This window comes from Parolsenella sp. LCP21S3_E11 (genome assembly GCF_052118165.1).
Lineage (GTDB): Bacteria > Actinomycetota > Coriobacteriia > Coriobacteriales > Atopobiaceae > Parolsenella.
The window spans coordinates 515,669-571,517 of record NZ_JBQKHS010000001.1 but is presented as its reverse complement, the minus strand read 5'-3'; the positions used below and the strand labels follow the sequence as shown (position 1 = coordinate 571,517).

The window sequence follows — 55,849 nt, the reverse complement described above, 5'->3', positions numbered from 1 at the left end:
CCGCGCCGAAGATCTGGGCGTAGCGGAAGAAGCCATCAGTCTTGCGGCGGTCTGCCTTGGCAAAGACGATGGTCACGAGCTTGCAGACGAGCCAGCCGATCGCAAACCCGAAGAGCAGGCTCATGACGAGGCCGTAGATGACCTTGATCCACTCCTCGCCGTTCACGCCGTCGAGGCCGCCCTGGATGGCGATAGCAGCACCGGTGAGGCCGGCGATGAGGCTGTGGCTCTCAGACGTGGGGATGCCGAACACCGAGGCGCCCACGCTGTATACGACAATCGAGAAGAGCGCGGCGCACAACGCGATGAGCGCGGCTTCCGTGTTGCCGCCGAAGTCGACCATGTTGGAGATAGTCGAGGCGACGCTCGCGTTGATCTTCGTCATCACGAGGACACCGAGGAAGTTGAGCAGTGCGCTCATGATGATGGCGGGCTTCACGCGCATGCAGCGCGTGGTGACGCACGTGGCGATCGCGTTGGGAGCGTCAGTCCAGCCGTTGACGAAAATGACGCCGAGCGTGAGAAGCGTAGTGAGCGCAAGGGGCGGGCTCGTGAGAACCTGCCCCATGAAGTGCGCGAACGAGACGTCCAAGCTATCCCCCTTCTAGACAGACATACACGCTATTGTGCACCAAAGACGGGAGATTCGCTTACGTATGCCTTACAAAAGTTGACTAGTTCGGCGGGTGGAACGTAGAGCATCGCTGAAAATAGTTGGCAGGTTCGGCGGGCGGAACGTGGAGCATCGCTGAAATCGGGCGCGAGGGCGGGTGCTACGCGAGGCCCAGCGAGGCGCATGGCGCACAATTGCAGCCACAATTCCCTTGAGAACGGGGTCCGCATGGCATTGCTCAGGAACGTTATCTTCGACATGGGAAACGTCCTCATGACCTTCGACGGCCATGAGTTCGCAAGCGCCTTCACGGAGGACGAGAAGGACGCAGACATGCTCTACGCTGCGCTTTTCGGCCGTACGGAGTGGGCGCTGCTCGACTCGGGCACCATCGACCACGCCACGATGCTGCGTGTGGCGGAGGCCCACATCCCAGAGCGGCTCCTCCCCAACCTCTATAGCTGCTTCGACCACTGGCCGGAGCTCTCGCGCCCCCTCGAGGGGACGAACGACCTCGCGCGCCGCCTGCACGCCGCGGGCTTTGGCGTCTACGTGCTCTCCAACGCCTCGGACAGGATCTTCGAGCAACTCGATCACGCGCCTGCACGCCCGGTCATCGACGGCGTGGTCGTCTCCGCGGAGGAGCGCCTCATGAAGCCCGACCCCGCGATTTTCCGCGTCCTGTGCGACCGCTACGACCTCGCGCCCGAGGAGTGCCTCTTCGTCGACGACAACCTTGACAACTGCAGGGGCGCTGGGGTCACCGGCATGTGGACGCACCACTTCACTGGCGACGTCGACGCGCTCGAGAACCAGATCGCCACGCTCTCGCAGGGCAGTAAGGCCTAGTTGGACGGCAACGCGCGTCCGGCGACCGACGCGGGCACCCGCGCACGCACTCGAGCCCACGCCGCGCCCTAGAACACGGAGAAGCTCGGCTCGCTCACGCGGCAGAGGTCCTGGCCCGCGGCCATCTCGCGCATGGCATCCACGAACGTCACTTCCTCGCCCGCGCGAAACGCCAGCGTGAGGGTTACATCCGCCCCGTACTCGGATCCACGGTCATGCGCACCGGAACGCTCCGCGAGGTCACGCACGCGATCGTGCATGGCATAGGGAATCGTCAGCTCAACGACGGTCACGAGCGTCTTCTCCACGAGAAGCCCGGCCTCGCGCGCCGCCTCGACCGCGCGCTGCGTCGCCGTCGTGTACGCGCGGACAAGCCCGCCGGGGCCCAGGAGCGTGCCGCCAAAGTAGCGCGTCACCACGCAGCAGCAATCCCTGAGGCCCGCCCCGCGAAGGACCTCGAGCGTAGGCATGCCGCTCGTGCGCTGGGGCTCCCCGTCATCACTCTGGCGCTCCGTGCCATCCGCCAGGATCCAAGCGGGAACGTTATGGCGAGCGTCGTAGTGCTGGCGGCGAATGCTCTCGATGAAGGCGTTAGCCTCGCCCTCGCTCTCGACATGCGTCAGGTGCGCAATGAAGCGACTCTTACGGTCAACGAACTCCGCCGTCGAGACCTCGTCCACTGCCGGCGTCAGATACGATGCGACGCCGGCCGCGTTGGCGCCCGACGTCGCATCAGCAGACCTTGTCTTGGCTTTGGCCTTCGCCACTAGAGCCTCCGGAGGAGATGCGCCATGAACTCAGAGGCATCCGCCTCGTCCGGGCCGTCGATCTTGACGGTGATGGTGTCGCCGAGGTGGGCCCCCAGACCCATGAGGCCAATCACATCCTCGCCGTCAGCGGAGTGATCCGCGTGGCTTACGGTGTAGGTGCTCTCCCACCGCGCGGCCTCGCCGGCAATGAGCATCACGGAGCGAGAGTGAAGGCCCATCGGGTCCTTAATGGTATGGGTAAGCTCGACCATGTCTCTCCTGCGTGGCGTTGTGATTGGGTTTCACAACATGGTAGCGATTAATCGACCGCTTATCCCCGACATTTCGCTGGCGGATAGACCAATTTGCATATCGGCATCAGAGAAGCGCATAAGTTAGGGGCGAGCGATCCCCAGTTACGCCCTCTCGGCAAGCTCGCGCACGAGGTACTCGGTCTTCTCCCAGCCGATGCACGGGTCGGTGATCGACTTGCCGTAAACGCCACCATCGACGGGCTGGTTGCCGTCCTCGAGGTAGGACTCGACCATGAAGCCGCGCACGATGTTGCGGATCGACTCGCTGCGTCGGCAGGAGTCGAGCACCTCCTTGCAGATGCGGAACTGTTCGAACGGGCGCTTGCCAGAGTTGTCATGGTTGCAGTCGACGATGACGGCCGGGTTGTCGTAGTTCTCCCTCGTGTAGCGCTCGGCGAGGCGCTCGAGGTGCTCGTAGTGGTAGTTGGGGTAGTTACGGCCATCGAGGCCGATGTAGCCGCGGAGAACCGCATGGGCGAGCGGGTTGCCCTGCGTGGTGACCTCCCAGTTGCGATAGATGAACTCCTGCGGAGCCTGGGCGGCGTAGATGGAGTTGAGCATGACCGTGGTCGAGCCGGCGGTGGGGTTCTTCATGCCAACGGGCACGGAGACGCCGGAGGCGACGAGGCGATGCTCCTGGTTCTCGACGGAGCGGGCACCCACGGCGACGTAGGCGAGAAGGTCGAAGAGGTACTGGTAGTTGGAGGGGTAGAGCATCTCGTCAGCCGTGAAGAAGCCGGTCTCCTCCGCCACCGCGAGGTGCATGTGGCGGATGGCCTTCACGCCCTCGAGGACGTCAGCCTTGGCATCCGGGTCGGGGCTGTGGAGAAGGCCCTTGTAGCCGGTGCCTTTGGTACGGGGCTTTGCGGTGTAGACGCGGGGGACGATGACGAGACGATCCTCAACGTCCTCCGCGAGTTTTGCCAGGCGCGTCACGTACTCAAGCACGGAATCCTCGCGATCCGCGGAGCACGGACCGATGACGAGGAGCTTGCGCGGGTCCTCGCCGGTGATGACGCGGGTGACCTTCTCGTCAAAGGCAACCTTCTTGGCGGCGAGCTCGGGAGAGAGGGGCATACCCTCGCGAATCTCCTGCGGGATGGGCAGGCGACGCTTGAAATTCATCGACATAGCTAACCTCCTGTATGCGCAAATCGGGCACTGGTAAGGCTTCGCTATGCCTCGTGCGCCCCCACACGCGAGTTAATTTGCCCGCCACTATACCAGCTTTGTGTTTCCGGAAGCCTTCGCAATCCGGAAGCCCGCACGTGCTACAATCGCTTCCGCGAGGTGGGCTAGACGACCGCGGGGCCTGCGAGCAATCGCAAGTCATGAGGAAAGTCCGGGCTCCACAGGGCAGGATGCTGGCTAACGGCCAGGCGGGGTAACCCGACGGAAAGCGCCGCAGAAAAGAAGACTCCCACTGGCGGGTTCGCCCGTTAAGGGAAAAGCTGAAACGGTGGTGTAAGAGACCACCAGCGTCGTGGCAACACGGCGGCTTGGCAAGCCCCATCCGGAGCAAACGCAAATAGGAGCGCCATGGTGTTGCCCGCACCGCGCTCGGGTTGCGCGCTAGAGGCCAACGGCAACGTTGGTCGTAGATAAATGGTCGTCCTAGACAGAACCCGGCTCATAGGCCCGCCTCGTACTGAAGACCAAGGCGCTCCCCCGGACCATCCGGAGGAGCGCCTCTTTTTACGTGGTCTTTTGGTCTACGCGACGTTCCAAGCGAGCGCCTGTCCGCACGACTGCCGAAGCGCGTGGCACGGGTCGCTGCAGGAAGGCCCGTCCCTAGAGCTCGACAATCTTCGTACCATGTACCTCGGAGACACCGAGGGCGCGGGCAAGCTCCTCGCAGTTCTGCCAAGTGATGCCGCCGCCGGGAAGGATGCCGATACGACCGGCGGCACGCTCCACATAGGCGCGCAGACGCGGGAGGTTCTCCTCGATCGGCGTGCCAGCAGGGCCGCCGTGCGTGAGGATCCGCGTAACGCCGTGCTCTGCGAGCCAGTCGATGGCGCCGAGCTGCTCCTCCGGAAGAATCTCGTCAAACGCCATGTGGAAGGTGACCTGCAGGGACTTCTCCGCACAGGCGCACGCCGTAGAGAGCAGGCGTTCCGTCGCGAGGATATCGAGGTGGCCGTCGCGCGTGCAGCCAAAGACGACGCCGTCAACGCCAGAGCGCGCGTGCGAGGCGATGTCGTCGTCCATCATCTGGAGCTCGCCTGCGCTATAGGCGAAGTCTCCCCCACGCGGGCGAACCATCGCCATGAGGGCGACGCTGCGCTCGCGGCATAGGCGCGAGGCGGCACGGACGACGCCCACGGAGGGCGACGTGCCCCCGCACGCGAGGTTGTCACAGAGCTCGATCCTCATCGCCCCCGCATCGATGGCGGCAGGCACGCGCTCCATGTTCTCCGCGCAGAACTCCTTGAGTAGCATCTCGTCTCTCCTCTCGCGCATACGAAAAGGGCGGGCCCCAAACGGGACCCGCCCAAACAAAGATAACGACCTAAGAACTAGTCCAGATCGTCGACGTCAACGCCGGACATGGGCAGCTGAGTCGGCTGGGCAAGCTGCGTGGCATCCGCGTCGGCAGCAGGCGCGGCCGGGGCAGCCGGAGCAGCGATGGCAGCGGAGCCAGTCGGGGCGGACGTGGTGAACTGGTTGGAGAACGCGTTGTCAGCGTCATCCATGAAGTGCTGGAGGAGGGCCTTGTACTGGTCGCGGAACTCCTCACGGGAGGCCTTCAGGCGATCCATCTCGTCAAGCTCGCTCTGCTTCTCAGCGAGGGCCTGACGGATGACCTCGCGGGCCTTCTGGTCAGCGTCGTTGCGAATCTTCTCGGCATTGTCACGGGCCTCGGCGACCATACGGTCAGCGGACTGCTGGGCGACGATGAGAACCTTGGAGATCTGGCTCTCGGAGGCGGTGGTGGCGACGGGGGCGGCAGCCGGGGCCTCGGCGACGGGAGCGGCGGCCTGCTGGTTCTGGAGCTGGGCAACCTGGGCCTGGGCGGCGGCAAGCTGCTGCTCAGAGGCGTTCAGGCGACCCTTGAGGTCTGCGATCTTCTGGAGCATCGCGTCGACCTCGCCGGAAAGGCGCTCGAGGAAGTTGTCAACCTCGTCGGTGTCATAGCCGTGCTTGGAGGGAGAGAAGGTGAGCTGGTCGATTTCTGCGGGTGTGATTGCCATTCTTATTCCCTTTCGTTCCTTGGACGTCGTGCCGCCCATGGTCACGCTATTGGTCACGCTATCTGCATAGGCTTCAAGTAATTATAGCGGGTCGAGAGCTACGGGGTTATCAGGTACGCAAAGGCACATAACCGATGTGCGGCAAAGCACCGGCAGAGTGCGCGAAGCGCCAAGACAGAAACGAAAACAGGCCAGAGACGAATCTCTGACCTGCCAAAAGTTGGTAGCCCGTACCAGATTCGAACTGGTGATCTCCGCCTTGAGAGGGCGGCGTCCTGAACCGCTAGACGAACGGGCCATATATGAAGGGGCCTGAGTACCCCGGGTAAAACATGGTAGCCCGTACCAGATTCGAACTGGTGATCTCCGCCTTGAGAGGGCGGCATCCTGAACCGCTAGACGAACGGGCCATGTGGTGCAACGCAGGCGATGGCTGGGATGGAGGGAGTCGAACCCCCATTGACGGAACCAGAATCCGCTGTCCTGCCATTAGACGACATCCCATTGAATGCCTGCAGCGCCTTCGCGCAAGGAAGAACTATACGGGAGCAAAGGCATATGCGCAAGAACTAATTTCAAATTTCTTCGAGAGAGCGGGTATGCCTTCACAAGTTATGCATAACCGCAGGTAAGAGACACGTCAGCTGCGACATACTACGCGCCCAGGCTCACAAGCTGCGACGTGCTACGCGCCCAGGCTCGCCAGCGACGACACGCTACGCGGCCAGGCTCGGGACGGCGGCTCGCACGGCCTTGGCGAGACCCACGCCCACGCAAGCCTTAATCGCGTCCAGCACGATGAACGGCGCAGACCCCGCGGCGAAGGCAGCCGCGAGACTATAGCCACCCGCAGTCGCGAGCCAGCACACGCCCACCGCGTGGGAACACGCGATCGCGAGCAGCGCCGTCGCGACGTCGCGCACGACACCGCCCGTGGGCATCAGCCGGCGCAGCACGGCAGCCAGAACTGCCGCGAGCAAGAATCCCAGAATGAAGCCGCCCGTCGGGCCAAACAGAACGCCGAGCCCCCCGCGCATGCCGGAGAACAGCGGCACGCCAGCACCTCCAAGGAGCACGTACATACCCACGGAAAGGATGCTCGTGCGCCCGGGCATCGCGACGAGCACGAACACCAACGCGAGCGTCTGCAGCGTGAACGGCACGGGCCCAAACGGCACCGTCACCCACGCGGAGACGGCGAGCAGGGCCACGCACGCGGCGGAGAAGGTGATCTCCCGCGTGGAGAGGTTCGAATTCATGAGTATCCCCCTTGATAGCAATGCCGGCCGACGCCGCAACGTCGACCGGCAAACGTTAGCTCGGAAATGATACCGCCGGTGGGGTCCTCCGTGCCCGGAGCGCCGAGCACGGTTCAAGCGCACCGGACGCTCCAGACGCGCTGGACATGCCACGCGCGGCACCGGACGCGCCAGATGCAGCGTCGAAAAGCCGGACGTGCCATGCGCAGCTCCAAGCGCGCCAGACTTCCGGCCCGCCCTAGACGGAGACCGTAACGTCAACCGTCTGGACTGGGACGTCGTAGAACGGGTCCTCCCTCCTGCCGAGGAAGTCGCGCGCCTGCTTCGGGAAGAGCGCGTAGCTGAGAACGTCCTCCTCGGAGCGCGCGTACTGCGAGATCTCCTCGCGCAGACGCGGAAGCGCGGGTTCGATGAGGTCTGCGGGCCTGCAGGTGATCTTCTCGGCGCCTTCGGGCGCGCCGGCGAGGACCTTGGCAGCGACGTCGGGGTCGATCGCGGCGGGCGCTGCCCCGTAGCGGCCAAGCACGTAGTCGCGAATCTCCGTGGGCACGAGCTTGTAGCGCTCGCCGGAGATGACGTTCATGAGGGCCTGCGTGCCCACCATCTGCGAGAGGGGCGTCACGAGCGGCGGATAGCCGAGGTCTGCCCTCACGCGGGGAACCTCCGCCAGGACATCCTCGTAGCGGCTCTCGAGCCCCTGCTCGGTCAGCTGGGAGAGGAGGTTCGAGAGCATGCCGCCCGGGACCTGATAGACAAGGGCCTTGGGATTCGTGTCCTTGACCTTGGGGTTGAGCTTGCCCTCCGCGCGGAAGCGGTTGCGCACGCCGTTAAGGCTCTCCACCGCGGGCGCGAGCGCGTCGAGGTCGAGCCCGCAGTCATAGCCAAGCTCGCCAAGCGCGATCGCCATGGACTCCGTCGTGGGCTGGCTGGTGCCGCCGGAAAGCGGGCTCAGGCAGGTGTCGATGACATCCGCGCCAGCCTCGACGGCCTTAAGCAGCGTCATCTCGGCGATACCGGCCGTCGCGTGCGTATGCACCTCGAGCGGGAGGTCGCACTCCGCTTTGATGCCGCTCACGAGCTCGAACGCCGCAGCCGGGGTGAGGGTGCCAGCCATGTCCTTGATGCACAGCGAGCTCGCACCCATTTTGGCAAGCTCGCGGGCAAGACCCACGAAGTAGGGCACCGTGTGCACGGGGCTCGTGGTGTAACACAGGGCGCACTGGCACTCGCCGCCCGCTTCGTGGCAGGCCTCGATCGAGGTCCGCAGGTTGCGCACGTCATTGAGGGCGTCGAACACGCGCACGACGTCGATGCCGTTCTCGACGGACTTGGCCACGACGGCACGGACTACGTCGTCCGCGTAGTTCTTGTAGCCGAGGAGGTTCTGCCCGCGGAGCAGCATCTGCAGGCGGCTGTTGGGCGCTGCCTCGCGAATGGCGCGGAGGCGCTCCCACGGGTCCTCGTTCAGGAAGCGCAGGCAGGAGTCGAAGGTGGCCCCTCCCCAGACCTCGAGGGCGTGATAGCCCGCGCGGTCCATGTCCGAGAGCACGGGGAGCATGTCCGAGAGGGGCATGCGCGTGGCTATCTGGCTCTGTTGGCCGTCGCGCAGGATGGTCTCGCAGACGCCCACGTGGCGGGCAGGCGCCTTCGCGGCAACGTCGCTAGTCATCGCTCCCTCCCCTCTTTGGTGGGAAGAGACGGCAGAGGGCGAGCGAGGCGAGGGCAATGATGCCCAGCACGAGGAAGTCGCCGCCCCACCCGAGGACGAGAAGCTCGAGCGACGCCTTAAGCGCCTCGAAGTTGACGCCCGAGACAAAGATGGTAGGCATGGCAACCCCCTAGCCCAGCACCGCGAGCAGAAGGCCGCCCGCGACGACGGAAGCGATCTGGCCGGCGACGTTGGCGCCCGCCGCCTGCATGAGGATGAAGTTCTGCGGGTCCTCCTCGGTGGCCATCTTCTGGATGACGCGAGAAGACATGGGGAACGCGGAGATGCCCGCCGCACCGATCATCGGGTTGACCTTCTCCTTGCGGAAAAGGTTGATCAGCTTGGCGAACATGACGCCGCCAACGGAGTCCATCACGAAGCCCACCAGGCCAAGCGCGATGACGAGCAGGGTGTCTACCTGCAGGAAGTCCGAGTAGACCATCTTCACGGAGACCGCGAGGCCAAGGACGATCGAGATGATGTTCACGAGCTCGTTCTGCGCGGCGAGCGAGAGGTTGTCGAGCACGCCGCACTCACGCAGGAGGTTACCGAACATAAGGAAGCCCACGAGCGGGAGCGACACGGGAGCGACGAGGCCAGCGACAACGGTGATGACGACCGGGAACAGGATCTTTGCCGTCTGGGAGACCTCGCCCGCGCGGTACGTCATGCGGATCTGGCGCTCCTTCTTGGTGGTGACGGCGCGAATCGCGGGCGGTTGAATGATGGGCACGAGCGCCATGTAGGAGTAGGCCGCGACCATAATCGCGCCGAGGTACTTCGAGTTGAGGACATTGGCAACGAAGATCGAGGTGGGTCCGTCCGCCGCGGCGATGATGCCGATGGAGCCGGCGTCCGCGAGGTCGAAGCCCAGGACCACGGCGAGGATTGTCGTGAAGAAGATGCCGAACTGGGCCGCCGCGCCAAAGAGCAGCAGGAACGGGTTCTGCAGGATCGGGCCGAAGTCGATCATCGCGCCGATGCCGATGAACAGCAGCAGCGGGAAAAGCTCCGTGGCGATGCCAGCGTCGAAGAGCACCTGGAAGGGGCCCGCCTCGCCCGCCGTCTCGAGCACACCGGTGTTGGGGAAGTTCACGAGGATGGTGCCGAGGCCCATGGGCACGAGCAGTGTGGGCTCGTACTCCTTCTTGATGCCGAGGTACATGAGGACGCCGCCGATGAGCATCATGACGATGCGGCCGGGCTCGGCGACCATCCCCATGACGCCATAGATCAGAGTTTCCATGGCCGCCCCCTAGCTGATGGTGAAGAGCGCGTCGCCGGGATTGACCATCTGGCCAGCCGTGACGTGAATGGCGGAGATGGTGCCCGCGTGCTCCGCGACGATGGCGTTCTCCATCTTCATGGCCTCGAGGACGAGGACGCAGTCATTCTGCGCGACGACGTCGCCAACGTTGTGCTTGAGCTCGAGGATCTTGCCGGGCATGGGGGCCGTCTGGGCATCCGCGCCAGCGGGCGCGGCGGGAGCCGGAGCGGGCGCAGGAGCTGCCGGAGCGGGAGCCACGGGAGCCGGGGCGGGCGACGCGGGGGCCGGAGCGGGTGCGACGGGAGCGGCTATGGGCGCGGGTGCGGCGCCGGGCTCCGTTAGCTCTTCCATCTCCACGAGATACTCAGTGCCGTCGATCTTGATCTTGAACTTACGAAGCATGGTTCTCCTCCCCTAACGCAACACGGCGCTGGACGCGCACGCACGAGAACGTGCTCTCCGGCCTGTCTCCCGCGGCGATCGACGCCGCGATAAGCGAGACGCGTCGGTACTCGGGGTTCACCCGACCGACGCGCCGTATGTCCACTTTGGTGTTTGGGTTGTCGCCCGCCGCGATGGCGGCAGCGATGACGGCCACGCGAGAACGCTCCTCGCCTGCCGGAAGGTCAATAAAGGGGGGGACATCAACCCACATCGCTTCATCCGAGGGCGCAGCCGCCTCAACGGGGGCCGCCACAGCGGACGAAGCAACGTTATATGGTGCACTAGCAGCGTCTTTGCGTCCAAAGAACCTGCTGAGAAAGCCCATCAGCCATCCCTCCCAAGATGCGGTTTCTTGTGCTGATGAGCTGAGCGTACCCCGATGAGTCGCTTATTTGTCAGGGTTTCTCCACACGGCGTCCACAATCCGGCGAGCGGGAGCGCACGTGGCCGACGGCGGCGCGCGAGACGAGGGCGATCACGTGCGTGGGCGGAGTGCGTGGGCGCGCGGGCATGGGCGCGGCGACGCGGGACGAGTGCGGCGGCGCGCTGTCGTGGGCGCGGGACTAGGGCGGTGGCGTGCGCCCGTGGCCGTGGGCTCGTCGAGACATGCAACTTATCGAGATATGGGCGCGATTCCGGCCGCACAACTCGAGAAAGTGTGTGTCTCGACGCAAGAGCGGCCCCCGGGAAAGCGAGACACGCGCAACGCGGCGGCCTTCGCTCAAGAACAGCCCCAGGAGAGTGTGGCGCGCCCAACGCGGTAACGCGAGCGCAACGCGGCGAGGGCCAGCACCCGACGCAACGACGCGCGGTCCGCGGCGCGAGGCTACCTCGCAAGCCAGGCGAGGAGGGCGTCGCGGCGGTTCTCCACCTGGCCGTTCATCACGGCAGCGAGGGTCTGCTCAAGGGCCTTGCCCACCTCAGGACCGGGCTTGATGCCACGCACGGCAATGACGTCGCCGCCGGAGATGGCGAGGTCGCTCGTCCGCCAGCAGACGCCGCTCGCGTCGATGGCGCGCAGCATGCGCTCGTATCGGTCGAGCTCACAGGCCCAATCACGATAGTCCGGCGCCTTGGCGAGGGCATCGGCACGACGCAGGTCGAACATCTCGTGCATGAGGGCGATCGCCTCGCCGCGCGTGCGCACGCCGCTCCTGCAATCGAGCTCGGCGAGGAGCTTGAGGGGCGGGCGCTTCTCGGACTTCATGGGGCGGTCGTGTAGGCGGACGAGCGCCACGACGGGACGCGCGAGCTCGAGGGGAATGGCGAAGCGGCGGAGGATCTTCTCCGTCATCCGGGCGCCCTCGTGCGGATGTCCGTAGAAGTGGCCCTGGCCGTTCTCGCCCACCGTGAAGCACGCGGGCTTCCCGATGTCATGGAGGAACGCGGCCCAGCGCAGGCGCTCGGACGTAACGCCGCCGGTGTAACACTCGACGCCCTCCATCACGCGAACCGTGTGCTCGTAGACGTCATAGGCGTGGTAGGGACTCCTCTGGTCGAAGCCCACCATGGGGGCGAGCTCCGGCACGGCGGCGAGCATAACTTCGCGTTCCGCGCGCATCGCCCAGGCGGCCCTACCGGAGACCATGATGCCGCGCATCTCCGTGCCGATCCGCTCCTGCGCGACCTGGGAGAGCGTGGGTGCCGCCTCGACGAGGGCTTCCTGCGTCGCCTCCTCGACGGCGAACCCCAGCCGGCATGCGAAGCGCACGGCGCGAAGCAGGCGCAGGGCGTCCTCCTCGAAGCGCTCGGAAGGCACGCCGACGGCGCGGATGAGGCGGCGTTCGAGGTCGCCCGCGCCGTCGAAGGGATCTACGAGGCCGCGGCGGGGGTGCCACGCCATGGCGTTGACCGTGAAGTCGCGGCGCGCGAGGTCCTCGCGGACGTCGGTCACGAAGGTGACGGAGTCCGGGCGGCGGTGGTCCGTGTAGGCACCGTCAATGCGATAAGTCGTGACTTCGACGGGCTTCCCCTCGACCACGGCCGTGACCGTGCCGTGGGCCGTGCCCGTCTCGTGAACGGTGATGCCGGCGGAGACGAGGGCGCGCTCGCTCTCCTCCCAAGGGGCGTCCGTGCAGACGTCGACGTCGTGGGCGGGAGCGCCGCGCAGGGCGTCCCTCACCCAGCCGCCGACGAACCAGGCCTCGTGGCCGGCCGCCTCGAGGGCGTCGAGCACGGCGAGACCATAGGCGGGCGCAAGTGCGGGGTCTATGGCATGCGTGACGCCCATGGCGCCCTCCTTCGTCTCGGCGGATTAGTGAGGACAGTATACGACGCGTCCCGCCCGTGCCGAGGCAATCGGAAGGCACCACCGCGCTCGGCGCGCTGTCACTACCCCACGCTCTTCGTGGCGATTACGTCCACGCCGGTGCCGCACGCGTCCGCGAGCACCACGTCGCCGATCGCGACGGGCGCGCGCATGCCGGCGGCGGCGCCCTTGGCCGCGGCAACGACCTCGGCCATGAGCTCGCGGGGGACGGGGGCGACGGTCCTCACGGAGAGGGGCTCGGCCGCGCCGGGGACGCAGACGGTGGTGGTGACGACGCGCTCGGGCCGGGTGGCCTCGGCGGGAGCGTACTTCTTGCCTCGGGCACAGCCGGCGCCGGAGACGTAAGTGGCCTCATCGGCCGAGGTACGCTCGACGACGAGCGAGCAACCCATGGGACAGCACACGCAGGTGAGTTCGAGCCTCTCGGGATAGAACACGTCACTCGCCTCCCTTCGAAGCCGGAGCGACCCCAGCCGCGACCTCGCGGACAGGGGCTTCAACCATGCGAACTTCGAGGTGATCCGGCACGGCGACGTCCGCAATCGAGACCTCGAGGCGCTCCATCTCCGCGGGCACCGCCACGCGGGCGCGCCTCGAATTGAGCGGGACCTCCGTACCATCGGCGGCGACGGCCACGGCCTCGAAGACGACGTTCTGCGCGACGCGGCCGGGACGGAACGTGAGGGCAACGACCCCGCGCTCGTCGGCGCGCACGAGCTGGGGCACCACGGAGCCGACGCCCTCGCCCTGGCGGACGGGAATGCGGTGAACGCCATCCGCGCGCGCCTCCCCCGCCGCGACCGCGGCCGCCCAGGCGGCAGCGCTCGCACCGGCGACGTCGCCCTCGCTGGCGGCGAGGTCTGCCAGGTCATGGACGTGCAGGGCGTTGCCGCAGGCGAAGATGCCCGGGACACTCGTGGCGAGGAGTTCGTCGACGACAGCCCCACCCGTGCCACCGCAGAGCTCGACGCCCGCCTCGCGCGCGAGCTCGTTCTCCGGGATGAGGCCGCAGGAAAGCACGAGCGTGTCGCACTCGACATTGACCTCGGTGCCCGGGATGGGCCGCCTGGTCGCGGGGTCCACCTCGGCGATGTCGACGGACTCGAGGCGCGTGCGGCCGTGCGTTGCCACCACGGTATGCGAGAGGCGCAACGGAATCTGGAAGTCATCCAGGCACTGGACGATGTTCCGGCGCAGACCGCTCGGGTGCGCGAGGAGCTCGTAGACGCCCTCGACCTCCATGCCCTCGAGTGTCATGCGGCGGGCCATAATGAGGCCGATGTCGCCGGATCCGAGGATGACGGCGCGCTTACCGGGGAGGCATCCTTGCAGGTTGATGAGGGCCTGGGCGGACCCTGCGGTGTAGATGCCGGAGGGACGGTCGCCCGCGATGCCGAGAGCGCCGAAGCCACGCTCGCGCGAGCCCGTCGCGAGGACGACCGCGCGGGCGAAGACGCGCCTCGCCCCCTCGGGGCGCACGAGCTCGAGCGCATGGAGCGCGGGCGCGGCGTCAGCGCCGCCCACGCCGTCAGCACCGTCAGCGCCGCCCGCGCGCTCGATGCCCAGCACGCTCGTGCCAGGCCAGACCTCCACGCCGTCGAGGCGGGCCGCCTCGCGCGCAGCGAACTCGGGGCCGGAGAGCTCCTCGGAGAAGCGCTTGAGGCCGAAACCGTTGTGGACGCACTGGCGCATGATGCCGCCAAGCGTGGGCTCGCGATCGACGAGAAGGACGCGAGCAGCACCGGCGTCACGCGCAGCAGCGGCTGCCGCCATACCCGCGGCTCCCCCGCCCACGACGACGACGTCGTAGGGCTCCGCGGCAGCGTCGGCGTCCGCGTACTCGTCAGACACGCTATCTACCTGCGGCGCATTGCCCTCGGCCTGGGCGAGCTCCACGTAGTCCGGCCTCTCGCGGGAGACCATCCACGAGCCGCGGCCGCGCTTCTCGAGCTCGCTCGGGCGAAGGCCCGTCTCGCGGGCGATGATGCGGACGAGCTCCGGCGTGCAGAAGCCGCCATGGCAGCGGCCCATGGTGGCCGCCGTGCGCCACTTGATGGCGTCGAGGCAGAGCACGGGGAGCGTGCCGTGAAGCTCACGGACGACCTCCGCCTCGGAGACCTCGTTGCAGCGGCAGACCACGTGGCCCCAGGCGGGATCGGCGGCTACGGCCTGTTCGCGCTGCTCGGCATCCATGTGGCGGAGGCGCCGGCGCGGCGCGCGACGGGGCTCGAAGCCCGCTCGCTCGTCCGCACCGAGGCGGGCCGCCACCTGCGAGGCGACGTCTGAGCCAATCGCCGGCGCGCTCGAGAGGCCGGGGCTCTCGAGGCAGGCGATGTCGAAGAGACCCGGAACGTCATCCGGCTCGCCGATGACGAAGTCGTGCGTGTCGCCCTTGGCGCGCACGCCGGTGAAGTTGGTGATGACGCCGCGCGTGGAGGCGCCCGGCCAGGTGCGCTTGGCGCCCGCGACGACGGCGGCGAGGCCGTCCGCCGTGGTGGCGAGGGCGTCCTTGTCGTCCTGCGCGACGGCGCTGGGGCCCACGAAGAGGTTGCCGTGGACGGTGGGGCTCACGAGGACGCCCTTGCCCGCAGCCGTGGGCATCTGGAAGACCGTGCGCGAGAAGTGCGTCTCGAGGCTGTTGTCATACAGGTTGTACTCGCCGCGAACTGGGGTTATATGGAGTTTGCGGGCGGAGAGCTGGTTGTGGAGCTCGTCAGAGCGGACGCCCGCCGCGTTCACCACGGCGCGGGCGCGGATGACCTTGCCGTCCACGAGGGTGACGGAGAAGCCCTCCCCTTCGCGGGCGAGCTTGGAGACACGCGCGTCAAATGCGACGCTCACGCCGTTCTTGACAGCATTCTCGAGCGAGGCGAAGGCAACCTCATACGGGTCGCAGATGGCGCCCGTCGAGACGCGCAGCGCGCAGGTGACCTCGGGCGACAGGGCCGGCTCGAGCTCACGTGCCTCGTCTCCGGAGATGATCGAGAGCCCCTCGACGCCGTTGGCGCGGCCGCGCTCGAGAAGACCCGCGAGGGCGACCTCGTCCTCGTCGCCAAAGCCGACCACCAGCGACTCGTTGTGGATGTAGGCAAATCCTAGCTCGTCCGCCCACCGGGGGAAGAGCTTCGATCCCGCGACGTTATAGTGGGCCTTCGCCGTGCCCGGCTCAGGGTCATAGCCGCCATGGATGATGCCCGAGTTGGCGCGCGTCGCACCGCAGGCGATGTCGTCGCCCGCCTCGAGGACGAGGACGTCGAGGTCATATCGCGCGAGCTCACGGGCGCAACAGCACCCGGCGACACCCGCACCCACGACAGCGACGTCATACGAGTCGCGCACGCCCGCGGACCCCACAAAACACGCCATGGCAGTTCTCCCATCGGTTCGACATGAAAACGTTTGCATTGTCCCCCACGGCGTATGCCGCCACCGCGGGCCTTCGGGGAACGGGCTTATGTAAGGTCGCGGACGCGGAGAGGAAAGCGGCTACGACGTCATAATGCAATCCTGAATCGGATGCGTTTTTGTTTAGCCTTGCCCGTTGATGGTTTCCTCAAGCTCAGCCATGTAGGTGACAATTTCTGTCGGCAGAAGCCCTAGCAATCCTGTCCATTCTTCGCCTCCCGTACCCTCCGGGCGGCATCGGCAACCCATGAGGTTAGTCCTGCTGACTCTTTTAGAAACACATCAACCTGTCGCTCCGTAAGGTTGCGCGCGAGCATTCCGATTTCTTTGCTGCCTACGTTCTCGCGGCCTAGTTCTTTGAGAGCCTGGACGATGATGCAAGTGGTCTGTGAGCAGTCAAGCAGGTCGCGGTTGGCGCGATGCCTGAGCTCAATCTCATAAGGTCCGTATTCATATCGCTTATAGGGACCGCTGCTGACGTAAACGAGCTTGGCGGGCACCTGGGTATCGAGACCCAGCGCGTTAAGCGCGGCATCGCCGGACGGGGCGACGACCCACTTGTTGGCACGAGCGATAGCGCGAACGACTTCATCGGCACTGGCTGGTACCTCGCAGGCCATAAGCGCACTTTTCTCAGGCACGTAGTAGACGCCGCGAACGGCACGTGCGAGGCCGCCCCTGGCATGCATGCGTCCGAGGGCGTTCGCAGCGTTGCGTCTGCCGGCGATATCAGAGAAATCGGCAGCCGTAAAAGCCTTGCCAGGTCCGAAGCTCTCTATACGATCGACCATACTCTCTGCCTCAGACATGACAGTTCTCCTCTCTGTGTGATGAAAAAAGTATATACTTTTTTCATCAGCATTGGCCCAACGGCGCCACCTCCTCATCGTCCCAGTCAGCACTCTCACCACTCTCACGCACAAATCTATGGTATGAATATCTTGGTTTTCCGTTAGGAAGGCCTCCAAGTGCCGGGGACGTTTTCCCCGGCTTTTTTATATTCTCTCAAGCACTCGGGACATAAATTCGTGGGCAAACACGCTCGCGGACGCGCGAGGCAGCGCGCCCGTACTCGCGCGGCCCGCGGCGTCCGCGCCCGCGTCGCTTGGCCGTGCTACCATGCCAAGCCGTGAAACAGTCGCCCGCGCCCGCCGCGCTCGGGCAAGCGCAAGTCAACACCGCAGCCGCACACGAGCGCACGCCGCCCGGCCTTAGCCGGGCACGCCCGCACCCGCCGCGCACACCCATAAGGAGCAGCATGAACGTCAGCCAGGCACTCGAGCACGCAAGCGCGCTCTTCATCCCCGAAATCGTCTACTGCGAGGGCTTCCCCGCCATGGACTCCGAGCGTCAGAAGAACGAGGAGGCCATGGCCGCGCTTCGCGAGGAGTTCGCCAAGAACGACAACCCCAGTTTCTCCTACGACGTCATCCGCGACCTCGCGGACCGCAACCGCGAGCTCTGCGACCAGATGGGCATCGATCGCCTCGCCAACACGCGCGACCACAGCCTCGCCCGTGGCATGAGCGACGAGGACCTCTGCGCCGGCGTCGCCGCGCTCCAGAAGCGCAAGGCCACGACCGTCATCCGCGAGATCCGCGGCGACCGCAACAACCTCGCCGTCTCCTACGTCTCCAAGCCCGTCAAGGGCACGGTCCTGGGCATCGACATCGAGACGACGGATCGCTACCCGGACCGCGGCTACATCGTCAACGTGGGCTTCGAGCTCATGGAGCTCACGGCAGACGCCGACCCCACCGGTGCCGAGGCCTACTTCTGCGGCATTCCGGAAATGTACGCCGAGAAGGGCGTGCCCCTCGAGAACATCCACCACATCACCTGGGCCGACGTCGACGGCAAGATCCCCTTCCGCGAGAACAAGGCCCTGCAGACCAAGCTCCTGAAGCTCATGAAGAAGTACCCGATGATGGCGCACAACGCGGCGTTCGAGGACTCCTGGTTCACGCTTCACCTCGACGGATATGCCGAGGCGAGGCGCGCGGGCAAGATTGTGCCCGTGGACTCCCGCGACATCTGTCGCCAGCTCGACCCCGAGGTCAAGACCCTGCCGCGCGAGAGCTCTCCCGCATCCCTCGAGAACTGGGCCCGCAGGCGCGGCACCCTCGCCACCAATGAGGCCGAGGTACACCAGGGTCTCGACGACACGGAGCTCATGCTCAGGACCGTCCAGGCCGAGTTCTCCGCCCGCAACTGCTTCAAGGCGTAGCTCGGTCTGCGACCACTTCAAGGCGCAATTATCAGGGGCGCCCGCCTGTGACACGTACCGTCACGGGCGGGCGGCCCTGAGCTAGTGCGAGAAGAGTCCTACATCGCCGAGCGAACAAGAGGTCTACATCACCGCACGAACGGCATCGATCAGGCGGGCGTTACGGATGGTTGCGGCAAGCGGCATGACAGGACTCTCCGTGGCGCCGGCGCGCATGAGTTCGCAGAAGTGCGCGATCTCGCCGTGGAAGTCATCCGGATCGTAGGGCACGGCTATGACCTCGTCTTCCATGCCCGGACGGCTCACCACCGCGCGCTCCGGACGGTGCGCGCGCTCGACGAGGACGCTCCCCCGCTCGCAGCGAATCAGGACGGAGCAGTCATACTCCGCGGAGTCACCCGCCCAGTGGATGGTCGTACGCACGTCTCCAAAGTCGAGGTTGGCGTCTCCAGACCAGTCGACACGCCCACCGGAGACATCGCGCCAGTTTGCACGTGCGCTGACCTGGGGCTCATTGCCTTGCGTAAGCTCCTCGACCCAGCTCATCGGGTAGCAGCCGAGGTCATAGAGGGCACCGCCGCCAACAGGGTCGACGAGATAGCGGAGGTTGTCCTCTCCATAGTCGACGCACTGCGAGCACGTCAGCTCGCAGACACGCCCGAGCTCGCCGGAGTCAATGAGGGCGCGCACTCGGGCGTGGAGCGGCACGAAGCGGCACTTCATCGCCTCCATGAAGAGGGTGTTCGAGCTACGGGCAGCATCGGCGAGCAGACGGGCCTCCGCCTCGGTAAGGACGGCCGGCTTCTCGCAGAGCACGGGCTTGCCGGCACGCGTGGCCTCGAGCACCCAGCGGAGGTGCATGGAGTGCGGGAGTGCGAGGTAGATAGCATCGACCTCAGGGTCTGCGATGAGGCTCGCGTGAGCGGAGGAGCCATCCGCGCCATCGGCATAGATGTGGGCAGGAGCGAAGGCGGCAAGGCGCTCCGCCGAACGACCGGAGACCGCAACGAGCCTGGCACCCTCCACGGTCTCGAGACTAGCCGCGAACCTCTTCGCGATTCCGCCCGCCCCGAGGATTCCCCAGCGGATTTCCGATGCACCCATCTTGACCTCGCCTTCATTGGTTGCGTGTCTGGTATGAGGATAGCGAGGGGTTCATATCTGAGGCCCTACACACCACCCTTGAGCGCGTTCGCTCGTTTCGCGACAATGGAACGGAGCGTTAAACACCCCATGCCTCACAATAACCGATCGGAGCGCGTCATGACTCGTGATACCGCCTCAAGCAACGAGATCAGCCTCGCTTATGACCCGACCAGCGCGGACTCCATTATCGAGTACGCCAAGCGCCTTGAGGGCAAGACACTACGCGAGATGTGCGACGCGCCAGACCTGCCAGACCCTCACACAAGACGTGGCTCCTTCGGCAACGCTGTCGAGCAGTATTACTTCGGCTATGCCATCAATAGCGACTCGGCTCCAGACTTTGCTGAAGCGGGTCTCGAGCTCAAAACAACTCCCATGAAAAAGAGGGCAGATGGTCAGCTCATCGCCAAGGAACGTCTCGTCCTGACGATGATCGACTACATGCACGTACCCATGGAGACTTTCGAGGATAGCCACCTACTTGATAAGGTCGCTGACCTCGCGCTTATTTCCTATCTGTATGAGCCGGACAAGAACCCCGTCGACTATAAGATTCAATTCGCGGAACGTTGGCAGATTCCCGATAGCGACATCCCCCAGATTAAGAAGGACTGGGAAACGGTTGTCTCCAAGGTCATGAACGGCCACGCCGAGGATATCTCTGGCAGCGACACCATGTACCTCGAAGCATGCACAAAGGCAAAGGACAGCTCCATCAGAACGTCCCAGCCCTTCTCGGACGAGCCCGCCAAGCCGAGAGCATGGGCCTTCAAGGCCTCCTATATGACTGGCGTTGAACGCCAGCTTCTAGCCCACTCCGAATCGATCAGACGAGAGAGCGGTGAAGAGTCCCTCGGCATTCTCGAGCTCATTCGCAAGAGATTCGAGCCCTATTTCGGCATGAATCAAGACGAGCTCACAGAGCTGTTTGAGGTGAACTCCTCGGCAAAAAGCGCATACGCGCTCGTGACCAACCGAATCCTTGGCGTTGGCGACAAAAGCACCATTGCGGAACTCGATAAGGCAGGCGCTAAGCCCAAGACAATTAGGCTTCGTCCAAACGGAACGCCAAAGGAAGCCGTTTCATTCCCGGCAATCGACTATTTCGAGCTTGAAGAAACACCCTTCGAGGATTCCTTGTTCAAGGAGCAGCTTGAGCAGCTCTATCTATTTGTCGTCTACCAGGACGCTGGAGACGAGAACTACGTCCTGAAGGACGTCTTCTTCTGGAGAATGCCAGAAGAAGACATGCCTGAAGCAAAGCGCTGCTACGAGCAGATGCGAAACAACGTCATTGAAGGCAACGCGGAGAGCTCGATAAAGTCCTCGGAGAATCGCTGCTGTCATGTCCGTCCTCACGCTCGCAACAAGGCTGACACAAGGCCGCAGCCACACGGTGACCCCGTCACGAAAAAGTGCTTCTGGCTCAATCAGTCGTACCTCAGAGATGAGATTGCCAAGATGATGACGACTGAGAAGTGATTAATGTCCGCATCTATACGGAGACTTCTCTCATCGTATTAATGTTGCGTCCCGCTCCACGAGAGTGGTCTATTTGGCTCTTATCCGGCAATAAAGCGACTTGTCAAAACTGATAGAGATCGAGTAGTGTATCTGGGTTAGCCCTCTTGGGCTAACCCAACAGGACACAGTAGCGATTGGAGAAACGTGTCCAAGGAAATTAAAGTTGCCGAGCTCTTTGCGGGCGTCGGCGGGTTTCGTCTTGGCCTTGACGGCTATCACGATCCTGCACACCCCGAGTTCGATATGCCCTCCGCGGGCCCCTTCAAGACCATCTGGGCCAACCAGTGGGAGCCGCCCGGATCTAAGGCTCGCCAGTTCGCCGCCCGCTGCTATAAGTCGCACTTTGGAGAGGGCTCCGTCGTAAACGAAGATATCAACCAGGTCCTTGACCAAGCAGAGCGTGGAGAAATAGATATCCCCACTATCGATATGGTCGTCGGAGGATTCCCCTGCCAGGACTATTCCGTCGCTCGCCCGCTCTCTCAGGCGCACGGTATCGAGGGCAAGAAGGGCGTCCTCTGGTGGGACATCTATCGTTTCCTCAAGCTCCAGAACGATAGGAGCGAGGACGCGGCGCGCTATTGCCTGTTCGAGAACGTCGATCGCCTGCTCAAGAGCCCCGCTTCCCAGCGCGGCCGCGACTTCGCGATCATCCTCTCCTGCCTCGCCGAGCGCGGTTACTCGGTCGAGTGGCGCGTCGTCAACAGCGCCGAGTACGGATTCCCCCAGCGCCGAAAGCGTGTCTACATCTTTGCCGAGCGAAACGCCGACTGGACGATCGAGACGCGCCTCCAGGACGGCGTCATGTCCCGCGCCTTCCCGATGGAGGCGCCCGGCGAGAAGAACACCCGCGAGGTCTTCGTCCCCGAGGATCCCTACGACGCTTCGGAGAACTTCAACCTCACGGGCAAGACCTCTCCGTTCATGGATGCTGGCGTCATGGTAGGTCATCGCGTCCTGACATGCCCTGTCATCGAGAAGTACGACGGAGCTCGCAAGACCCTCGGCGACGTTCTTATCCCGCTTGACGAAGTGTCGGAGGAGTTCTTCATCGAGCCCGAGCAGCTGCCCAAGTGGGAGTACCTCAAGGGTTCGAAGCGCGAGGAGCGCACCAATAAGAAGACGGGCTTCACCTATTGGTACTCGGAAGGCCAGATGGCCTTCCCGGATGCCACTGACAGGCCGTCGCGCACCATCCTCACCGGCGAAGGCGGAAGGGGTGCGAGTCGCTTCAAGCACGTCATCAAGTGCGAAGACGGACGTTATCGCCGTCTCGTGCCGGATGAGCTCGACCAGCTCCAGGGCTTCCCCCGCGGCTGGACGAACACGGGCATGACCGACGGAAACCGTGCCTTCTGCATGGGAAACGCCCTGGTCACGGGTGTCCCCCACCTCATCGGAAAGGCAATTTGCGAGCTCAGGTAGCATGACCTGCCTCTGATTTAGTGTCCGGCTTATCTCCGATAATGGTTTAACAACGGAAGCGGACGAAAGGACACCCATGGCAGCAGTCAAATTCTCCCAGCAGCTAGAGCAGATCGAGGTCCTCGCAGAGCAAATCAAAGCACGCCTAGATTCGAACGAAATCGATGGTGCCTACGAGGGCACCGAAAACCTGCTTGAGGCTGTCAAGTCCCTTCGTGAGGACTACGTCTTGTAGCGTGGATATCTTTCGCTAGACTCGGAACCCGCCCTTGGCCAATCATGCAGGCCAGGGGCGGGTTTTTCTCGTCCAGCGTCCTTCTCGTCCTCCTCGGCATTCGCGCCCTCCTCGGCATTCGCCCGCACTCCCTCGGACACGCCCGCGTCCGCGCGGGTAGAATCTCCTCGGACGAAACGCGATGCCGGCGCGACCGGCGAACAGGAGGACCATGGCTGACAAGAACCTGCACGTAGCAGCCGCAATCATCGTGCGAGACAACAAAGTTCTCGCCGCGCGGCGCGAGCACGGCATGGAGGGCTGGGAGCTGCCCGGCGGCAAGCTCGAGCCCGGCGAGAGCGCCGAGGACGCCTGCCGCCGCGAGATCAGCGAGGAGCTCGGCCTCACCCTCGGCGTGCTCTGGCCATTCACCACGGTCACGCACGCATACCCCGAGTTCACGATGGAGATGGACGTCTTCTGCGCACCCGTCGACCCATCCGCCGAGCCACAGCTCCTCGACCACGCGGAGCTCGCCTGGCTCGGTCGCGACGAGCTCCTCTCCGTCGACTGGCTCCCGGCGGACCTCGACGTCGTGAAGTCGTTCGGCTTTGCGTGGGCAGACGTCTTCAACGACATGCACATGTAGGAAGCGGCCGCTTTCGTTCGGGGCCCTGCACGTGTCCTTTAAGGGGACTACAATAGCCAGGCGCCCACACGGGCGTAAGCGCAAATAAGGGAGAGAAAGCGCATGGCAAAGAACACCGTCCTCACCCTCGCCAAACAGGCGTCGGAGGGCAAGAAGGTGACCATGGTCACCAGTTACGACTACACCATGGCGTCAATCGTCGAGGCGGCGGGAATCAACATGATCCTCGTGGGCGACTCCCTCGGCATGACGATGCTCGGCTACGAGGACACCATCCCCGTCACGATGGACGACATGGTCCACCACACGCGCGCCGTCACGCGCGCGACGAGCGACACCTTCGTCGTTGGCGACATGCCGTTCATGTCCTACCAGGCCAGCGTCGAGGAGGCCCTGCACAACGCCGGCCGCCTCATGAAGGAGGGCCGCTGCAACGCCGTCAAGCTCGAGGGTGGCGTGCGCTGCGCCCCGCAGATCCACGCGATCGTCGAGGCAGGCATCCCCGTCGTCGGCCACGTGGGCATGACCCCGCAGAGCGCCAACAGCTTCGGTGGCTTCAAGGTCCAGGGCAAGAGCGCGGAGAACGCGCAACGCATCGTCGACGACGCGCTCGCCGTCGAGGCCGCGGGCGCCTTCGCCGTCGTGCTCGAGTGCGTCCCGAGCGACCTCGCGGAGTTCATCACGAGCAAGCTCACCCACTGCTTCACCATCGGCATCGGAGCCGGCTCCGCGTGCGACGGCCAGGTGCTCGTCGCGCAGGACCTCCTCGGCATGACGCCGGGTGGCTTCAAGCCCAAGTTCGTTCGCCAGTTCGCCCAGGTGGGCGACGCCATGCGCGATGCCTATCAGGCGTACGCCAATGCCGTGGAGGCGGGCGAGTTCCCCGCCGCCGAGAACGGTTTCAAGATTGATGCCGAGGTCATGGACCAGATCAGGAGGAACAACTAATGAAGACCGCTGCTACCGTCGCCGAGGTTCGCGAGCAGGTTCGTGAGTGGAAGCGCGAGGGCCTGACCGTCGGCCTCGTCCCCACCATGGGCTTCCTGCACGAGGGCCACAAGAGCCTGATTATGCGCGCCGCCGCGGAGAATGACCGCGTCGTCGTGTCCGACTTCGTGAACCCCACGCAGTTCGGCCCGACCGAGGACCTCGAGAGCTACCCGCGCGACTTCGACCGTGACTGCAAGCTGTGCGAGGAGGCCGGCGCCGCGCTGGTCTTCCACCCCGAGCCCTCTGAGATGTACGCTCCCAACGCCTGCACCTACGTCAACATGGACGAGCTCACGCACGAGCTCTGCGGCCTCACGCGCCCGATCCACTTCCGCGGCGTGTGTACCGTCGTCTCCAAGCTCTTCAACATCGTCACGCCGGACCGCGCCTACTTCGGTCAGAAGGACGCCCAGCAGCTCGCCGTCATCCGCCGCATGGTGCGCGACCTGAACTTCGGCATCGAGATCGTCGGCTGCCCGATCATCCGCGAGGAGGACGGCCTGGCCAAGAGCTCGCGCAACACCTACCTCTCCGCCGAGGAGCGCACCGCGGCGCTGTGCCTGTCGCGCGCCGTGTTCGCCGGACAGAAGATGGTCGAGGACGGCGAGCGTGACGCCGCGACCGTGCTCGACGCCATGAAGGCCATCATCGAGGCCGAGCCGCTCGCGAAGATCGACTACGTAAAGATGGTCGACTTCGAGAACATCGTCCAGATCGAGAAGATCGCCGACGAGCCGATCCTGTGCGCCATGGCTGTCTACATCGGCAAGACGCGCCTGATCGACAACTTCATCTTCGACCCCAAGGCTGCCAAGTAGTGGCTGCAGGGTTCGAACAGAGGACGCGTCGCGGATTGGTCGAGGAGGGTGCCGGTGCTGGTGCGCCGGCGCCCTCGCCTGTGGCGGCCGGCGTGGCTGCTGCTGGCGGCGCGGCGATGCCTCTCGCGTCCGCCGGTGCTGGTGCGCCGGCACCTCTCGTGCCCGCCGCCGACGCCTGGGGCGATGCCATCGCCGCAGCTCCCGAGCGTATCCCCGCGCCGAAGCACGCCGCTCGCGCCACGGCGGAGGGCGCTCCGGTGCCGCCGCGTGTGTGCGCCGGGCCGGGACGGCTTCGCCTTGCCGTCGTGGGCGCCGGCAAGGTGGGATGCTCGCTCGGGCGTTACCTCGGCGAGAGCGCCGCAGTCGACGTGGTTGGGTTCTGCTCGCATGACGAGGCGCACGCGCGCGAGGCCGTCGAGTTTGCCGGGGGCGCCGTGTTCGCCTCCCCCATCGAGGCCGCCCGCGCCGCGAACCTACTGCTCGTGACCACGCCGGACACCTCGATCGCAGACGTGTGGGCTGAGCTCGCGCGGGCCGCTCGCGCCGGCGAGCTCAGCCTGCGCGACAAGCTCGTCGTGCACTGCTCGGGCGCGCTCGCCTCCGGCATCTTCGCGGGAGCGCGCGAGCTTGGCGCCCACGTGTGCTCGGCGCATCCGCTCTATGCCGTGAGCAGCAGGTTCGATTGCTGGCGCGAGTTTGGCCGCGCGAGCTTCACGCTCGAGGGCGATGACTGGGCCGTCGGCCTCATGGCCGGCCTCCTCCGCGCGCGAGGCAACCAGGTTTCGCGCATCGCCGCGGGTGCGAAGACCCGCTACCACGCCGCCGCCGTCATGGCGTCGAACCTCGTGGTGGGACTCTTCGACATGGCCGCCGGCGAGCTCGTGCGCTGCGGGTTTGACCGCGTCGGAGCGGAGGCCGCGCTGGCACCCCTGTTCCTCGGCAACGCCGAGCACATCGCGAAAGACGGCGTCGAGGCCTCTCTCACCGGCCCCGCTGTTCGCGGCGACCACGCCACGATCGACGCCCACCTCGCCCGCCTCGAAGGACGCGACCGCCAGGCCTACCAGCTCCTGACCGAGCAGCTGGTCGACATCGTGCGTCGCCGCGCCACCGAGGGCTAGCGCCTGGGAGCGTCACGCGCCGCCGGATAGCTGTGGACGGGCGGCGAGGGACCTCCGTCCGCGTGACATAGTCAAACGAAGCGCGCGATGCGAGGACGACCCGCATCGCGCGCTTTTGATTCCGCGGGGCCATCCGCCCTCGTCCGACCTTACTCGCCCTTCTCCGCCAGCTAATCCACGAGCACATTCCAGTCGATGAGCACGTTTCTCCGCAGGTCAAGCTCGCGTCGCAGAAGGCTTTCGCTCTTTGGCGCGACCTTACGACCAGAGCGCTTTGCCACCAGCGATACCATCGCGTTCAAACTGCGCGCGTCGCTAATCTGATCGAACGTGACCGGAACCACCTCGATGCCCATGCTCTGCAGAGCCGCGATTCTCCGGGAATCCGAGAGCGCCGACTCGTTCGAGTCGTGCACCACCGCACCCTGGCACTCGATGTCGACCGGCCGGCCCGCACCCCGTGCCTCGAGATAGATGTCCGCACGGCACGTGCTCTTGCCGCACAGCGCCCGAGCGTCGCTTGAGAGGCGGATCACCTTGTTGTTCTCGATGTCCGTAAGGCCCATGCCGCCCAGGCGCCTAGGAAGGCCGAGCAGCAGGCTCGCCTGTACCTCGAGCGGCGACCCGCATGGGCCCGTCATGAGCTCGGCGGCCTCGGCGAGCGGGCGCGCTCCCCTGTGGCCGGCAACCTCGGATGCAAAGAGTTTGAGCTCATCGAGCTCGAGAAGCGGCGGGCGCATCCAGAGACTCATAGGGGCTCCCTTCGTGGACATAACCCTTTTCCAAAACCCGAGTCTTTCGCTGCCGCCGTGCCAGTATTTGCGCATCGCCTCCTCAATCGCCTCGCTTGGCCGAAAGACCGCAAAGCCGCCGCACATTTCGTAGACGGCCATGAGGAGCTGCGGGAATGGGATAACGGAGGCGAGGCCGAGCAGGGTCATCGCCGGGGAGGTGACGCTGACCCCGAGCTCGTGCTCCCAGATTGAGCCGAGGGGGCACTCGCCAGACCAGAAGTGGTCTCGAAATAGCTTTCCGTTCGACAGCTCGTTACGAGAGAACACCAATCTGTGAAGCGGCGTGCCCAAGATCTCCCTCACGACGGGATGGGAGCGCAGCTCCATTCGATTCTTGTCGCCCCGCGGCTGAGGCAATGGCGGACACAGGCCGATTACCTGCGGCGGGATTCTATGGAGCTTAAACGCGGTGGGACCGCAGAAGACCTCGGACATGCACCCTCCCCGATACGTGGTTTCAGAGAAGGTAGCCGTGCCGAGGAGGGGACACACGCCATTCTGGTGACTCTTCGGCGAGCGGACATTTTAGGCGCACCGAATCGGTAAACGCTGGCAAAGATGCGATATAACTGCAGGTCAGACAATATCTAACAAGAATCTGACAAATAACATTTCGCGTATATCAAAATAGCCGGAACCAACGCGTGCGCGAAGCTAGAAGAAGAATCGAAGGCAAACCATGCCAGCGAGGCCGCAAAACCGGGCACGAAATAGAAAAACCGCTAAGTAGGGGGCTAATCCGGGATTGCCCGAGTAGACCCAGATGTAGCGCCGCAAAACCCCAGGTCGCCATCGGCCGAAAAGCGGGTCTACTCGGCAGGTAGGCAAATAGCCCCCTACTTAAGGTCAATTATTCACAGCGCACTCCCCGCGAGCACCGAGAGAGCCCTACTTAACGTCCATTTTTCGCGACGCATTCCCAGCGAGCGTCGAGATAGCGCTCGAACGGCAAAACTAGCGCTTCGGACGCGCTCGATAAGACGGCTCTCTAGTGCCCGGCGGCTAACAATAGTTAACGAGCAGGCGATTGGTGTCGCGAGGGGTGTCTTGCGGCAGAAAGGTGAAATCCGCGATGGGCTGGGCGGAAAAGCCCTGCTCGCGAAGTGCAGCGAGCACGTATTCCGGACATGTTGGGTACGAGGCGGCATCGAGCGGGGTTGCTGGGCGCGAGGAGGCGACGGGCGGGGTCGCCGGGGTGGCGGCATCGAGCGAGGTTGCCGGGCGCGGGGCGGCGTCGGACGGGGCGGCTAGCTGCGAGGCAACGGGAATTGCGAGGACGCAATGCAAGCCGGCGTCCGCGTGCTCGAGGCGAACGCCAGGGCCAAAGGCGCCCGCGGCAACCAGCTCGCGGAGACGATCGCGCTCGTCGCGGGCGCGTTTGCGCACGCGAGCGACATGTCGCTCGTAGCTGCCGTCCTCCAGGATCCGCGCCAGCGTCACCTGGTCGACCGTGCTCACCGTCGAGGAATAGAACCCCAGCTCAGAGCCATAGCGTTCCATCAGACTATCGGGAAGCACCATATAAGCGAGTCGCAGCGCCGAGCCAAGGCTCTTCGAGAACGTGTTCGTGTAGATCACACGCCCCATGGCGTCGACGCTCGCGAGCGCAGGAACGGGACGCCCCGCGAGCCTGAACTCGCAGTCATAGTCGTCCTCGATGATCCAGCGCTCCCCCGCCGTTGCGTCCGCCGCCCATCCCAGCAGCTCATAGCGCCTGCCGATGCTCGTAACGCACCCCGTCGGAAACTGGTGCGACGGCATGACGTGCATCACGCCAACGTCGCTCGATGCCAGAGCGTCAACGCGAACGCCCGCCTCGTCAATGGGGACATGCCTCACCTCGACGCCATTCGCCGCATAAAGCCGCATCAGGCGAGGATAACCGGGATCCTCGACACCATAGGCGCGCTCGCGGCCAAGAAGCTGCACGATGCACGAGTCAAGAATCTGCGCGCCCGCTCCAACCACGACGTTCTCCGGGTCGACCACCATTCCCCTCGTATGGCGCAGGTGGGACGCGATCGCCTCCCGCAGGCGGGGCGTCCCCTTCGCGGGAGCCGGGGCGAAGAGCTCGGCCTCGGACTCGGAGGCGAGCGCCTGGCGAAGAGCGCGGGTCCAGAGGCTCGCCGCATCCTGCTCCGCACCGCGCGCCCCAAGAGCGAAGTCAACCGAGCGCGGCCCCTCGTCGCGTCCCGGCATCCGCGGCAAGTCGCCAGTCGCTGCCACCCCCGCACGCACGCCGAGCGCCGGCGCCAAAGATCCCTGCAAGTCGCACACGAAGTAGCCGCTACGCGGCCGCGACTCGATATACCCCTCAACGACCAGCTGGCGATACGCCCCCTCCACGGTCACGACGCTCACGCCAAGATGCTCCGCCAGCGCGCGCTTCGACGGCAGCCGTGCGCCCTCGCGCAGCTCACCAGAAGAGATGTCATCGCGAATCCGCTGGTAGAGATAGTCATAGAGGCTCTCGTCACCACGCTGGCCCAAATCGTAGTCAAGCATCTGGCCTTATCGCTCCCCTGCATCTGGCCTTATTCTGACCTTCTAAGTTTCTCTCAGTTTGGATATTTTGCCAAGGCCAGCTCCAGCGTAGCCTATGTCCTCGAAAGTCATCGGTGGTTGCGAACACGAGCTTAGCGCTGCAAGCCGACTCCAACCGGGCGCAACCGGCCCAAACCGGAGGTAAACCGGCTCCAACCGGGCGCAACCGGCGCGACCAAGTCGCGCCATCCATGCGCGCCACCCGCCCGCGCGCGAGCCACCGCAACCCGAAGCAAACAACGAAGGAGACCAGCATGGAGAACGAGACCCAGGACCGCGTAGCCCTCAACCGCCAGCTCGCGCAGATGCTCAAGGGCGGCGTCATCATGGACGTCACCACGCCCGAGCAGGCGCGCATTGCCGAGAAGGCCGGCGCCTGCGCCGTCATGGCCCTCGAGCGCATCCCGGCCGACATCCGCGCTGCCGGTGGCGTCAGCCGCATGAGCGACCCGGCGATGATCCGCGGCATCCAGGAGGCCGTCTCCATCCCCGTCATGGCCAAGTGCCGCATCGGCCACATCGTCGAGGCGCAGATCCTCCAGGCCATCGAGATCGACTACATCGACGAGTCCGAGGTCCTCACCCCCGCCGACGACACCTACCACATCGACAAGACCGCCTTCGACGTGCCGTTCGTCTGCGGCGCCCGCGACCTCGGCGAGGCTCTTCGCCGCATCGCTGAGGGCGCCACGATGATCCGCACGAAGGGCGAGCCGGGCACCGGCGACGTCGTCCAGGCCGTGCGCCACATGCGCAAGATCCAGAAGCAGATCCGCGACACCGTCGCCCTGCGCGACGACGAGGTCTTCGAAGCAGCCAAGCAGCTCAGTGTCCCCGTCAGTCTCCTGCGCGAGGTCCACGAGACCGGCAAGCTCCCCGTCGTTAACTTCGCCGCCGGCGGCGTGGCCACCCCCGCCGACGCCGCGCTCATGATGCAGCTCGGCGCCGAGGGCGTCTTCGTGGGATCCGGCATCTTCAAGAGCGGCGACCCGGCCAAGCGCGCCGACGCCATCGTCAAGGCCGTCGCAAACTACCAGGACGCCAAGCTCATCGCCCAGCTCTCCGAGAACCTCGGCGAGGCCATGGTGGGCATCAACGCCGACGAGATCGACATCATCATGGAAGAGCGTGGCCGCTAATGCCGTGCACGACCGCAATCCTCGCAGTTCAGGGCGCCTTCGCCGAGCATGAGCAGATGCTCGAGCGCTTGGGAGCGAACTGGATCGAGCTCAGGCAGGCGTCTGACCTCGAACAGCCCTTCGACCGCCTCATCCTCCCCGGCGGCGAGTCGACCACGCAGGGCAAGCTCTTGGACGAGCTCGGCATGTTCGAGCCGCTCCGCAGGCGCATCGAGGAGGGCATGCCAACGCTGGGCACCTGCGCGGGCATGATCCTCCTGGCCAAGACGCTCGCGGCGCACGACGACAAGGGCACGCCGCGCCTCGCCACGATGGGCGTCGAGGTAGAGCGCAACGCCTACGGCAGGCAGCTCGGGAGCTTCCATGCGTACGCGGAGCTCAAGGGCATTGGCGAGGTCCCGATGACGTTCATCCGCGCGCCGAGGATCGTCTCCGTGGGTGAGGCCGCCGAGGCGCTCGCGACCGTCGATGGCCGCATTGTCGCCGCGCGCCAGGGCAACCAGCTCGCCCTCGCCTTCCACCCCGAGCTGGACGAGGACACGCGCGTCCACGAGCTGTTCCTGTCGCTTTAGCAGGCCTTATCGCCCGCGCGCGGCAACGCTGCACAACAACATCACCGGTCGCTCCGGTTGGATAGTCTTGCAGGACTCATCGCCAATCGCCCGCGACCAAGCCATGGCTCAGCGGGGCCGTCGTCAAACCGGTTGGCGACGGCCCCGCTCTTAAGGCGGCCCCACCGGGGACGCCACCGAAGCGACGGCCCCGGCGGCCTAGCCAGATTCCCGCACCGTCGGCCGCGTGACGGCCAACCAGGAAGAGTCCCGTCGGTTCGCGCCGGCAGGGCTCTTTTTCGCCGCGGGCGCCGTGCACATCGCACCTGTCACGGATGTCGCGAATGCCACGGGTGCCGCTCACATCGCGCAATTACGATGGGCTTCGGGCGCAGCGTCTCGCGTCGGAGTCCCTTGAGGTGTACCGTATATTCGTTAGACGCGCGACATCGCGCGCGAAGCGCTAAAGAGAGCGAGAACAATGCAGCTCAACATGCTCAAGGGCAAGATTCACCGCGCCACGGTCACCCAGGCCGAGCTCGACTACGTCGGTTCCATCACCATCGACCAGGACCTCCTGGACGCCTCCGGCATCCGCGAGTACGAGAAGGTCCAGGTCGCGGACGTCGACAACGGCAGCCGTCTCGAGACCTACGCCATCGCCGGCGAGGCCGGCAGCGGCGTCATCTGCCTGAACGGTGCCGCCGCCCACCTCGTGAACGTTGGCGACAAGGTCATCATCATGTGCTACTGCCAGATGACCCCGGAGGAGGCATCCGAGCACGCGCCGCACGTCGTCTTCGTCGACGAGAACAACGCGCCCGCCCGCATCACCCGCTACGAGCGCCACGGCCGTCTCGAGGACATGGCCTAGGCAAGCACGTAACTGCCCGCAGGTGAGCGCCCGCACGGCAAACGCGCCAGGCCTCGCACCGCGCGCAGGGCTACGCGCACGACGACCATCCAACAGCCGCGGAGAGGACCAGACATGAGCGAAGGCTACCAGCCCCAGACCCCACAGGGTGGCAACGGCGCGCACGGCCAGCCCGCGCCGACGCCGCAGCCGCAGCCTGCCGCACAACCGCAGCCCACGCCCCAGCCGCAGCCGGCGCCCGCGGCGCATTCCACGCCCCAGCCGCAGCCGGCGCCCGCTCCGCAGGTTCCCGTCATCGAGAGCGCGAGTGCCACGACCTCCCCGGACAACCACTCCGGTCCCGGCGTCTACGTCATCCTCGCCATCGGCCTGGCGCTCATCGTCGTCGCCTCCCTCGTCCTCGCGAACACGTTTGGCGAGGTCCTCTCCGAGGTGGCAGACATCGTCGCGGAGGAGTACCCGGACGAGGAGTGGGACTTCGACGAGCTCGACCACTACTTCGATGACGACACCCACAGCACCGACGTCGATCTCACGGCCGACAACATCTTCGAGACCCGCATCGGCTGCGCGGACGAGTCCGTCAACTCCTACGTCTACGCGAGCGATTACGATGGCTCGCAGCAGGCCGTCAGCGAGTTCGTGTCCGCCCTCACCAAGGCTGACGGCGACAGCACCAACCTCCTCTCCATGCACCTCCGCGCCGCGATGGGCGCCACGGACGCCGCCACTCGCACCGAGGAGCTCGACGCCGCGGCACAGGTGGTCGCCGATGCCCAGGCCTCGATTCAGGCAATCGAGGTGCCCGGCACGGACCGCGTGAGCGGCCTCAAGGCAGATTCGGTCGTCGACGCCCTCGGGGACGCCAAGGAGGACTGCGTCGAGCGCTGGAGCGCGATCGCCAAGCTGGTCGGCATCCTCAAGTCGCCCGATGGCCACACCGCAGACGAGCTCGCCGAGCTGGATGAGGAAGCGTCCAACATCGTCGACATCGCCATTCGCCTTACATCGGCCCTCACCGATTCGGCCTCGTACAAGTAGCGGAGCACCCAGGCCGCATGCCGCACACGGAACACGCGGGGACGCCCACTCGCCATACCCCGCCGCACGCGGAACGCACAGGAACGCCCGCTCGCCATACCCCGCCGCACGTCCCGCATTCAACCATCAGGAGAAACCATGAGCCAGGCAGACAAGCTCTTCTGCGCCATGTGCGAAGACATCATCGAGAACGGCACCACCACCGAGGGACAGAAGGTCCGCCCGCACTGGGAGGACGGCACCCCCGCCTACACCATCAAGCAGTTTGGCGTGGTAAACCGCTATGACCTGCGCCGCGAGTTTCCCGCCCTCACCCTCCGCCGCACCGCCCTCAAGAGCGCCATGGACGAGGTCCTCTGGATTTACCAGCGCAAATCTAACAATATCAACGACCTCAACTCACACATCTGGGACGAGTGGGCAGACGAGACGGGCTCCATCGGCAAGGCCTACGGCTACCAAATCGGCCAGAAGAGCCACTACCCCGAGGGCGACTTCGACCAGATGGACCGCGTGCTCTACGACCTCGAGCACACGCCCTTCTCGCGCCGCATCATGACGAACACCTACGTCTTCGCGGACCTCTCCGAGATGCACCTCTATCCGTGCGCCTACAGCGTGACCTACAACGTCACCCAGACGCCCGGCGACGACCGCCTAACCCTCAACATGCTGCTCAACCAGCGCAGCCAGGACATCCTCGCCGCCAACAACTGGAACGTCTGCCAGTACGCGATCCTCCTCATGATGGTCGCGCAGTCCGTGGGCATGATTCCCGGCGAGCTCGTCCACGTCATCGCGGACGCCCACATCTACGACCGTCACGTCGACATCATCCGCGAGCTCATCTCGAGACCGCAGTATTCCGCGCCGCGCGTCTCGCTCAACCCCGAGGTCACGAACTTCTATGACTTCACGACCGACGACCTCATCGTCGAGGGATACGAGCACGGACCGCAGGTCAAGAACATCCCCATCGCGGTGTAGCCCATGGATACCGAGAAGAGCATGCAGGTGGCAGAGCCTGTCAGTGCCGGCGACGCCCGCCGCACCCCCGTGTCCAATGCGGGCGACGCCCGCCGCGCTCCCCTGCCCAACCTCAACGTGATCGTCGCCGTCTGCGACGACTGGGGCATCGGCATCGGCGGCGGCATGCTCGTGGACAACCGCGCAGACATGCGCCACTTCGTGCGCCACACGAAGGGTCACACCGTCCTCATGGGACGCAAGACCCTCGAGAGCTTCCCGGGAGGACAACCGCTCAAGGGCCGCCGCAACGTTATCATCACGCGCGACCCTGGCTTTGCGCGCGAGGGCGTCGACGTCGCTCATAGCATCGACGAGGCCCTCGCCATGGTCGCGGACGATCCCGAGGTCTGGCTCATCGGAGGCGGAATGATCTACCGCGAGCTCCTCCCCCTCTGCACGCGCGCGGAGATCACGAAGGACCACTGCGTGCGGCCGGCGGACACGTTCTTCCCCAACTTGGACGAGGACCCCACCTGGCACGTCGCGTCTTCCACGGCGCGAGACGACGAAGGGAACCCCCTCGTCACACCAGAGGGGATTCCCTTCGAGTTCGTTACCTATACGCGCGAGTAGCCACCAGGCGTATGCGGGCCACGGCGTGCGAAGAGGGCTGCCGCCGCCATGTAAAAGGCGCGCCGCCCGAAAGCGACGCGCCCAAAATGCGGTGGCTGCGGGAGCCTACTCCATGAGCGTCGAGGGATCGGCGCCGGCGAAAATCGCGCTGACCACCTGGTCCTCGTCCGCGAACTCCCAGGTCTTGCCGTTCTTCTCGAGGTCAAGCGAGACGCTGGCGGTCTTGGTGGGCGCGTCGTCAGCAGCGAGCCTCTCGACGAACTGGCCCATGACCTTGGCGAGAATGTCGTCCTCGCCGAGGTTCGTGTAGTCGTTAGCCGCCTCATCGGACGTGAGATAGGCGGTCATGTCATCCGTCCAGCTCGCGGCGACGGTCGCGAAGTCGAGGTTCGTGACGGAGAGCGTCACCGTGGCGGTGTCGTCGGAGATGGAGACGTCCTCGACCTCGTAGTCGAAGCGCTTGACGCAGGCGTTGTAGAGCTCGGTCGCGTCGATGCCATACTTCTGGAGCTCGGCGATCTCATCGTCACCGAAGACCTCCTCAATATTGGCGTCAGTGACCTGTTCGAGCTGGCCAAACTGCTCCTTGAGCATGGCCTTGATGGCATCTTCCTGAGACTCTCCGCAGGCAGAAAGCCCTGCAACGGAGACGGTGGCGAGGGCCGCAGTGGCGAGGAGCGTTAGTGCCTTGCGGGCGAGCGGACGTAGCTTCATTGCGATTCTCCCATTCTTGTTGTGCGACCTCGGATAGCCGCCTGCTACCAGCCTAACAGGCTGAAAGATAGCCGAAACGGGGGGGTATGCAATTTGCGGGTGACGAATCGGCGTGGTGGTCGGTATGTGGCAGCAAGCGGCGACGAGTGGCTGCCCGCGTGTGTCCGAGGCCACAGGTTGCGGATGCTGAGCGTGCGTTGGCGGCTCGCGCGCTGGCGGCACCGCGCGTTGGCGGCTCGCGTGCGCAGGCGGCTCGCGCGCGCTGGCGGCTCGCGTGCGCTGGCGGAACCGCACATTGTCGGCGGCGGTGAAAAGCCGAATCCCTCCCTGGCACGGCGAGATGACGTACAATGACGTGCGAGTTAGCCATCTCGAACATTCTGGACTCGACCGAGCCTTCTTTGGAGGAGTCATGAGCGCAAACATCATCAACGTCGTGATCGTCACTGTCGTTTTCGTGGCGGCGCTGCTTGTAATTCGCAACTACATCGCGCGAGGCGGTAAAGGGGACTGCTGCGGAGGCACGGACATCGTGCGCTCGCGTGGCCACAGGGACAAGGACGCCTCCCACTACCCTTTCGCCTATGACGTCGTGGTCAAAGGTATGAGCTGCGAGAACTGCTCGAAGCGCATTGCGAACGCGTTCAACTCGCGGCCCGACACCATGGCCGAGGTCTCCCTCGCGGAGGGCGTTGCCCACGTGCGGACCAAGCAGGAGGCCAACCCGGATGACCTTCGCCGCGTGGTGCGCGGCGAGGGCTACGGCGTCGGCGCCGTAAGCGAGTGCTAGGACGCCGGGACCGGCGTGTGCCAACGAACCCAATCGCACAGCCGTCCCACCACTTTACCCGTTTTTCCTGCGCCTTTCCAACCCAAGCGCATTGCCGGCCATGTCAAGAATCGGTAAAGTAATGAAGTTATGACTGTAGTTAGCCAGACGAGCCACGGGGACGCATGAGCAACAACCATGACCATTTGATGAGCATCCGCGAGAAGACACTAGCCGCGAGGGAAAGGGCCATGACCACCCGCAAGGCTGCTGCGGCTCAACTCGAGCGCTTCGACAACGCCCTCGCCCACCTGTTCAGGTTCGTCCCCGCCCCCATCGCCCGCGCGACCGCCTGGCTCGCCGCGGCATTCTGTCACGTAAGCACCATCCTGTGGCTCGTCCCGTTCATCGCCCTTGCAGCCCTCTTCATCTTCCTCGCACGTCAAAACCTGCTCATCTGCAGCACCGAGGCGCTCAACCAGGTCGTAAAGGTCATCTGCGTCGGCATCTTGGTCACACTCTTTCGCGAGCCGATCCTCAACGCGCTCGACGGCCTCGGCCGCTCAAAGGACGCCCGCACCCACCTGGCTGGCCTCGTCATCGAGCTGCTTCGTGCCATCGTGGCCCTCGCCATCTGCACCATCTGCGCCGTCGTCGCCATCGAGACGCCCTGGAACGAGGGCGCCCTCAGCGTATCGGTCGAGCACATCCTCATTGACGTCACCTTCATCGGCTCCGTCATGGTCATCGCCTACTTCCTTGGCCAGCGCCGCGGCGTGATGCCCGCGATATGGCTCGTCGCCCTCTTCGCCCTCGGCATCGGTCAGGCATTCGTCGCCGAGTTCAGAGGTGCTGCCCTCCTCCCGACGGACCTTCTCGCCCTGAGCACCGCCGCGGAGGTCTCCGCCAGATACACCTATACCGTGACGGACCCCATGCTCACCGCTGCGAGCGCCCTTGGCTTTGGCCTCATCGCCTGTTGCCTCATCCGCCCCGCGACGCCGGCGCCGAGCCGCGTTCGCATCATCCGCCCCATCGCAAACATCGCCCTCGGCATCCTGTGCCTGGTCACGCTCCGGAACGCGTTCTCGGACATCGACCTCACCAAGGACTACGGAATCAACACCGACGTATGGAACCCCATCTCGAGCTACCGCGCGGACGGCATGGTTCCCCACTTCCTCAGCATGGTGCAGCACATGGCGATCGACATGCCCGCAGGCTATTCTGACGAGGTCGCCCTCGAGGACGAGCAGACCCTCGCCTCGCTGTACCAGAACGCCAAGAGCGACTCGTATCCCTACACCCAGGCGCAGTTCGCGGACACGAAGCCCAGCGTCATCTGTGTCATGAACGAGACCTTCTCAGACCTCTCGATGCTCGAAGGCCTCGGGATCGGCTATACAGGCCCCGCCTACTTCAACTCGATCGACGACGCGCTCGTGCGTGGCGAGCTCGAGGTTTCTGCCTACGGTGGGGGCACCTGCAACTCCGAGTTCGAATTCATGACCGGAGCCACTCTGGGCTACATCGGCAACGCCAAGTACCCATACACGCTCTATGACCTCAGCGACGTCGACAATCTCGCCACCCAATTCGCCGACATGGGATATGACACGACGGCGATCCACCCCTGCGCCCCCACGAACTGGAAGCGCAACATCGTCTACAGGGCCTTCGGGTTCGACCGCTTCCTCTCCGCGGAGGACTTCGCGGGCGCACCCGGATTCCACTCCGGCGTCACGGACGCCGCGACCTACGAGAGCGTGCTCGACCGCCTCCGCAGCAACGAGGCCCCACAGTTCATCCTCGACGTCACCATCCAGAACCACAGCGGTTACGACCAGAACAACATCGACGAGTCACTTCTTCCGGGCTACACCTTCCCGTTCGCGGAGGATGACGCCGCGTTCACGAGTCAGCTCAACGAGTACCTCGCCTGCATCAACGCCTTGGACCGTGACCTCCAGTGGTTCATGGAAGAGCTCCGCAACCTTGACCGCCCCGTCATGCTCGTGTTCTTTGGCGACCACCAGCCGGGCGTCTCCGGATACGCGAACGACGCGCTCTTCACCGAGGACGTTGGCACCGCCCATGGCGCCCGCGCCTATCGCACGAACTACTTCGTCTGGACGAACTACGAGGTGGCTGGCGCTGGCGGCATGCGCTGGGAGGACGCCTCCTCGTCGACGCTGGGTGCCCTCGCGCTCGACGCCATCGGCGCTCCCCTCACGGACTTCCAGAAGGCGCAACTTAGCGCCCGCATGTACATGCCAATGATTAACATGTTTGCCTACAAGGATAACGAGGGCGGATGGCACTCCGTCGAGGACGCCACGCCCAGCGAGATGGCTTCCGCCGGCGACGGCGGGGACGGCGGCAACGGAGACGATGCGCCAACGCCGGATAACGAGTCCTGGGCTGCCGCCGCTGAGTCTTGCCGCCTCCTCCAGAACGTTCAGTACCTCGAGTTTGCGAAGCGGGTGTCTTAGGCACGATGAGCAGCAGCGCGGACAAGGACCGTTCGATGTGCGAGCGTCCGTCTCGCGCCACCCTCGCCTGGGCGCTGCCGTATCCCGCGCTGTCCCTCGCGCTCGTCATCTGGCTCGCGCTCGGCCTGGTCGAGGGAGACACCGCGACGGTCGTCGGCTGCTCCGTTGCCGCCGCCGCAGTCGTTGGTGTGTGCGCTCTGGTCACGCTCTCCCGCGACAGGATTCGCGGATCCTACCTGGCAGACGCCGGGCTTCTCGTCGCCGCCAGCGTCGCCGCAGCGTTCGCGCTCGAGGTCAGCTGGTGCCGCGGCAACCTCGCCGTCGAGCCGAAGTTCCTCGCGCTCGAAGCCGGGTTTGCCCTACTCGCGCTCCTCGCCCTTTACCTCGTCTTTCAACGCAGGGGCATCGGTGCTGGCATCGGTGTCGGCGTCTTCTGCGCGATGGGCCTCGCCCAGTACTTCGTGCGTGTCCACAAGGGCACCGCGATTCTGCCGTCGGATGTCCTCGGTATGGCCACGGCGATGTCCGTCGCGGGCGGCTACGTCTATAAGGTCGACGGCACGGTTATCCTCGGCATCGCCATCGCCGCGGTTGGCTGGTGTCTCTGCTCGCTCATGCACGGACGCGAGGCAGCTTCCGAGAAGGGCCGCGCGCCTCGTCGGTGCAAGGGGGCGGCTTCCGAGAAGGGCCGCGCGCCTCGTCGACGCAAGCTCGCCGTCGCCGGCAACCTCGGCGTCGCGGCAGCATGCGTGGGCTCATTCGTGGCGATGGTCGTGTTCGTGGACTTTGGCGTTGCGCTCGGCGTACACGTCGACGGATGGGACACCGCTCGCAGCTACGAGCGCTACGGAGCCATCACGAGCTTCGTCGCCGCGGCGCAGGACCTCGAGATTCCTCGCCCAGCCGGTTACTCCTCCGCGCAGGCCGTCGCAGACGAACAGGAGCTGGCAGACGACCACGCGGCGAGCGTCGACCCAGACACTCGCGCCGCCGCTCAGGCCCAGTTCGCGGAGACGCGCCCGAGCATCGTGTGCGTAATGAACGAGAGCTTCAGCGACATGTCACTCTACGACGGGCTTGGCGTGGGCTACGAGGGGCCCGCGTACTTCAACTCGATCGACGACGCGCTCGTGCGCGGTCAGCTCACTGTCTCCACCTACGCAGGCGGGACCTGCAACACGGAGTTCGAGTTCCTCACCGGCAACACCCTGGGATACCTCGGCAAAGGCGCGTATCCGTATACGCTCTACGACCTTTCGACGACGGACAACCTCGCCTCTCAGCTGTCGAGCCTGGACTATGACACGTGCGCGATCCACCCCAACCTCGGCACGAACTGGAACCGCGAGGGCATCTACGCTGGCTTTGGATTTGACGAGTTCCTCACCATCGACGAGTTCGAGGACGCGCCGCAGTTCCACAGCGGCGTCACCGACGCAGCCACGTACGAGGAGGTCCTCGAGCGCTTGCACGGCTCGAGCAAACCGCAGTTCATCTTCGACGTGACAATGCAGAATCACAGCAGCTACGACCAGGGCAACATCGATCCGGGCCTGCTGCGCGACTACGAGCCTGACTACCTGAACGAGTCACAGGCGGCGGAACTCAACGAATACCTCGCGTGCATCGACGCCTCGGATCGTGACCTCGAATGGTTTATCGGCGAGCTGCGAAAACTCGACCGACCGGTGCTCCTCGTCTTTTTCGGAGACCATCAGGCAAGCGTTTCCGCCGCCGTCAACGACGCCATGTTCCCGGACGAGGCCGACCAGACCCACGGAACGCGCATGTACCTCACCAACTACCTCGTCTGGGCGAACTATGACGTGGCGGGCGCTGGAAGCATACGCGTCGAGGAGGCCTCCTCGAGCACGCTGGGGGCGCTTGCCCTTGACGCCGTCGGTGCTCCCCTCTCGGGCTATCAGGAGGCGCAGCTGGGAGCGCGCCTGTTGATGCCGACAATCAGCGCGCTCTCGTACACGGATGTTGAGGACCGTCACCATGCAACGGGCGGCCTCAAGACGCTCGCCGGTGCCGACCCCAACGGCGATCCAGCCGCTCGCGCCCGCGACGCCTACCTCAAGCTCGCCCGCGTGCAGTACCATCGCTTCGCCGAGCACGTGCAGTAGCGGGGTTACGCCTGCGCGCCTTCCGCCGTCAGCGGCCGGGACGCACTACCAGCCCGCACAAAAAAGAGGGGGCGTCCTTTCGGACGTCCCCTCACCCAAGCGTATGTAAGACGTTAATTAAGCGCTCTTACGGACGTTGGAGGCCTGGAGCTTGCCATTCTGACCAGTGGTGATGTCAAACTCGACAGCCTGGCCCTCGTCGAGGGTCTTGAAGCCGTCCATCTGAATCTCGGAGTAGTGGACGAACAAATCGTCGCCGTCCTCGCGAGAGATGAAGCCGTAGCCCTTGTCCGGATTGAACCACTTAACAGTACCCTGAGCCATGACGTGCCTTTCTTTCGTTTGCCCCTCCGAGGGCAACACTGCGCTTGCGCGCTGAACATAACTTGCGACCAGATGGTCAACAGGGAATAGTCTACCCCAGCAACCAGCCACTACGAACGAGAAACCGAAAATGCGTAGAGCTCTCGCGAACGGTATAAAAGCACCCGCGGACGCAACGCGACGCCCGGCAGCTCCGACACGCCTACGGCGAACGGTACGCGACGTTAGCAGTAGCATTAGCGCTCGTGGCCACGGCGCAGCACGCAGCACGCGACGCGCGGCGTGGGTACGCGACATGCGGCGGAGACGCGCGGCACGCGGCGGAGACTCGCGGCAGGGGCACGTAGCGGAGACGCACGGCAGTTCTGCCGCACCGACGCCGAAACATGCGTTTCTTCGAGTTATGGGGCCTGATTCTCGTTCATAACTCTAAAAAACGCATGTCTCGATGAAACTTAACCGTGCATCACCGTCAAAACCTGAAAAAGGGACTGTCCCTTTTTCAGGTTTTGAAAAGTGCGCTGGCCCGAAAAACAAAAAGCCGGCGCTCGGAGGTGAATCCGAACGCCGGCTGAGTGTCATTGCTGACAAGAGACAACGCCACTAGAGGGCAGCGGCCCATTCAGCTGGACAACAACCCATTACAGGTAGGCGACAGCCTTGATCTCGACCTTGGCACCCTTGGGGAGGGCGGCAACCTCGAAGGCGGCGCGAGCCGGATACGGAGCGGCGAAGAACTCGGCGTAGACCTCGTTCATGGCGCCGAAATCGGCGATGGAGTCGAGGAGAACAACGGTCTCGGCGACGTCGGCCATGGTGGCACCGGCAGCCTCGAGAACGTTCTTGACGTTGGTCAGGCTCTGACGGGTCTGAGCCTGGATGTCGTCGCCGGCAAACTCGCCGGTGGCGGGGTCAACGGGGAGCTGACCGGAAACGTGGATGCAGTTGCCGGACTTGGTGGCAGCGGAGTACGGACCCACAGCGGCGGGGGCCTTGTCGGTGACGACGGCTTCGATGGACATGTGTTTCTCCTTTTGTTTGACGATATTGCCTATCGTTGTTTAGAAGCTTAACGATAAAGAAGGCCCCTTGTCAATGACTCGAACGGCGAAAGGACCAGCTTTTAGTGCTCAAGTTGGTGCCGCGCCCGCAACCAGCTCGCGGTCTGTGCAGGACGCACGTGCCGGGCACCGCACCCGCGACCAGCGCGGGATGCCCGCGCCCGCAGCCGGCTCACGGCCAACGCGAGGCGCACGCGCCCGTCGCCGACTCGCGGCTAGCGCGGGACGTATGTGCCCGGCGTCGCCCCCGTCGGCTCGCCGTCACGCGCCGCGAGCACGCCGTTCACGTAGGTGAGGCGCGCCCTGCCGTGGCAGACGAAGCCCTCGTACGGGGTGTGGTCGACGTTCTGATGCTGAGTCTTCGCCGAGATGGTCCACTCGACGGACGGATCCCAGACGCAGACATCCGCGTCCGAGCCCTCCGCCAGACAACCCTTGCGAGGCCACATGCCAAAGACGCGGGCGGGGTTCTCGCTCATGAGGCGGCAGAGGTCCGTGGGGCCAAGCTGATCTTCGAACGTCGTCGCGATCAGCGCGGGCCTGTGCTCGACGCCCGCGCCGCCGTTGGGGACGGCACGGAAGTCATCCACGCCACGATCCTTTTGCCCATGGAGGTTGAAGCTGCAGTGATCCGTGGCGATGGTGTCGATCTCGCCGTCGAGCAGCGCCTGGCGGAGAGCCGCGCGGTCGGACGGCTTGCGCGGAGGCGGGCTCATGACGAACTCGAGGCCTTCGAGGCCGTTCTCTCCCCTACGCGTGAAGCACGTGTCATCAAGCAGCAGGTACTGCGGGCAGGTCTCGACGAAGATGTTCTTCTGACCGCGCGCCTTGGCAGCGCGAATGGCCTCGAGGCCAAGCTTCGTGGAGAGGTGCACCACGTTCACGCGCGCGTCGCCGGCGAGATGGGCAAGGTAGAGCAGACGGCTCACTGCCTCGGCCTCGCACTCGGCGGGACGGCTCAGAGGATGGGCTTCCGGCCCGTGAATGCCTGCCTCGTACACGCGCTTCTGGAGGGCGTCGACGAGGGTGCCGTTCTCGCAGTGGACGCAGAGCGTGCCGCCAAACGGTTTCAGGGCCTCGAGCACCTCAAGGGTCTCCGCGTCATCAAGGCGCAGATGGTCATAGGCGAAGTAGGTCTTGAAGGAGCTGACGCCGCCAGCGCGCATCGCGGCAAGGTCCTCGCGATTGCGCTCGTTCCACTCCGCGATCGCCATGTGGAAGGCATAGTTTGACGTGCAGATGCCATCCGCGCGCTTATGCCACTCCGCCAGGGCGTCCGGCATGGTCACGCCGCGATCGGCCGTGGCGTAGTCGACGATGGTGGTGGTGCCGCCGCAGGCAGCGGCGCGGGTGCCCGTCTCGAAGCTATCCGCCGTCCAGTCGATACCCGTCCAGCACTGCATGTGCGTGTGGGCGTCGATGAAGCCCGGGAAGACCCAGCAGCCCGTAGCGTCGGCAACCTCATCGCCATCGCCGGCCTCGATGGAGGCCGCGATGCGGACGATCTTGTCACCCTCCAGAGCCACATCACCCACTCGTAGCCCGTCGGGGCAAACTAGGGTTCCGCCCTTGATGATGATCATTGGCAACTCCCTCCACGTCCAAGTCCACTTTCCAGAATTTCACGGGCACGCCTGAGGTCATCGGGCGTGTCAATATCCCAAAGCTCCCATGGAAGCGACGCTTCGACACTCACGCAGATGTCACCCTCCCCCACGACCGAGCTCCCGCCAGCATCACCCTCGACATGCGAAAGCGCGTCATAGAAGTTGCTGGGAAACAACGCCGGGGAACCGGGGCGGCCGCGCCAGGAAAGGCGCACGAGGACATCCGGCCGCAGCGCGGAGACCCCAAGCATGCGAGCGACGCTCCCATGCTCGACGAGGGGCTGGTCTCCCGGTAGGAACAGGCATGCGTCCCACCCAGCGTCGCGGGCAAAGGCGGCCGCAGCACGCACGGAAGCGGATTGCCCGAGCGTAGCGGCGACGTCCTCGTCAAAGCCATCCGGACGAACGCGCTCTATGCCGCGGGCATCCGCGATGGCATCGACCTCAGGCGTGGCGGAGACCACGACGATGGGCATGCCGGCGGGCACGCAATCGATGGCGCGGGCAACCACGGGCTCGCCAAGAAGGGGCTCCACGAGCTTGTTCTTGCCATAGCGCACCGAGTGGCCGGCGGCGAGCACGGCGGCACCGACGACACGATCATCGCCCGAAACCGAGTCCGCGCCCGCGGACGAAACGGCCACCGCCCCATGCGGAAACGCCGCGTCAAACTGCGCGCCAGCGGCGGAGTTCACCGAAGCGGTCCAGCGTTCGTACGCAGCGAGGAGGGCATCCGCCTCCGGCGTGGGCGTAGACCCGCCGCCACCGGCGCCACCCACGACGCGGGTGGTCAGTGGGGAGCCCAGGCCCTTCTCCGCCGTACGGACGAGGGCCAGGGCCTTGGTGTAGGCCATGCCCATGGATATCGAGGCGGCGCGGAGGCTTCCGCATTCGCGGATGCGACGCAGCAGCTCCGCGGGACCGGGACCGAAGACGCGCTCGCCCTCGTCATTAACTAGGTATGTTCTTACGCTTGGTCTCATGTCATCCATTATCCCAAACGAAGCTGACAATTAATCAGCGTTCACGCGTTGTTTTCGCAAGCGGACAACCACGACCCGCAGGCGCGGGCGCGGAAGTCGCGATGCGCCGGCCACTTGCCTCGGGCGCGCGCGAAGCGGGCACGGAGCTGACGCGAAGCACGCTCGACGCGAGCGCGAAGCGGGCTCGGCGCGCTCGCAAGTCTCCGCAAAAGCAAACGTGCGTGACCTCCCCCGAGGTCACGCACGTGGCATTCGCTCTTAGGCGCGGATGGTGGTTCCGGTGCTGCCGGCAAAACCGTCCTTGGCCTTCTCGAGCAGCGTGATGAGGGCGGAGCGGCCAGGCTTGCTCTCGGCGAACTTCGCGCACGCGAGGACCTTGGGCTCCATCGAACCCTTGCCGAACTCGCCTGCCTCGGCAAGCTCGTGGGCCTCGGCGGGCGTGAGCTCGTCAAGCCAGCGCTCGTCGGGCTTGCCGAAGCGCACGGCCACCTTCTCGACTGCGGTGAGGATCACGAGGTAGTCCGCGTCGAGGGACTCAGCGAGAAGCTCGGCGGCGAAGTCCTTGTCGATGACGGCCGCGGCGCCCTTGAGGTGGTGGTCACCGGTGGGAAGCACCGGGATGCCACCGCCGCCGCAGGCGATGACGATATGGTTCGCCTGGACGAGCGAGGAGATCGTGTCGAGCTCGACGATGCGCTGGGGCTTCGGAGAAGCGACGACTCGGCGGTAACCCCTGCCGGAGTCCTCCATGAAGTCGTAGTCGCGGTCGCGGTGAAGGACCTCGGCCTCCTCCTTCGTCATGAAGGAGCCGATGGGCTTGGTCGGGTTGGAGAACGCGGGATCCTCCGGGTCGACCTCGACCTGGGTGAGGACGGTGGCGACGCCCTTGGCAATGCCGCGGCACTCCATCTCCTCGCGAAGCGCGTTCTGCAGGTCATAGCCGATATAGCCCTGGCTCATGGCACCGCAGACGGAAAGCGGGCACGGGATGTACTTCTCCGGATTAGAGCGCGTGAGCTCGGTCATGGCGTTGGCAATCATACCGACCTGGGGACCGTTGCCATGGACGACGACGACCTCGTTGCCCTGCTCGATGAGATCCACGATCGCCTGGCTGGTCACACGGACGGCGACGGCCTGCTCAGGAAGATTGTTGCCGAGAGCGTTGCCGCCAAGGGCGACGACGATTCGCTTGGACATATCGACTCCGATCCTTGAGGGCGCCTCGGCCCTGCAAGATATGGGCGCACGACTGCGCGCAGCCCAGAAAATTGATAAAGCAGTCCCTAGGGTCGCGCGTTCGCCCGAAACGAAACGCGCGACCCCGGACCTTCGCCTGCCAGGGGTATTGGCGGCGGATGGGCCGGCCATGCCGGCTCTGTCTAGGTAGCAGGCCTCGGTCCTGCGTCCGCGCTCAGACCGCGGACGCAGGCGACGGGGACATTAGGCCTGATACCAGCGGGGAGTGGCGGCAGCCTCGAGAGTCTGGAGAGTCTCGATCGGGTTGGCGACCTTCTGCAGGAAGATCATCGCGGCGATGGCGTAGGGCTTGTAGGAGGCCTCCTTGTACATGCCAACGCGGTGCATGTCGAAGACGTCAGCCATGACCTCACCGTGCTCGCAGGAGACGCCGGAGATGTCGGCGGGCAGCGGGTGCATAAAGATGGTGTCCTGACCATTGGCGGTCTTAGCCATGAGGTCGGTCGTGGAGCACCAATCCTTGTGCGTGGCGTTCTGGGCGAGGAGCTCCTTCTCGAGCGCGGCGATGCCGGCGTCGTCACCCTCGGCGTAGAGGTTGGTGCGGCGCTCCATGGCGGCATAGGGAGCCCAGGACTTCGGGATCACGATGTCGGCGCCCTCGAAGGCCTCCTCCATGGTGTTGACCTGGTTGAAGGTGCAGCCGTTCTCGGAGGCGTACTTCTTGGCGGCCTCGACGCGATCGCCCATGAGGTCGTAGCCCTCGGGGTGAGCCAGGGTGACGTCCATGCCGAAGCGCGGGAGCAGGCTGATGAGGGACTGCGGGCAGGACAGCGGCTTGCCGTAGGAGGGCGAGTAGGCCCAGGTCACGGCAACCTTCTTGCCACGGAGGTTCTCAAGGCCGCCGAACTCCTCGATGAGGTAGAGCATGTCGGCGGAGGACTGCGTCGGGTGGTCGGAGTCGGACTGGAGGGAGATGAGCGTCGGACGGTGGTCGAGAACGCCATCCTCGTAGGCCTGCGCGACGGAGTCGGAGACCTCCTGCATGTAGGCGTCGCCCTTGCCGATGTACATGTCGTCGCGGATGCCGATGACGTCAGCCATGAAGGAGATCATCGTGGCGGTCTCGCGGACGGTCTCGCCGTGAGCGATCTGAGACTTCTTCTCGTCGAGGTCCTGGAGCTCGAGGCCGAGGAGGTTCGTGGCCTTGGAGAAGGAGAAGCGGGTGCGCGTGGAGTTGTCGCGGAAGAGGGAGACGGCGAGGCCGGAGTCGAAGATCTTGGACGAGATGTTGCGCTCGCGGAGGTTGCGGAGGGCAGCGGCGACCGTGTAGAGGGCGCGGAGCTCGTCGGTGGTCTTGTCCCAGGTGTGCAGGAGGTCGCTCTGGTACATGCCCTTGAAGTCGAGGCCGGAAAGCATATCGGTGTACTGGCTGATCTCGCTCATGTTATGTCCTCTCGGATCGAATTGCGTGCGTATGGCTAGGGAGTTGACAAAGGGACTGTCCCTTTGTCAACCGTCGTGTGACGGGGGACCTGAAAAAGGGACTGTCCCTTTTTCAGGTTTCCGCCGGAGTCGAGCTACTTGATGTCGTTATCGGTGAGCTCGGCACGGTAGGTGGTGGCGTTGTCCATCTCGGCGCTGGGCTCGTAGAGGTTCAGAGCGGCGACGTAGAGGGCGGCGCAGGTCGGGAGGTCCTGCTTGTAGGTGACCTCGTTGGGAGCGTGGGCCTGGGACTCGGCGCCGGGGCCAAAGCCGACGCAGGGGATGCCGTAGCGGCCCTGGATGGAGACGCAGTTCGTGGAGAAGGTCCACTTGTCGCACAGCGGACGGCCGGCGCGCTTATCCATGGACTTCTCGCAGCCGATGCGCTCATCGCCGAAGAGGGCCTTGTGGGCGTCGACGAGGGCCTTGACGTGCGGAGCGGTCTCCTTGTTGATCCACGTCGGGAAGTAGGCCTCGGTCTCGTAGACCTCGCCGGTCCAGGACGGACGGTCGTACATGTACATGGAGACCCTGACGTCCTCGCCGTACTTCTTGACGGCCGGGAGGTTCTCGACCTCCTCGAGGCAGGACTTGTAGGTCTCGCCGGCGGTCATGCGGCGGTCGATGGAGATGGCGCAGGAGTCAGCGACGGCACAGCGGGACGGAGAGGTGTAGAAGATCTGGGAGACGGTGCAGGTGCCGCGACCGAGGAAGCGGGCGTCCTCGTAGTGATCCGGGTTGTACTTCGGGTCGAGCATCTTCACGAGGCCCTTGACGTCGGTCGACTCGTCGCAGCCGTTGTTGTTGAGCTTGCGGACGTCGGCGATGATGTCGGCCATCTTGTAGATGGCGTTATCGCCGCGGTCGGGAGCGGAGCCGTGGCAGGAGGTGCCGTGAACGTCGACGCGGATCTCCATGCGGCCGCGGTGACCACGGTAGATGCCGCCGTCGGTGGGCTCGGTGGAGATGACGAACTCGGGCTTGATGCCGTCAACGTTGTAGATGTACTGCCAGCACATGCCGTCGCAGTCCTCTTCCTGGACGGTGCCGACGACCATGACCTTGTAGCCCTCGGGGATGAGGTCGAGGTCCTTCATCATCTTGGCAGCGTAGGTGGCGGAGGCCATGCCGCCCTCCTGGTCGGAGCCGCCACGGCCACCGATCAGCTCGTCATCCTCGAAGCCCTTGTACGGGTCGAAGTCCCAGTTCTCGATGTTGCCGATACCAACGGTGTCGATGTGGGAGTCGATGGCGATGATCTTGTCGCCGTCGCCCATGAAGCCCATGACGTTGCCAAGGCCGTCGACCTTGACCTCGTCGAAGCCGAGCTTCTCCATCTCGGCCTTGATGCAGGCGACGACCTCGCCCTCCTCGCAGGACTCGGACGGGTGGCTGATCATGGCGCGAAGGAACGCGGTCATGTCCTTGCCGTAGTCCTCAGCGGTCTTCTTGATGAGGTCGTAATCGAGCTGCTTAGCCATGTCTGCAACCTTTCTGTTGGATGGCCCTTTTACCTGAAATCACTTGGCGCCGCATCTGGAGCACCCGCAGTTAGTAAGGAAGTCCTCGCGGTGAGGCAGGGTCCGCGCGAAAGAAGCTCTCACGATAAGACCCGGATCGAACGGAGCACCCTAGAAGGTGGGGTACTCGCCCTCCCAGACGATCCTACGATACTGCTCGGGATCAGTGTCGCCCTCGGTGGAGAAGCACAGGACGGAGCTGTTCTCGTCGAGGCCGATGGCCTCCTTGAGCTCGGCGTACTCCGGGTCCTGCATGAGCGTCATGACGAGGCCGCTCGTGACGGCGCCGGACTCGCCGGAGATGACGCGCGGGTCGCCCTTCTCGGGGGCACCGAGGACGCGCATGCCGCGGGCGGTCACCCAGTCAGGGCAGGAGACGAAGGCGCGGACGTGGTTGCGCAGGATGTCCCAGCCGAGGATGTTGGGCTCGCCGCAGCAGAGGCCGGCCATGATGGACGGCATGTCGCCACCGACGATGCGGGGCTCGCCGTCGCCAGCCTTGGCACCCTTGTAGAGGCACGCGGCCGGAGCGCACTCGGCGACGACGAAGATGGGCGGGTTGTCCGGGAAGAGGTTGGTGAAGTAGCCCACGACGGCACCGGCGAGCGAGCCGACGCCAGCCTGAACGAAGACGTGGGTCGGGCGCTCGACGCCAGCCTCGGCGAGCTGCTCGGCAGCCTCTGAGGCCATGGTGCCATAGCCCTCCATGATCCAGGACGGGATCTTCTCGTAGCCCTCCCAGGCGGTGTCCTGGACGATCACGCCACGGTCGCAGGCGTCAGCCTCGGCGGCAGCCATGCGGACGCACTCGTCGTAGTTGACCTCCTCGATGGTGACCTTGGCACCCTCGGCGGCGATGTTGTCGAAGCGGGGCTTCGTGGAGCCCTTGGGCATGTGGACGACGGCCTTCTGGCCGAGCTTGTTGGCAGCCCAGGCAACGCCGCGGCCGTGGTTGCCGTCAGTGGCGGTGAAGAAGGTGGCCTGGCCGAAGTCGCGGGCGAGCTCGTCGGAGGTGAGGTAATCGTAGGTGCAATCCGCGACGTCCTTGTTGGTCTCGTCGGCAATGTAGTTGGCCAACGCGAAGGAGCCGCCGAGGACCTTGAAGGCGTTGAGGCCGAAGCGATACGACTCGTCCTTCACGGCAAGGCCGGCGATGCCGAGGCGCTTGGCCTGCTGATCGAGGCAAGCAAGCGGCGTCACAGAATACTGGGGGAAGCTCTCGTGGAAGGCGCGGGCCTTCTTGACGTTCTCCAGGGACATGATGCCGAGGTGCGCGTCATCGCTCTTGGGCATCTCGTTAACGGCCCATTCGATCCTCTCGCTCACGTTTGCGTCCTTTCCGTCGCGACCGACTAGCACGGCGGGAACCTCACCCGCCAAGTGACCGACTAATTGTTTGCAAACCAAACAATTAGTTTGTTATTCCATATGAAACCATACTTCTTGTTCGAATCAAGGCAGGAATTGTGCCGATTGGCGAACGTAAGGTTTTCAAGCGTGAACGGAGACGCGCAACATAAACCAGGCAAATAGTTTGGATAGAAGCGACGAACGCGGGAGAGGCGAAACGGGCACGGGATACGAGCGAGCGACACAGCTCTATCCCCCTATGGGACGCGGCGCCCCCTATGGACGCGGCACTCCCTTTCTAGATAGCAAACGAGCCGCAATCGCGGCTCGCTTGGTTACTTCGCAAATTGTGCGGCAAGACCACTTGCCAGACCTGAAAAAGGGACTGTCCCTTTTGCAGGTTGACAAAGGGACTGTCCCTTTGTCAACTTTGTCCCTTTGTCAACTTTTGTCGACCAGGTGCTCGCGCTCCTCGGGGGAGAAGGCGGCCTTGTCGACCAGGTCGACGGCCCTCGTGCCAAGAGCGATGGCCTCGTCGAACAGGTCAAGCGAGCGCTCGAGCGAGGTGCCCTTGTCGCGCACCGTGGCAACAATCTCGTCGAGACGGTCAGTCACGTCCGAGAAGCGCTCGTAACTCGAGGTGTCCGGCTTAGAAGCCATGGTTACTCGCCCTCTCGGGCCCACTCGGGCACGTCAGAGGCCTTGTAATCGCCATCGTAGAAGTCCTCGTGCTCGGGCGCGAAGCCCTCCTCCGGGGCATATCCGCGGTCATCCGCGTCGCCATAGGCGGCGGAGGCGAGCTCCGCGGCGGAGTCCTCGTAGTTCTTGCGAGCGACCTCGATCACGTCAACGCCGTTGTCGATGTCCGCGGCGACACGGCCGAGAACGCCGTTCACGAAACGGGAGGACTCGTCCGAGCTGCCAAAGGCCTTCGCAAGCTCGACGCACTCGTCGATGCTGACGGCTTTGTCGACGTCATCCTCGAAAAGAATCTCGTACAGGGCGACGCGCAGAAGGTTGCGGTCCGTCGCGGACATACGGGAGATGCTCCAGTTGCGGGCGGCACCAGACAGGACGTGGTCGAGCTCGGCGCGATGCTCATCGGTACCGCGAGCGAGCTGCTCGCCGTACTCGACGAGGGGACCCTCGGAGAGCACGTAGTCACCAGCGAGGACATCGGCGACGCTGCGACCACAGGCCTCGGCCTGGAAGAGCAGCTGAAGGGCCTGGCAGCGGGCGAGCGTGCGCCCGACGATACGAGAGCTAGAAGACAAGGGACCTACTCCTTGGGAAAGATGAGTTCGTCGATGCAGACGTCAATGCTCGAGACGCGAACGCCAATCTGCGCGTCAACGGCGTTGGCGACGGCAGAACGGACCTCGGCGGCCAGCTTGGTGAACGGGTAGCCGAAGAACACGACGAGACGAACGGTGATGACGAGCGAGTCGTCATCCGCGACCGAGCACTCGACGGCGTTGGTGGTGGGCTGGGGCTTGGACGTGAGCATGGCGATGAGGCCGCGCGCGATGTCCTGGCCATAGATGGCAGCGACACCCTCGACCTTCTCCGCGGCAGTGCCCACAATCTGGGAGATGACGTTCTTCGACACGCCCATGCCGGCGATTCTCAGCTCATTGCTCATGCCTGCCCCTTTCCATGAGGGAAGTGAGGCCACGCCGGGTGGCGTGGCCGTGGGTTTGTGCTAGACGCGCGCGACGAACTTGCCCTCGCGAGTGTCGACCTTGATGACTTCGCCCTCGTTGAGGTACATCGGGACCTGGATGACGGCGCCGGTCTCGACGGTGGCAGGCTTGCCGCCGCCCTGGACGGTGTCGCCCTTGAAGCCCGGGTCAGTCTTGGTGATCTCGACCTCGATGAACATCGGCGGCTGGACGGTGAGAAGGTCGTCGTCAGCGTACATCAGCTGGCAGGTGTCGTTCTCCTTGAGCCACTTGGAGTTCTCGCCGATGAAGTCAGCGGGGACGGGAATCTGCTCGTAGGTCTCCATGTCCATGAAGTAGTAGTTGTCACCGTCGTTGTAGAGGTACTGCATCTCCTTGGTGGAGAGCATGACGGAGTCGAACTTGGAGCCAGCGTTGCAGGTCTGGTCGCCGATGACACGGCCGGAGCGGAGGTCCTTGATCTTGTAACGGACGAAGGCGCCACCCTTACCGGGCTTGACGTGCTGGAACTCGACGAGGGTGTAGATCTTGTCCTTGATCTTGAGACCCATGCCGTTCTTGAACTCGGCGGTGCTGATCTGCTGCATCTGGCGACTCACTTTCTTATTGCTGCCCTCTCGGGCCGTTACGCATACGACTGATGGATTATATCACCTCGCGGGCTAGCGGCCCAAACGCGACAAACTCCGCACGCCTGCCTTGAGAACGTCGAGGAGCGACGGGCTCCTCTGCAGAAGGTCCTCCGGAAGATGCTCCCTCATGGCGCGCAGCGTCGCCTTGTTATCGCGCGTCGAGAAGTCAAAATGCCCGTTTTCCTTGGTAAAGATCGCGAATCGGACAATCTTCTTCCCGGGCAGGACCTCCGCGGCCACGTAGTCGACCTCATCCCACGGGATCTGGATGAAATCCTCCTTGTTGCGCTCGTTGTAAAACTCGAACGCGCGGTCGCCAACCATAACGTCGCCATAGGTGGCAAGCCCGGAGAGCGATGAGGCCCTCTCCGTGTAGTCGACCTTCGTGTTCTGCGACTGGACCATGTTTGTCTCCTTAGGCGTTTGACGAAAAGGCCGCACCCACCAGCTAGCGCCAGGGGTGCGGCCTGCTAGGACGCTATGAGCGTCTCATATCCTACATGAAGCCGAGCAGACGGCCCACGATGCCCACCGCGAACAGGGCGAGGATGATGACGATCGGGCTGACCTTCTTCTTGAGGAGCTTGCAAACCAGAAGCGTCAGGCCGACGGCCGCGAGACCAGGAATGAGCTGGTCGAGGTTTGCCTGGAGCGTTGTGGTCTTGACCGGGTTGAGCGCGGTGGCGCCGACCGAGTTGTACATCGTCAGCGCTTCCTTGACGCCCTCAGAACCGGCAGGGAGGCTCGCCCAGTCGATGTAGGCGCCCTCGGACTGCGTGATCTGGGAGACGATCGGGGTGAAGGAGATCGAGACCCAGCGCTCGACGAGCGAACCGATGATGAACATGCCGAGGATGGAGGCGCCCTCGGTCACCTTGCCCATAAGGCCGCCGGAGAGGTCCTTGGCGATGGAGGAACCCACCTTGTAACCAAACTCCTGCGTGTACCACAGGAACGCATAGCGGATGATGTTCCACGCGAAGAAGAACAGGAGCGGGCCCATGATGCTGCCAGAGAGTGCGATGGAGGCGCCCAGAGCACCGAGGATCGGGCGAAGGGTGAACCAGAAGGCCGGGTCGCCGACGCCGGCGAGCGGGCCCATCATGCCAACCTTCACGCCCTGGATGGCGACGTCGTCGATGGGGGCACCGTTGGCACGCTCCTCCTCGAGGGCGAGCGTGACGCCGATGACCGGCGCGGACACGTAAGGATGCGTGTTGTAGAACTCGAGGTGACGCTTCAGGGCGGCGATCTGGTCGTCCTTGTCGGTGTAGAGCTTCTTGATCGCGGGGATCATAGCGAAGCACCAACCGCCGTTCTGCATGCGCTCGTAGTTCCACGAGCCCTGGAGGAACTGGTGACGGAAGCAGACCTTCTGTCGATCGGACTTAGTAAGCTGAACCTTGTTCTCTGCCATGGTGATCACTCCCCCTTCCTACTCGTAGTCGTTCAGGATGTCGCCGAGCGGGTCGCCGGACCCACCGTTGCCGCCGCCCTGCTTGGCCATGTCCTTGAGGCCGAGGTAGATGAGGGCGAGCGAGATGCCGATGAGGCCGAGGGCGATGAGCGTCAGCTGCGAGATGGCGGCGAGGACGAAGCCGAGGATGAAGAACGGCCAGGTCTCCTTGGTGGCCATCATGTTGATGACCATGGCGTAGCCGACGGAAGCGACCATGCCGCCACCGACAGCCATGCCGCCGGAGAGCCAGTCGGGCATGGAGCTGAGGACGCTGGTCACGACCTCTTTAGGAATGAAGCAGAGCATGACGGCGGGGACGGCGATGCGGACGCCCTGCATGAGGATGCCGGCAACCTGCCAACGCTCGATGCCCGCGAAGTCGCCCTTCTCGGCGCACGCGTCCATGCCATGGACCATGGCGGTCGCGATGGTGCGGCAGATCATCGTCAGGAAGAGGCCGGCAACGGACAGCGGCACGGCCGCGGCGATGGCGGCCGCGGTGGCCGTAGAGGGGTCGACGCCGCCGCCATTGAGGGCGAGCACCATGATGATCGAGGAGGCGACTGAGGCGAGAGCCGCGTCAGGAGCGACGGCGGCACCGATGTTTGCCCAGCCGAGAGCCATCATCTGGAGCGAACCGCCAAGAAGGATGCCCTCCTGGAGGTGGCCCGTGACGAGGCCGATCAGCGTGCACGCGACTAGCGGCTGATGGAACTGGAACTCGTCGAGGATGCCCTCCATACCTGCAAGCAGGGCAACGATTGCGACGAGCGCGATGGTAATCGGAGACATGTGTTAGACCCTCCCTTACTTTGCCTGTTCGGCCAGCTCGGCCTTGGCTTTCCTGAGCATTGCGTCGATGTCCTCAGAGGAGTCAGACGGAACCTTGCGGGCCTCGAACTCGACACCCTTGGCCTTGAGCTCCTCGAGGGTCTTCACGTCATCCTCGCCCATGGCGATAGCGTTGGTGACCACGACCTTGCCCACGGAGTGCGCCATGGAGCCGATGTTGACCTTCTTGATGTCAACGCCGCCCTCGATGCACTTGAGGAGGTCCTGCGGGGTCTCGAAGAGCAGGAACGCCTTGGTGGCACCGAAACGCGGGTCCTTGGCGACCTCAACCATCTTGCTGATCGGCACGACGTTTGCCGGGACTCCCGGAGGCGCTGCCTGCTCGATCATGGTCTTGCGCAGCTCGTCGTGTGCGACGCCATCGGAGACCACGATGATGCGGTTCGGGGCGATCTGCTTGGTCCAGGCGGTTGCCACCTGACCATGGAGCAGACGCGTGTCGATACGGACGGCGGCAATGTCGATCTTGCCGTCACCAAGCACGGTCCCCGGCGCGATGGCACCAGCCTTGGCGGCAGGAGCCGCCTTGACCTCGGGTGCGGGCTCGAGCTCCTCGGGCAGAACGCGAACGCCCTTGCGAGCCTCGCCAACGATGTGCGCCGCGATTTCGTGGGCGGTCTTGGACGGATCGAAGCGTGCCGAGAAGGCCTCGATGACCATCGGCAAGCTGAGGCCCGTCACGATTGCCCAGGTGTCGTGGCCCTTGGCGAAGGCGGTCGTCTGGTTGAACGGCGTGCCTCCCCAAAGGTCGACCAAGAACAGGACCTGCTCCTTGTCCTCGAGAGTGGCGACTGCCTTCTCGAGGTTGGCCCTGAAGTCATCAGGGCCCATGGAGGGCTCGAGGCTCACGACGGCAACGTTCT

At 64.7% G+C, this 55,849-nt stretch carries 54 protein-coding genes, 3 tRNA genes and 1 other RNA gene (2 of these 58 cut by a window edge); 19 read left to right on the top strand and 39 right to left on the bottom strand.

The window, feature by feature from the left end; translation table 11 throughout:
• On the bottom strand, positions 1-592 hold the 5' portion of the coding sequence (locus ACTQ1Z_RS02475; RefSeq protein ID WP_441858487.1) for an anion permease. It extends 461 nt beyond the left edge of the window; the window shows 592 of its 1,053 coding nt (coding positions 1-592); it begins with the start codon at positions 590-592; its stop codon lies off the left edge, out of view.
• A gap of 249 nt (positions 593-841) precedes the next feature.
• Between ACTQ1Z_RS02475 and ACTQ1Z_RS02470 the strand changes: the two genes are divergently transcribed.
• Positions 842-1,462, top strand: coding sequence for an HAD family hydrolase (locus ACTQ1Z_RS02470; RefSeq protein WP_441858485.1), 621 nt, complete (start codon positions 842-844; stop codon positions 1,460-1,462).
• 68 nt (positions 1,463-1,530) lie between these two features.
• On the opposite strand, the gene ACTQ1Z_RS02465 is transcribed toward ACTQ1Z_RS02470, so the two are convergent.
• The 3 genes from ACTQ1Z_RS02465 to ACTQ1Z_RS02455 all read right to left on the bottom strand — a co-directional run bounded on the left by ACTQ1Z_RS02465 (position 1,531) and on the right by ACTQ1Z_RS02455 (position 3,656).
• Positions 1,531-2,154 (bottom strand): IMPACT family protein, encoded by a 624-nt coding sequence (locus tag ACTQ1Z_RS02465; protein ID WP_441858786.1) that lies wholly within the window; start codon positions 2,152-2,154, stop codon positions 1,531-1,533.
• 74 nt (positions 2,155-2,228) lie between these two features.
• Entirely contained in the window at positions 2,229-2,483 is a 255-nt protein-coding gene (locus ACTQ1Z_RS02460; protein WP_441858483.1) for an HPr family phosphocarrier protein, read from the bottom strand.
• 144 nt (positions 2,484-2,627) lie between these two features.
• Positions 2,628-3,656 carry a 3-deoxy-7-phosphoheptulonate synthase gene (locus ACTQ1Z_RS02455; protein WP_441858481.1) on the bottom strand — a complete coding sequence of 343 codons (1,029 nt, stop codon included), beginning with the start codon at positions 3,654-3,656 and terminating at the stop codon, positions 2,628-2,630.
• A gap of 156 nt (positions 3,657-3,812) precedes the next feature.
• Between ACTQ1Z_RS02455 and rnpB the strand changes: the two genes are divergently transcribed.
• An RNA gene (gene rnpB / locus ACTQ1Z_RS02450) (RNase P RNA component class A) lies at positions 3,813-4,174 on the top strand.
• A gap of 142 nt (positions 4,175-4,316) precedes the next feature.
• Here rnpB and ACTQ1Z_RS02445 read toward each other — a convergent pair.
• The 15 genes from ACTQ1Z_RS02445 to ACTQ1Z_RS02375 form a co-directional block, all read right to left on the bottom strand.
• Positions 4,317-4,967 carry a copper homeostasis protein CutC gene (locus ACTQ1Z_RS02445; RefSeq protein WP_441858479.1) on the bottom strand — a complete coding sequence of 217 codons (651 nt, stop codon included), beginning with the start codon at positions 4,965-4,967 and terminating at the stop codon, positions 4,317-4,319.
• Between the two features lie 77 nt (positions 4,968-5,044).
• Positions 5,045-5,719, bottom strand: a complete 675-nt coding sequence (locus tag ACTQ1Z_RS02440; RefSeq protein WP_320678888.1) for a DivIVA domain-containing protein — start codon at positions 5,717-5,719, stop codon at positions 5,045-5,047.
• Between the two features lie 221 nt (positions 5,720-5,940).
• Positions 5,941-6,017: transfer RNA gene (locus tag ACTQ1Z_RS02435), tRNA-Glu, on the bottom strand.
• 35 nt (positions 6,018-6,052) lie between these two features.
• Positions 6,053-6,129: transfer RNA gene (locus ACTQ1Z_RS02430), tRNA-Glu, on the bottom strand.
• A gap of 20 nt (positions 6,130-6,149) precedes the next feature.
• A tRNA-Gln gene (locus tag ACTQ1Z_RS02425) sits at positions 6,150-6,223 on the bottom strand.
• Between the two features lie 212 nt (positions 6,224-6,435).
• A complete protein-coding gene (locus tag ACTQ1Z_RS02420) occupies positions 6,436-6,978 on the bottom strand; it encodes a biotin transporter BioY (protein WP_441858477.1) in 543 nt (180 codons plus the stop codon).
• A 238-nt stretch (positions 6,979-7,216) separates the two neighbouring features.
• Positions 7,217-8,647: an oxaloacetate decarboxylase subunit alpha gene (locus ACTQ1Z_RS02415; protein ID WP_441858475.1), complete on the bottom strand. Its 1,431-nt coding sequence runs from the start codon at positions 8,645-8,647 to the stop codon at positions 7,217-7,219.
• The gene (locus ACTQ1Z_RS02410; protein ID WP_317286221.1) at positions 8,640-8,807 is read right to left on the bottom strand and encodes an OadG-related small transporter subunit; all 168 of its coding nucleotides are present in this window, start codon (positions 8,805-8,807) and stop codon (positions 8,640-8,642) included. The genes ACTQ1Z_RS02415 and ACTQ1Z_RS02410 overlap by 8 nt, the downstream gene beginning before the upstream one ends.
• A 9-nt stretch (positions 8,808-8,816) precedes the next feature.
• Entirely contained in the window at positions 8,817-9,932 is a 1,116-nt protein-coding gene (locus ACTQ1Z_RS02405; RefSeq protein WP_441858473.1) for a sodium ion-translocating decarboxylase subunit beta, read from the bottom strand.
• Positions 9,933-9,941: 9 nt separating this feature from the next.
• The gene (locus ACTQ1Z_RS02400) at positions 9,942-10,355 is read right to left on the bottom strand and encodes an acetyl-CoA carboxylase biotin carboxyl carrier protein subunit (RefSeq protein WP_441858471.1); all 414 of its coding nucleotides are present in this window, start codon (positions 10,353-10,355) and stop codon (positions 9,942-9,944) included.
• Positions 10,345-10,551, bottom strand: a complete 207-nt coding sequence (locus ACTQ1Z_RS02395) for a hypothetical protein (protein ID WP_320679284.1) — start codon at positions 10,549-10,551, stop codon at positions 10,345-10,347. The genes ACTQ1Z_RS02400 and ACTQ1Z_RS02395 overlap by 11 nt, the downstream gene beginning before the upstream one ends.
• 672 nt (positions 10,552-11,223) lie before the next feature.
• Positions 11,224-12,627, bottom strand: coding sequence for a CCA tRNA nucleotidyltransferase (locus ACTQ1Z_RS02390; RefSeq protein WP_441858468.1), 1,404 nt, complete (start codon positions 12,625-12,627; stop codon positions 11,224-11,226).
• 101 nt (positions 12,628-12,728) lie between these two features.
• Positions 12,729-13,103 (bottom strand): DUF1667 domain-containing protein, encoded by a 375-nt coding sequence (locus ACTQ1Z_RS02385; RefSeq protein ID WP_441858466.1) that lies wholly within the window; start codon positions 13,101-13,103, stop codon positions 12,729-12,731.
• Between the two features lies 1 nt (position 13,104).
• Complete coding sequence (locus ACTQ1Z_RS02380) at positions 13,105-16,032, bottom strand: FAD-dependent oxidoreductase (protein ID WP_441858464.1); 2,928 nt, start codon at positions 16,030-16,032, stop codon at positions 13,105-13,107.
• Positions 16,033-16,262: 230 nt separating this feature from the next.
• Positions 16,263-16,880: a DUF6088 family protein gene (locus ACTQ1Z_RS02375; protein WP_320679280.1), complete on the bottom strand. Its 618-nt coding sequence runs from the start codon at positions 16,878-16,880 to the stop codon at positions 16,263-16,265.
• Positions 16,881-17,329: 449 nt separating this feature from the next.
• On the opposite strand from ACTQ1Z_RS02375, the gene ACTQ1Z_RS02370 reads away from it, so the two are divergent.
• Positions 17,330-18,298, top strand: coding sequence for a 3'-5' exonuclease (locus ACTQ1Z_RS02370; RefSeq protein ID WP_441858462.1), 969 nt, complete (start codon positions 17,330-17,332; stop codon positions 18,296-18,298).
• A gap of 123 nt (positions 18,299-18,421) precedes the next feature.
• On the opposite strand, the gene ACTQ1Z_RS02365 is transcribed toward ACTQ1Z_RS02370, so the two are convergent.
• On the bottom strand, positions 18,422-19,402 hold the full coding sequence (locus tag ACTQ1Z_RS02365) for a Gfo/Idh/MocA family protein (RefSeq protein WP_441858460.1): 981 nt from the start codon (positions 19,400-19,402) through the stop codon (positions 18,422-18,424).
• A 159-nt stretch (positions 19,403-19,561) separates the two neighbouring features.
• Between ACTQ1Z_RS02365 and ACTQ1Z_RS02360 the strand changes: the two genes are divergently transcribed.
• From ACTQ1Z_RS02360 to ACTQ1Z_RS02330, 7 genes are all read left to right on the top strand, one after another.
• The gene (locus ACTQ1Z_RS02360) at positions 19,562-20,926 is read left to right on the top strand and encodes a Sau3AI family type II restriction endonuclease (RefSeq protein WP_441858458.1); all 1,365 of its coding nucleotides are present in this window, start codon (positions 19,562-19,564) and stop codon (positions 20,924-20,926) included.
• Between the two features lie 186 nt (positions 20,927-21,112).
• Positions 21,113-22,393 (top strand): DNA (cytosine-5-)-methyltransferase, encoded by a 1,281-nt coding sequence (dcm, locus tag ACTQ1Z_RS02355; RefSeq protein WP_441858456.1) that lies wholly within the window; start codon positions 21,113-21,115, stop codon positions 22,391-22,393.
• Between the two features lie 76 nt (positions 22,394-22,469).
• On the top strand, positions 22,470-22,628 hold the full coding sequence (locus tag ACTQ1Z_RS02350; protein ID WP_441858454.1) for a hypothetical protein: 159 nt from the start codon (positions 22,470-22,472) through the stop codon (positions 22,626-22,628).
• A 211-nt stretch (positions 22,629-22,839) separates the two neighbouring features.
• Complete coding sequence (locus ACTQ1Z_RS02345) at positions 22,840-23,256, top strand: (deoxy)nucleoside triphosphate pyrophosphohydrolase (protein WP_320680403.1); 417 nt, start codon at positions 22,840-22,842, stop codon at positions 23,254-23,256.
• A gap of 102 nt (positions 23,257-23,358) precedes the next feature.
• Positions 23,359-24,204 carry a 3-methyl-2-oxobutanoate hydroxymethyltransferase gene (gene panB / locus ACTQ1Z_RS02340; protein ID WP_441858452.1) on the top strand — a complete coding sequence of 282 codons (846 nt, stop codon included), beginning with the start codon at positions 23,359-23,361 and terminating at the stop codon, positions 24,202-24,204.
• The gene (gene panC / locus ACTQ1Z_RS02335; protein WP_343006022.1) at positions 24,204-25,064 is read left to right on the top strand and encodes a pantoate--beta-alanine ligase; all 861 of its coding nucleotides are present in this window, start codon (positions 24,204-24,206) and stop codon (positions 25,062-25,064) included. The genes panB and panC overlap by 1 nt, the downstream gene beginning before the upstream one ends.
• A complete protein-coding gene (locus ACTQ1Z_RS02330; protein WP_441858450.1) occupies positions 25,064-26,185 on the top strand; it encodes a Rossmann-like and DUF2520 domain-containing protein in 1,122 nt (373 codons plus the stop codon). Before panC ends, ACTQ1Z_RS02330 begins: the two co-directional genes overlap by 1 nt.
• Before the next feature lie 170 nt (positions 26,186-26,355).
• On the opposite strand, the gene ACTQ1Z_RS02325 is transcribed toward ACTQ1Z_RS02330, so the two are convergent.
• Both ACTQ1Z_RS02325 and pdxR read right to left on the bottom strand, forming a co-directional pair.
• Positions 26,356-27,306: a hypothetical protein gene (locus ACTQ1Z_RS02325; RefSeq protein WP_441858448.1), complete on the bottom strand. Its 951-nt coding sequence runs from the start codon at positions 27,304-27,306 to the stop codon at positions 26,356-26,358.
• Positions 27,307-27,981: 675 nt separating this feature from the next.
• On the bottom strand, positions 27,982-29,484 hold the full coding sequence (gene pdxR / locus ACTQ1Z_RS02320) for a MocR-like pyridoxine biosynthesis transcription factor PdxR (RefSeq protein ID WP_441858446.1): 1,503 nt from the start codon (positions 29,482-29,484) through the stop codon (positions 27,982-27,984).
• 293 nt (positions 29,485-29,777) lie between these two features.
• Between pdxR and pdxS the strand changes: the two genes are divergently transcribed.
• The 6 genes from pdxS to ACTQ1Z_RS02290 all read left to right on the top strand — a co-directional run bounded on the left by pdxS (position 29,778) and on the right by ACTQ1Z_RS02290 (position 34,730).
• Complete coding sequence (gene pdxS, locus ACTQ1Z_RS02315) at positions 29,778-30,662, top strand: pyridoxal 5'-phosphate synthase lyase subunit PdxS (protein WP_441858444.1); 885 nt, start codon at positions 29,778-29,780, stop codon at positions 30,660-30,662.
• Positions 30,662-31,234, top strand: coding sequence for a pyridoxal 5'-phosphate synthase glutaminase subunit PdxT (gene pdxT, locus ACTQ1Z_RS02310; RefSeq protein ID WP_441858442.1), 573 nt, complete (start codon positions 30,662-30,664; stop codon positions 31,232-31,234). Before pdxS ends, pdxT begins: the two co-directional genes overlap by 1 nt.
• A gap of 460 nt (positions 31,235-31,694) precedes the next feature.
• Positions 31,695-32,087, top strand: coding sequence for an aspartate 1-decarboxylase (panD, locus tag ACTQ1Z_RS02305; protein WP_293815554.1), 393 nt, complete (start codon positions 31,695-31,697; stop codon positions 32,085-32,087).
• Positions 32,088-32,201: 114 nt separating this feature from the next.
• Positions 32,202-33,128, top strand: a complete 927-nt coding sequence (locus tag ACTQ1Z_RS02300; RefSeq protein WP_441858440.1) for a hypothetical protein — start codon at positions 32,202-32,204, stop codon at positions 33,126-33,128.
• 138 nt (positions 33,129-33,266) lie between these two features.
• On the top strand, positions 33,267-34,115 hold the full coding sequence (thyA, locus tag ACTQ1Z_RS02295; RefSeq protein ID WP_441858438.1) for a thymidylate synthase: 849 nt from the start codon (positions 33,267-33,269) through the stop codon (positions 34,113-34,115).
• Positions 34,116-34,118: 3 nt separating this feature from the next.
• The gene (locus tag ACTQ1Z_RS02290; RefSeq protein WP_441858436.1) at positions 34,119-34,730 is read left to right on the top strand and encodes a dihydrofolate reductase; all 612 of its coding nucleotides are present in this window, start codon (positions 34,119-34,121) and stop codon (positions 34,728-34,730) included.
• 105 nt (positions 34,731-34,835) lie between these two features.
• Here ACTQ1Z_RS02290 and ACTQ1Z_RS02285 read toward each other — a convergent pair whose 3' ends face one another.
• Complete coding sequence (locus ACTQ1Z_RS02285) at positions 34,836-35,444, bottom strand: hypothetical protein (RefSeq protein WP_441858434.1); 609 nt, start codon at positions 35,442-35,444, stop codon at positions 34,836-34,838.
• Positions 35,445-35,856: 412 nt separating this feature from the next.
• On the opposite strand from ACTQ1Z_RS02285, the gene ACTQ1Z_RS02280 reads away from it, so the two are divergent.
• The 3 genes from ACTQ1Z_RS02280 (at position 35,857) to ACTQ1Z_RS02270 (ending at position 40,834) form a co-directional block, all read left to right on the top strand.
• Complete coding sequence (locus ACTQ1Z_RS02280; protein WP_441858432.1) at positions 35,857-36,234, top strand: heavy-metal-associated domain-containing protein; 378 nt, start codon at positions 35,857-35,859, stop codon at positions 36,232-36,234.
• Between the two features lie 164 nt (positions 36,235-36,398).
• Entirely contained in the window at positions 36,399-38,705 is a 2,307-nt protein-coding gene (locus ACTQ1Z_RS02275) for an LTA synthase family protein (protein ID WP_441858430.1), read from the top strand.
• Between the two features lie 5 nt (positions 38,706-38,710).
• On the top strand, positions 38,711-40,834 hold the full coding sequence (locus ACTQ1Z_RS02270; protein ID WP_441858428.1) for an LTA synthase family protein: 2,124 nt from the start codon (positions 38,711-38,713) through the stop codon (positions 40,832-40,834).
• Positions 40,835-40,951: 117 nt separating this feature from the next.
• Here the strand turns inward: ACTQ1Z_RS02270 and ACTQ1Z_RS02265 are convergent, their stop codons facing one another.
• From ACTQ1Z_RS02265 to ACTQ1Z_RS02190, 16 genes are all read right to left on the bottom strand, one after another.
• Complete coding sequence (locus ACTQ1Z_RS02265; RefSeq protein WP_293815537.1) at positions 40,952-41,158, bottom strand: cold-shock protein; 207 nt, start codon at positions 41,156-41,158, stop codon at positions 40,952-40,954.
• A gap of 641 nt (positions 41,159-41,799) precedes the next feature.
• Positions 41,800-42,180, bottom strand: coding sequence for a Rid family detoxifying hydrolase (locus ACTQ1Z_RS02260; protein ID WP_293815535.1), 381 nt, complete (start codon positions 42,178-42,180; stop codon positions 41,800-41,802).
• 254 nt (positions 42,181-42,434) lie between these two features.
• Positions 42,435-43,802, bottom strand: a complete 1,368-nt coding sequence (gene hydA / locus ACTQ1Z_RS02255) for a dihydropyrimidinase (protein WP_441858425.1) — start codon at positions 43,800-43,802, stop codon at positions 42,435-42,437.
• The gene (locus tag ACTQ1Z_RS02250; protein WP_441858423.1) at positions 43,799-44,809 is read right to left on the bottom strand and encodes an NTP transferase domain-containing protein; all 1,011 of its coding nucleotides are present in this window, start codon (positions 44,807-44,809) and stop codon (positions 43,799-43,801) included. Before ACTQ1Z_RS02250 ends, hydA begins: the two co-directional genes overlap by 4 nt.
• 258 nt (positions 44,810-45,067) lie before the next feature.
• Positions 45,068-46,009 (bottom strand): carbamate kinase, encoded by a 942-nt coding sequence (arcC, locus tag ACTQ1Z_RS02245; protein ID WP_441858421.1) that lies wholly within the window; start codon positions 46,007-46,009, stop codon positions 45,068-45,070.
• A gap of 243 nt (positions 46,010-46,252) precedes the next feature.
• Positions 46,253-47,452 carry a knotted carbamoyltransferase YgeW gene (ygeW, locus tag ACTQ1Z_RS02240; RefSeq protein WP_441858419.1) on the bottom strand — a complete coding sequence of 400 codons (1,200 nt, stop codon included), beginning with the start codon at positions 47,450-47,452 and terminating at the stop codon, positions 46,253-46,255.
• 134 nt (positions 47,453-47,586) lie between these two features.
• Complete coding sequence (locus ACTQ1Z_RS02235) at positions 47,587-48,972, bottom strand: YgeY family selenium metabolism-linked hydrolase (RefSeq protein ID WP_441858417.1); 1,386 nt, start codon at positions 48,970-48,972, stop codon at positions 47,587-47,589.
• Between the two features lie 150 nt (positions 48,973-49,122).
• Positions 49,123-50,337, bottom strand: coding sequence for a diaminopropionate ammonia-lyase (dpaL, locus tag ACTQ1Z_RS02230; RefSeq protein ID WP_441858415.1), 1,215 nt, complete (start codon positions 50,335-50,337; stop codon positions 49,123-49,125).
• A gap of 465 nt (positions 50,338-50,802) precedes the next feature.
• A complete protein-coding gene (locus ACTQ1Z_RS02225) occupies positions 50,803-51,021 on the bottom strand; it encodes an exodeoxyribonuclease VII small subunit (protein WP_320679375.1) in 219 nt (72 codons plus the stop codon).
• Between the two features lie 2 nt (positions 51,022-51,023).
• The gene (nusB, locus tag ACTQ1Z_RS02220; protein WP_320679374.1) at positions 51,024-51,635 is read right to left on the bottom strand and encodes a transcription antitermination factor NusB; all 612 of its coding nucleotides are present in this window, start codon (positions 51,633-51,635) and stop codon (positions 51,024-51,026) included.
• Between the two features lie 5 nt (positions 51,636-51,640).
• The gene (locus ACTQ1Z_RS02215; protein ID WP_293816021.1) at positions 51,641-52,003 is read right to left on the bottom strand and encodes an Asp23/Gls24 family envelope stress response protein; all 363 of its coding nucleotides are present in this window, start codon (positions 52,001-52,003) and stop codon (positions 51,641-51,643) included.
• 60 nt (positions 52,004-52,063) lie between these two features.
• On the bottom strand, positions 52,064-52,630 hold the full coding sequence (efp, locus tag ACTQ1Z_RS02210; RefSeq protein ID WP_293816019.1) for an elongation factor P: 567 nt from the start codon (positions 52,628-52,630) through the stop codon (positions 52,064-52,066).
• Positions 52,631-52,705: 75 nt separating this feature from the next.
• On the bottom strand, positions 52,706-53,080 hold the full coding sequence (locus ACTQ1Z_RS02205) for a DUF956 family protein (RefSeq protein ID WP_320679371.1): 375 nt from the start codon (positions 53,078-53,080) through the stop codon (positions 52,706-52,708).
• Positions 53,081-53,171: 91 nt separating this feature from the next.
• Positions 53,172-54,092, bottom strand: a complete 921-nt coding sequence (locus ACTQ1Z_RS02200; RefSeq protein WP_441858411.1) for a PTS system mannose/fructose/sorbose family transporter subunit IID — start codon at positions 54,090-54,092, stop codon at positions 53,172-53,174.
• 18 nt (positions 54,093-54,110) lie between these two features.
• Positions 54,111-54,926 carry a PTS mannose/fructose/sorbose transporter subunit IIC gene (locus tag ACTQ1Z_RS02195; protein WP_441858409.1) on the bottom strand — a complete coding sequence of 272 codons (816 nt, stop codon included), beginning with the start codon at positions 54,924-54,926 and terminating at the stop codon, positions 54,111-54,113.
• 15 nt (positions 54,927-54,941) lie between these two features.
• Positions 54,942-55,849, bottom strand: partial view of a PTS sugar transporter subunit IIB gene (locus ACTQ1Z_RS02190; RefSeq protein ID WP_320678584.1) — the 3' portion only. Its footprint extends 82 nt past the window's final position; only the last 908 of its 990 coding nucleotides appear in the window; its start codon lies beyond the right edge, outside the window — the gene reads right to left on this strand; the stop codon is at positions 54,942-54,944.

Bases quoted from the DNA above. Each gene is read 5' to 3' on its own strand.
- ACTQ1Z_RS02370 (WP_441858462.1), top strand. From the start codon at position 17,330: ATGAACGTCAGCCAGGCACTCGAGCACGCAAGCGCGCTCTTCATCCCC.
- ACTQ1Z_RS02235 (WP_441858417.1), bottom strand. From the start codon at position 48,972: ATGGCTAAGCAGCTCGATTACGACCTCATCAAGAAGACCGCTGAGGAC.
- ACTQ1Z_RS02400 (WP_441858471.1), bottom strand. From the start codon at position 10,355: ATGCTTCGTAAGTTCAAGATCAAGATCGACGGCACTGAGTATCTCGTG.
- ACTQ1Z_RS02470 (WP_441858485.1), top strand. From the start codon at position 842: ATGGCATTGCTCAGGAACGTTATCTTCGACATGGGAAACGTCCTCATG.
- panB (WP_441858452.1), top strand. From the start codon at position 23,359: ATGGCAAAGAACACCGTCCTCACCCTCGCCAAACAGGCGTCGGAGGGC.
- ACTQ1Z_RS02270 (WP_441858428.1), top strand. From the start codon at position 38,711: ATGAGCAGCAGCGCGGACAAGGACCGTTCGATGTGCGAGCGTCCGTCT.
- pdxS (WP_441858444.1), top strand. From the start codon at position 29,778: ATGGAGAACGAGACCCAGGACCGCGTAGCCCTCAACCGCCAGCTCGCG.
- ACTQ1Z_RS02420 (WP_441858477.1), bottom strand. From the start codon at position 6,978: ATGAATTCGAACCTCTCCACGCGGGAGATCACCTTCTCCGCCGCGTGC.
- ACTQ1Z_RS02410 (WP_317286221.1), bottom strand. From the start codon at position 8,807: ATGCCTACCATCTTTGTCTCGGGCGTCAACTTCGAGGCGCTTAAGGCG.
- ACTQ1Z_RS02275 (WP_441858430.1), top strand. From the start codon at position 36,399: ATGAGCAACAACCATGACCATTTGATGAGCATCCGCGAGAAGACACTA.
- ACTQ1Z_RS02225 (WP_320679375.1), bottom strand. From the start codon at position 51,021: ATGGCTTCTAAGCCGGACACCTCGAGTTACGAGCGCTTCTCGGACGTG.
- ACTQ1Z_RS02445 (WP_441858479.1), bottom strand. From the start codon at position 4,967: ATGCTACTCAAGGAGTTCTGCGCGGAGAACATGGAGCGCGTGCCTGCC.
- ACTQ1Z_RS02380 (WP_441858464.1), bottom strand. From the start codon at position 16,032: ATGGCGTGTTTTGTGGGGTCCGCGGGCGTGCGCGACTCGTATGACGTC.
- arcC (WP_441858421.1), bottom strand. From the start codon at position 46,009: ATGTCCAAGCGAATCGTCGTCGCCCTTGGCGGCAACGCTCTCGGCAAC.
- ACTQ1Z_RS02415 (WP_441858475.1), bottom strand. From the start codon at position 8,647: ATGACTAGCGACGTTGCCGCGAAGGCGCCTGCCCGCCACGTGGGCGTC.
- ACTQ1Z_RS02390 (WP_441858468.1), bottom strand. From the start codon at position 12,627: ATGGGCGTCACGCATGCCATAGACCCCGCACTTGCGCCCGCCTATGGT.
- ACTQ1Z_RS02260 (WP_293815535.1), bottom strand. From the start codon at position 42,180: ATGTCCATCGAAGCCGTCGTCACCGACAAGGCCCCCGCCGCTGTGGGT.
- ACTQ1Z_RS02215 (WP_293816021.1), bottom strand. From the start codon at position 52,003: ATGAGCAATGAGCTGAGAATCGCCGGCATGGGCGTGTCGAAGAACGTC.
- pdxR (WP_441858446.1), bottom strand. From the start codon at position 29,484: ATGCTTGACTACGATTTGGGCCAGCGTGGTGACGAGAGCCTCTATGAC.
- ACTQ1Z_RS02455 (WP_441858481.1), bottom strand. From the start codon at position 3,656: ATGTCGATGAATTTCAAGCGTCGCCTGCCCATCCCGCAGGAGATTCGC.
- ACTQ1Z_RS02195 (WP_441858409.1), bottom strand. From the start codon at position 54,926: ATGTCTCCGATTACCATCGCGCTCGTCGCAATCGTTGCCCTGCTTGCA.
- ACTQ1Z_RS02290 (WP_441858436.1), top strand. From the start codon at position 34,119: ATGGATACCGAGAAGAGCATGCAGGTGGCAGAGCCTGTCAGTGCCGGC.
- efp (WP_293816019.1), bottom strand. From the start codon at position 52,630: ATGCAGCAGATCAGCACCGCCGAGTTCAAGAACGGCATGGGTCTCAAG.
- ygeW (WP_441858419.1), bottom strand. From the start codon at position 47,452: ATGAGCGAGATCAGCCAGTACACCGATATGCTTTCCGGCCTCGACTTC.
- ACTQ1Z_RS02350 (WP_441858454.1), top strand. From the start codon at position 22,470: ATGGCAGCAGTCAAATTCTCCCAGCAGCTAGAGCAGATCGAGGTCCTC.
- ACTQ1Z_RS02300 (WP_441858440.1), top strand. From the start codon at position 32,202: ATGAGCGAAGGCTACCAGCCCCAGACCCCACAGGGTGGCAACGGCGCG.
- pdxT (WP_441858442.1), top strand. From the start codon at position 30,662: ATGCCGTGCACGACCGCAATCCTCGCAGTTCAGGGCGCCTTCGCCGAG.
- ACTQ1Z_RS02200 (WP_441858411.1), bottom strand. From the start codon at position 54,092: ATGGCAGAGAACAAGGTTCAGCTTACTAAGTCCGATCGACAGAAGGTC.
- panC (WP_343006022.1), top strand. From the start codon at position 24,204: ATGAAGACCGCTGCTACCGTCGCCGAGGTTCGCGAGCAGGTTCGTGAG.
- ACTQ1Z_RS02405 (WP_441858473.1), bottom strand. From the start codon at position 9,932: ATGGAAACTCTGATCTATGGCGTCATGGGGATGGTCGCCGAGCCCGGC.
- panD (WP_293815554.1), top strand. From the start codon at position 31,695: ATGCAGCTCAACATGCTCAAGGGCAAGATTCACCGCGCCACGGTCACC.
- thyA (WP_441858438.1), top strand. From the start codon at position 33,267: ATGAGCCAGGCAGACAAGCTCTTCTGCGCCATGTGCGAAGACATCATC.
- ACTQ1Z_RS02280 (WP_441858432.1), top strand. From the start codon at position 35,857: ATGAGCGCAAACATCATCAACGTCGTGATCGTCACTGTCGTTTTCGTG.
- ACTQ1Z_RS02375 (WP_320679280.1), bottom strand. From the start codon at position 16,880: ATGTCTGAGGCAGAGAGTATGGTCGATCGTATAGAGAGCTTCGGACCT.
- hydA (WP_441858425.1), bottom strand. From the start codon at position 43,802: ATGATCATCATCAAGGGCGGAACCCTAGTTTGCCCCGACGGGCTACGA.
- ACTQ1Z_RS02285 (WP_441858434.1), bottom strand. From the start codon at position 35,444: ATGAAGCTACGTCCGCTCGCCCGCAAGGCACTAACGCTCCTCGCCACT.
- ACTQ1Z_RS02250 (WP_441858423.1), bottom strand. From the start codon at position 44,809: ATGAGACCAAGCGTAAGAACATACCTAGTTAATGACGAGGGCGAGCGC.
- ACTQ1Z_RS02460 (WP_441858483.1), bottom strand. From the start codon at position 2,483: ATGGTCGAGCTTACCCATACCATTAAGGACCCGATGGGCCTTCACTCT.
- ACTQ1Z_RS02365 (WP_441858460.1), bottom strand. From the start codon at position 19,402: ATGGGTGCATCGGAAATCCGCTGGGGAATCCTCGGGGCGGGCGGAATC.
- ACTQ1Z_RS02345 (WP_320680403.1), top strand. From the start codon at position 22,840: ATGGCTGACAAGAACCTGCACGTAGCAGCCGCAATCATCGTGCGAGAC.
- ACTQ1Z_RS02440 (WP_320678888.1), bottom strand. From the start codon at position 5,719: ATGGCAATCACACCCGCAGAAATCGACCAGCTCACCTTCTCTCCCTCC.
- ACTQ1Z_RS02360 (WP_441858458.1), top strand. From the start codon at position 19,562: ATGACTCGTGATACCGCCTCAAGCAACGAGATCAGCCTCGCTTATGAC.
- ACTQ1Z_RS02265 (WP_293815537.1), bottom strand. From the start codon at position 41,158: ATGGCTCAGGGTACTGTTAAGTGGTTCAATCCGGACAAGGGCTACGGC.
- ACTQ1Z_RS02325 (WP_441858448.1), bottom strand. From the start codon at position 27,306: ATGGAGCTGCGCTCCCATCCCGTCGTGAGGGAGATCTTGGGCACGCCG.
- ACTQ1Z_RS02205 (WP_320679371.1), bottom strand. From the start codon at position 53,080: ATGGTCCAGTCGCAGAACACGAAGGTCGACTACACGGAGAGGGCCTCA.